This window comes from Alkaliflexus imshenetskii DSM 15055, from assembly GCF_000517065.1.
GTDB lineage: Bacteria > Bacteroidota > Bacteroidia > Bacteroidales > Marinilabiliaceae > Alkaliflexus > Alkaliflexus imshenetskii.
Genome location: NZ_KI912105.1, coordinates 336,396 through 394,066 on the forward strand (window position 1 = coordinate 336,396; position 57,671 = coordinate 394,066).

At 41.4% G+C, this 57,671-nt stretch carries 43 protein-coding genes (1 of these 43 only partly in view); 11 read left to right on the forward strand and 32 right to left on the reverse strand.

Annotation, left to right across the window (positions count from 1 at the left end; all coding sequences use genetic code 11):
* The 21 genes from ALKIM_RS17215 to ALKIM_RS19735 all read right to left on the reverse strand — a co-directional run.
* Positions 1–461, reverse strand: a 461-nt coding sequence (locus tag ALKIM_RS17215; protein ID WP_157363969.1) for a LuxR C-terminal-related transcriptional regulator, incomplete at its 3' end; no start/stop codon positions are given.
* A gap of 503 nt (positions 462–964) precedes the next feature.
* Positions 965–2,503 (reverse strand): hypothetical protein, encoded by a 1,539-nt coding sequence (locus ALKIM_RS0101560; protein ID WP_157363704.1) that lies wholly within the window; start codon positions 2,501–2,503, stop codon positions 965–967.
* Positions 2,504–2,580: 77 nt separating this feature from the next.
* Positions 2,581–4,194 carry a glycoside hydrolase family 31 protein gene (locus tag ALKIM_RS0101565; protein ID WP_162148781.1) on the reverse strand — a complete coding sequence of 538 codons (1,614 nt, stop codon included), beginning with the start codon at positions 4,192–4,194 and terminating at the stop codon, positions 2,581–2,583.
* Between the two features lie 20 nt (positions 4,195–4,214).
* Positions 4,215–5,747: a DUF4832 domain-containing protein gene (locus ALKIM_RS17220; RefSeq protein ID WP_084555763.1), complete on the reverse strand. Its 1,533-nt coding sequence runs from the start codon at positions 5,745–5,747 to the stop codon at positions 4,215–4,217.
* 153 nt (positions 5,748–5,900) lie between these two features.
* Positions 5,901–7,607 (reverse strand): T9SS type A sorting domain-containing protein, encoded by a 1,707-nt coding sequence (locus tag ALKIM_RS17225; protein ID WP_052345223.1) that lies wholly within the window; start codon positions 7,605–7,607, stop codon positions 5,901–5,903.
* A 145-nt stretch (positions 7,608–7,752) separates the two neighbouring features.
* Positions 7,753–10,389 carry a DUF4832 domain-containing protein gene (locus ALKIM_RS19025; RefSeq protein ID WP_052345225.1) on the reverse strand — a complete coding sequence of 879 codons (2,637 nt, stop codon included), beginning with the start codon at positions 10,387–10,389 and terminating at the stop codon, positions 7,753–7,755.
* A 325-nt stretch (positions 10,390–10,714) separates the two neighbouring features.
* Entirely contained in the window at positions 10,715–11,596 is an 882-nt protein-coding gene (locus ALKIM_RS0101585) for a DMT family transporter (RefSeq protein WP_026473128.1), read from the reverse strand.
* A gap of 114 nt (positions 11,597–11,710) precedes the next feature.
* Complete coding sequence (gene agaR / locus ALKIM_RS0101590; RefSeq protein WP_026473129.1) at positions 11,711–12,493, reverse strand: transcriptional repressor AgaR; 783 nt, start codon at positions 12,491–12,493, stop codon at positions 11,711–11,713.
* A 77-nt stretch (positions 12,494–12,570) separates the two neighbouring features.
* Complete coding sequence (locus tag ALKIM_RS0101595; RefSeq protein WP_026473130.1) at positions 12,571–13,533, reverse strand: amidohydrolase family protein; 963 nt, start codon at positions 13,531–13,533, stop codon at positions 12,571–12,573.
* Between the two features lie 77 nt (positions 13,534–13,610).
* Positions 13,611–15,053, reverse strand: coding sequence for a DUF4832 domain-containing protein (locus ALKIM_RS0101600; protein ID WP_026473131.1), 1,443 nt, complete (start codon positions 15,051–15,053; stop codon positions 13,611–13,613).
* A gap of 224 nt (positions 15,054–15,277) precedes the next feature.
* Positions 15,278–16,195, reverse strand: coding sequence for a PKD domain-containing protein (locus tag ALKIM_RS20300; RefSeq protein ID WP_026473132.1), 918 nt, complete (start codon positions 16,193–16,195; stop codon positions 15,278–15,280).
* Between the two features lie 25 nt (positions 16,196–16,220).
* Positions 16,221–17,894 (reverse strand): RagB/SusD family nutrient uptake outer membrane protein, encoded by a 1,674-nt coding sequence (locus tag ALKIM_RS0101610; protein ID WP_084555764.1) that lies wholly within the window; start codon positions 17,892–17,894, stop codon positions 16,221–16,223.
* 18 nt (positions 17,895–17,912) lie between these two features.
* Positions 17,913–20,909 carry a SusC/RagA family TonB-linked outer membrane protein gene (locus ALKIM_RS0101620; RefSeq protein WP_084555765.1) on the reverse strand — a complete coding sequence of 999 codons (2,997 nt, stop codon included), beginning with the start codon at positions 20,907–20,909 and terminating at the stop codon, positions 17,913–17,915.
* Between the two features lie 42 nt (positions 20,910–20,951).
* Positions 20,952–22,994, reverse strand: coding sequence for a glycoside hydrolase family 36 protein (locus ALKIM_RS0101625; RefSeq protein WP_044117679.1), 2,043 nt, complete (start codon positions 22,992–22,994; stop codon positions 20,952–20,954).
* A 94-nt stretch (positions 22,995–23,088) separates the two neighbouring features.
* Positions 23,089–24,648: a hypothetical protein gene (locus tag ALKIM_RS0101630; protein ID WP_157363707.1), complete on the reverse strand. Its 1,560-nt coding sequence runs from the start codon at positions 24,646–24,648 to the stop codon at positions 23,089–23,091.
* 26 nt (positions 24,649–24,674) lie between these two features.
* On the reverse strand, positions 24,675–25,493 hold the full coding sequence (locus tag ALKIM_RS0101635) for a class II fructose-bisphosphate aldolase (RefSeq protein WP_026473137.1): 819 nt from the start codon (positions 25,491–25,493) through the stop codon (positions 24,675–24,677).
* Between the two features lies 1 nt (position 25,494).
* Complete coding sequence (locus ALKIM_RS0101640; RefSeq protein WP_026473138.1) at positions 25,495–26,451, reverse strand: carbohydrate kinase family protein; 957 nt, start codon at positions 26,449–26,451, stop codon at positions 25,495–25,497.
* Positions 26,451–27,725: a class II D-tagatose-bisphosphate aldolase non-catalytic subunit gene (locus ALKIM_RS0101645; RefSeq protein WP_218916648.1), complete on the reverse strand. Its 1,275-nt coding sequence runs from the start codon at positions 27,723–27,725 to the stop codon at positions 26,451–26,453. Before ALKIM_RS0101645 ends, ALKIM_RS0101640 begins: the two co-directional genes overlap by 1 nt.
* 10 nt (positions 27,726–27,735) lie before the next feature.
* Positions 27,736–28,881: an SIS domain-containing protein gene (locus tag ALKIM_RS0101650; RefSeq protein WP_026473140.1), complete on the reverse strand. Its 1,146-nt coding sequence runs from the start codon at positions 28,879–28,881 to the stop codon at positions 27,736–27,738.
* 415 nt (positions 28,882–29,296) lie between these two features.
* Positions 29,297–29,806 carry a hypothetical protein gene (locus ALKIM_RS0101655; protein ID WP_157363709.1) on the reverse strand — a complete coding sequence of 170 codons (510 nt, stop codon included), beginning with the start codon at positions 29,804–29,806 and terminating at the stop codon, positions 29,297–29,299.
* Positions 29,807–30,496: 690 nt separating this feature from the next.
* Positions 30,497–30,664 carry a hypothetical protein gene (locus tag ALKIM_RS19735; RefSeq protein WP_157363711.1) on the reverse strand — a complete coding sequence of 56 codons (168 nt, stop codon included), beginning with the start codon at positions 30,662–30,664 and terminating at the stop codon, positions 30,497–30,499.
* Positions 30,665–31,307: 643 nt separating this feature from the next.
* On the opposite strand from ALKIM_RS19735, the gene ALKIM_RS0101675 reads away from it, so the two are divergent.
* Positions 31,308–31,841 carry a glycoside hydrolase family 108 protein gene (locus ALKIM_RS0101675; RefSeq protein ID WP_026473143.1) on the forward strand — a complete coding sequence of 178 codons (534 nt, stop codon included), beginning with the start codon at positions 31,308–31,310 and terminating at the stop codon, positions 31,839–31,841.
* Positions 31,842–32,141: 300 nt separating this feature from the next.
* Entirely contained in the window at positions 32,142–32,600 is a 459-nt protein-coding gene (locus tag ALKIM_RS0101680) for a hypothetical protein (protein WP_157363713.1), read from the forward strand.
* Between the two features lie 62 nt (positions 32,601–32,662).
* On the opposite strand, the gene ALKIM_RS17235 is transcribed toward ALKIM_RS0101680, so the two are convergent.
* Both ALKIM_RS17235 and ALKIM_RS0101690 read right to left on the reverse strand, forming a co-directional pair.
* Positions 32,663–32,893 carry a hypothetical protein gene (locus ALKIM_RS17235; RefSeq protein ID WP_044117681.1) on the reverse strand — a complete coding sequence of 77 codons (231 nt, stop codon included), beginning with the start codon at positions 32,891–32,893 and terminating at the stop codon, positions 32,663–32,665.
* Complete coding sequence (locus ALKIM_RS0101690; protein WP_026473145.1) at positions 32,893–33,636, reverse strand: hypothetical protein; 744 nt, start codon at positions 33,634–33,636, stop codon at positions 32,893–32,895. The genes ALKIM_RS17235 and ALKIM_RS0101690 overlap by 1 nt, the downstream gene beginning before the upstream one ends.
* 211 nt (positions 33,637–33,847) lie before the next feature.
* Between ALKIM_RS0101690 and ALKIM_RS0101695 the strand changes: the two genes are divergently transcribed.
* The 6 genes from ALKIM_RS0101695 to ALKIM_RS19030 all read left to right on the forward strand — a co-directional run bounded on the left by ALKIM_RS0101695 (position 33,848) and on the right by ALKIM_RS19030 (position 41,265).
* Positions 33,848–34,045, forward strand: a complete 198-nt coding sequence (locus ALKIM_RS0101695; protein WP_026473146.1) for a hypothetical protein — start codon at positions 33,848–33,850, stop codon at positions 34,043–34,045.
* 667 nt (positions 34,046–34,712) lie between these two features.
* Complete coding sequence (locus ALKIM_RS0101700; protein WP_084555767.1) at positions 34,713–36,221, forward strand: tetratricopeptide repeat protein; 1,509 nt, start codon at positions 34,713–34,715, stop codon at positions 36,219–36,221.
* Positions 36,222–36,301: 80 nt separating this feature from the next.
* Entirely contained in the window at positions 36,302–37,216 is a 915-nt protein-coding gene (locus ALKIM_RS0101705) for a PAS domain S-box protein (RefSeq protein ID WP_026473148.1), read from the forward strand.
* Between the two features lie 254 nt (positions 37,217–37,470).
* Positions 37,471–37,971: a hypothetical protein gene (locus ALKIM_RS0101715; protein WP_026473150.1), complete on the forward strand. Its 501-nt coding sequence runs from the start codon at positions 37,471–37,473 to the stop codon at positions 37,969–37,971.
* Positions 37,972–38,034: 63 nt separating this feature from the next.
* A complete protein-coding gene (locus ALKIM_RS0101720; protein WP_026473151.1) occupies positions 38,035–39,870 on the forward strand; it encodes a T9SS type A sorting domain-containing protein in 1,836 nt (611 codons plus the stop codon).
* A gap of 24 nt (positions 39,871–39,894) precedes the next feature.
* Positions 39,895–41,265, forward strand: coding sequence for an OmpA family protein (locus ALKIM_RS19030; protein WP_052345228.1), 1,371 nt, complete (start codon positions 39,895–39,897; stop codon positions 41,263–41,265).
* A gap of 354 nt (positions 41,266–41,619) precedes the next feature.
* On the opposite strand, the gene ALKIM_RS0101730 is transcribed toward ALKIM_RS19030, so the two are convergent.
* Positions 41,620–42,501, reverse strand: coding sequence for an acyltransferase family protein (locus tag ALKIM_RS0101730; RefSeq protein ID WP_026473152.1), 882 nt, complete (start codon positions 42,499–42,501; stop codon positions 41,620–41,622).
* A gap of 238 nt (positions 42,502–42,739) precedes the next feature.
* Here ALKIM_RS0101730 and ALKIM_RS0101735 point away from each other — a divergent pair, with 238 nt between their 5' ends.
* Positions 42,740–43,654 carry a tyrosine-type recombinase/integrase gene (locus ALKIM_RS0101735; RefSeq protein ID WP_026473068.1) on the forward strand — a complete coding sequence of 305 codons (915 nt, stop codon included), beginning with the start codon at positions 42,740–42,742 and terminating at the stop codon, positions 43,652–43,654.
* A complete protein-coding gene (locus ALKIM_RS17245) occupies positions 43,626–44,810 on the forward strand; it encodes an IS91 family transposase (RefSeq protein ID WP_044117669.1) in 1,185 nt (394 codons plus the stop codon). The genes ALKIM_RS0101735 and ALKIM_RS17245 overlap by 29 nt, the downstream gene beginning before the upstream one ends.
* Positions 44,811–45,113: 303 nt before the next feature.
* Here ALKIM_RS17245 and ALKIM_RS0101750 read toward each other — a convergent pair whose 3' ends face one another.
* The 8 genes from ALKIM_RS0101750 to ALKIM_RS0101785 form a co-directional block, all read right to left on the reverse strand.
* A complete protein-coding gene (locus ALKIM_RS0101750; RefSeq protein WP_026473153.1) occupies positions 45,114–45,791 on the reverse strand; it encodes a hypothetical protein in 678 nt (225 codons plus the stop codon).
* Positions 45,792–46,316: 525 nt separating this feature from the next.
* Positions 46,317–47,021, reverse strand: coding sequence for an HU family DNA-binding protein (locus ALKIM_RS0101755; protein WP_026473154.1), 705 nt, complete (start codon positions 47,019–47,021; stop codon positions 46,317–46,319).
* A gap of 166 nt (positions 47,022–47,187) precedes the next feature.
* Positions 47,188–48,927: an efflux RND transporter periplasmic adaptor subunit gene (locus tag ALKIM_RS17250; RefSeq protein WP_044117682.1), complete on the reverse strand. Its 1,740-nt coding sequence runs from the start codon at positions 48,925–48,927 to the stop codon at positions 47,188–47,190.
* 42 nt (positions 48,928–48,969) lie between these two features.
* Positions 48,970–50,388 (reverse strand): TolC family protein, encoded by a 1,419-nt coding sequence (locus ALKIM_RS17255; protein WP_052345230.1) that lies wholly within the window; start codon positions 50,386–50,388, stop codon positions 48,970–48,972.
* A complete protein-coding gene (locus ALKIM_RS0101770) occupies positions 50,378–54,328 on the reverse strand; it encodes an efflux RND transporter permease subunit (RefSeq protein ID WP_026473155.1) in 3,951 nt (1,316 codons plus the stop codon). Before ALKIM_RS0101770 ends, ALKIM_RS17255 begins: the two co-directional genes overlap by 11 nt.
* 105 nt (positions 54,329–54,433) lie before the next feature.
* Entirely contained in the window at positions 54,434–54,796 is a 363-nt protein-coding gene (locus tag ALKIM_RS0101775; protein ID WP_218916649.1) for a heavy-metal-associated domain-containing protein, read from the reverse strand.
* 177 nt (positions 54,797–54,973) lie between these two features.
* On the reverse strand, positions 54,974–55,381 hold the full coding sequence (locus ALKIM_RS0101780; RefSeq protein ID WP_026473157.1) for an HYC_CC_PP family protein: 408 nt from the start codon (positions 55,379–55,381) through the stop codon (positions 54,974–54,976).
* 208 nt (positions 55,382–55,589) lie between these two features.
* Positions 55,590–56,549 (reverse strand): aldo/keto reductase, encoded by a 960-nt coding sequence (locus ALKIM_RS0101785; protein WP_157363715.1) that lies wholly within the window; start codon positions 56,547–56,549, stop codon positions 55,590–55,592.
* 769 nt (positions 56,550–57,318) lie between these two features.
* On the opposite strand from ALKIM_RS0101785, the gene ALKIM_RS20335 reads away from it, so the two are divergent.
* Positions 57,319–57,671: the 5' portion of a biotin/lipoyl-containing protein gene (locus ALKIM_RS20335; protein WP_026473159.1), read on the forward strand. 22 nt of this gene lie beyond the right edge of the window; 353 of the gene's 375 nt are visible here — the first part of the coding sequence; its start codon is at positions 57,319–57,321; the stop codon falls past the right edge of the window.

The window sequence follows — 57,671 nt, forward strand, 5'->3', positions numbered from 1 at the left end:
GCAAAGTCAATAAAAAGTTTTTCGCCGGGCACATATAAATCCTTTAAGATCGAAGAAGGGTTCTTCCGCTTGGCTTTGGTATGTTGCCGAAAATGGTACCGAAACTGTGTCAGACTATATCCATTGGGATTTTCAACAAGATACTCTTCCCATAGGGTTTTAAGTGTTACGTGCTTCCTTCCTAACTCCCTTTCGTAGTAGGAAAGTTTTTCTTTTAACTCTTCGAAGCGATTATCAACATAGGCTGGATTGCCTCCTGTCATCCGATGCTGTAATACCGGGTCTTCGAGATTTAACAATTCACTAATGGGCAAATGGTCTCCTTTAGCACGTTTAATGTAACGATTGACCGTTTCCTTGTTTATTGAAAGTTCTGTGGCTATTTGGCGGTTAGAAACGCCATTTTGATGTAGCCGGAGCATTTGTTTTACTTTACTCATGTCTTTTATCTTTCCTGCCATGGCTTTAATATTTCTCTATACAATTTGTGCATAGAAAAATAGTGGCAAAAAAGTGAACGGGTATGCTCCGTTTCGGATTTTAAACCAAGTCGTTACAAACTTAAAATGGGTGGCAATGCTCCGTTTTTCTTCCAATTTTCTTTAGCCAGAGAAAGGCTGGGTGGCAATGCTCCGTTTTTTAAACCATTTTTGGCCGTTTTCAGCGTTTTTGAACGGCAATGCTCCGTTTTTTGACGCCTTTTAGACCATTTTTCAGACTTCGACTAAGCCGTTTTTTGGGTGGCTATGCTCCGTTTTATCCATCGTGTGAAACCATATCAATATCACATCTCTTTCTTGGTATTGAAATACGTCTGTTAGTTTCCATTTATTAATCCTCCTCGTTTTACCAATCCTAAACGCTCACAACTGGTTGGTTCTCTAATTCAACTCTTCTGCTATTGTGTATTATATACAGATGATAAAAAAACAATCACTTAAATTTCAGATTGATTGCTGAAAACTTAGTAATCAACCTGTAACCTTCCAATTTCTCCTTGCATGTCTTTTCCGCGTAATTTGACACTAAGAATTGAGGTACGCTTATCATAATCAAAAGACAATAGCTCCAAACCAGAACTTAAACTTCGTACATTTTTCGGCTTATCAGTGTATATTTTCACAATCTGTTCACCATACATTTTTAACTCGATCTCCATTTGGTTATTTAGATGAGCTACCCTGTAAATATTATACGTACCATCATTTTGCACAATTCGATTCATCCTTTTTCTGCCAACCGAATACTGTAGTTCGTAAATCTTTTTTTCAAGTGGTGGCAAATACAAATATGCATAGCCCTCTGTTTCATAAACTGATGCAACCCTATCTCCATTTAAAACTGCTTCAGAAATATGCTCTCCATCTTTTAAAGCAACTGCTAAAACCATATTTCCTAGCAGATTATACAATAAGCCTTCATTAGGCATATTCCGATTATCTATCAAAACAATACCGGACACTTTTTCTTCAACTATAGTATTTTTCTTATATAACCATTGCGAATAAAGTTGCTCTGTATTCTTTGCAAGATAATGATTGGGATCGCGCTGAATTGTTAACAGGAAATCTATCCATTCTTGATTGACTGCTGGCTGAAGAAAATCATCAAAACCTAACCAATTGGCCCAATGAGACTCAACCACTACACTCTGAATGTCATCAGGTTTCACGGAGGGCACCGCCCCGTAATCGTACCATAAATTTCCGTGATTAAACCTGTCAAGCAATAATACACCGTGATCAAAACCACCACTTAGAAGCGGAGGTCTGTTAAGTCCATGAATGGTTGCAAAAGGAGTATTGGCATACTTGATTCCATTCTCGCTTAACACTTTACCTAGACTATACTCAGCCTCTGGATTAAAGTAAAAACCATATGCTATAAAACTCTCAGGAAATGAATGACCATTCTCAGGAGTAATGCCATATTGCGCCATTAGTCGCTTTAATAACTCAACATTTCTTCTAATGATTGTTTCATTACGTGGTTTTTGGTTTGCAACATCAAACCATTCAGCTCGGGTTTTAAACCCATCTTCCCAATATTCATGCAATACTCCTGTGATTCCAAATTCAATGTTGGCGGCGTTCCTTTTCACATAATCCATAATCTCAATCTGCCGTGGCCCTATATATCGGGTATTATCCCAATTTTCACCATCCGGATTACTGGTTGGATACTCTCCAAGGATATTAAGTCTGTCAAACTCCCCCAAAATAAACAATGACATAAATCGGATTCCCAACTCCTGGCCTACTTCTACCATTGGCTTATAATCCCGCACATCAAAATCTCTCCTTATGCCTGCCCGCCATGGGCCTCCTGACGGGTCTTCGGAACTACCGCTCATCCAGCCTACCTGACCAACGTTTACGCCAATTCCTCGCGGAAATAGCACCCTTGTGTCTGAAGAGTTTTGAGAGATTGAATGAATCATTGCACTGAAAAAAAATAACCAAAATGCCACTAAACGGACATTAAATAAACTCCTAATTCTCATAGCTTCATATTTTTTAATACAATTCGGAAATCTGGCACAACGGAATTTAAAACCGCTCTGCGCCTTTGATAACTTTACTAATTCATAAGTTCAAATACAGGGAGCCGATCAATGGGAACATCAACAAATACTTTTTGATTTCCATCATAAATATTACCATCATCGGCCAACCATCGGCCTCCAGGCAAATGAATTTCACGACCAGCAACACCTGAATCTACTACCGGTGCAATCAAAATTGAATCACCAAGCATAAACTGGTCATTGACACCACTAAAACCTTGATGTGGGAAAACATACTCCATGTGTTTAATTATTGGCTCATTGGTTTTTGATGACTCCAACACCAATTGCATAATCAATGGCATATATTTTTCTCGTGTCTCTATAGCTTTTTTAACTGCATTAAAATTTTCCTTGTTTAATATCCGCCATGGAGCCACTGAAAACTGCATCATTGGCATCAGGGCGTGAATCTGTGCTGATCTTACAATCAACTCCTGATCAATATCTGCCTCGTTTAGAAAGGTTGTGAAGCTTCCTCCGCCAATCATATCCGGACAAGAAAATGTGTAGCCCATAAGATTTGTCAATACCATTTGCGGTATCAGTTTCTTTACATCATTCCAATCATGAGCCTTATCCCACAGTCGTTGGGCAAGAGGCTCTCCCGCCATTTTCCAGGATGCACGAAATTCATTCAAGGGATATTTAAGGCCAAATTCATTAAACAAACGACTGTGTTCATTGGGTGTTATGTGACGTTGGCTTAATGTATTTGATGGATAAAAAATAAAATCACCTGCATCAAACTTGAATCCATCCACATTATAGTCTACAACCAATCTCTCCAGCTGTTCATCAAACCATCTGATTGCCTCCGGATTTGTAAAGTCAAGCACTGCGGATGCTCCATTCCACCATCTTACAATAGCTGGTTCAAAGGCGGAATCCCATGTATCCATATCCGACTGTTTCTCAAGCAACAATGCCTTCTTCTCACGCAACTCATTATAGACCAAATATTGATCTGCACTTACGAATGGGCATATCCAAAGCATTACTTTAAACCCCATTTTATGAAGCTCATCCATCATCTGACGGGGATTAGGGAACCGGCCAGGATGAAAATTCCATAGTCCGTAATCTTCCTGCCAGGTGTCATCAATCATTATCACTCCAACCGGAAAATCATTTGCGATTATTGACCGGGCATACTCAATTATATCCTCCTGATTTTGATTATAAGTCAATTCAATCCAAGTGTTATACTGTGGTTTTGTAAAAAGCAGTTCATCTGGTATTTTACCTGTAGTAGGAAAAAACTGTTCACGAACATATTGCTGAACCTCTGCAAGTGAATTTCCTGCCTTACCAATTGTTACAGAATTAAAATCGTCATATATTTTTACTTTATTACTCATGACTTCAAATCGGTATGGTTCCTCACTCCATACGTACTGCCCATTACTTGTTAAAATCAGAGGTTGCACCTGATTAGACCGGTTGTTGCCATACATATCAAATTGATACGACTCTTTAAATGGCATAAGATGACCATCACTAATAACACCGACCCATACCTTTTCATTATCAGCCAGTTTAATAACATCAACCTTTCTATGACTACAGCTAATTAAAAGCAAGGAAAACATTAAACATCCTAGAAGTACAATTGCTAAATTTTTCATATTTATAAAATTGGAAATTACTAATTGACATGACATAAATGATACAGTTTGTTAAACCCAGTTTCAGCCTCCCAGAGGTTCTCATTGGCCAATCGGATACTGAAATCCGGATTGTTTTTGAGTGGTTCAGCCGGATCAGGCAGACTTAATAATATTTCATAGCTGCCACTGGGCATATCGTCAGGAATTAAGAGGCGCTCTTGAATTTGGTGTGTTCCCGCGAACCAGAACCTTGGATCTGCCATAAGTTGAAAGGAATAAACAGTGCCATCATCTACTGATCTCATGAGTAACTCCACAGAACGAGGGTTAAAAGGAGCTGCAAATCCAACATTATCTATTTCCATCGAAAGATTTAGAAATTCGCCGGCAATGACAGAATTATCGAACTGCGCGTTTCTCAGCACGAACCGATAACCCAAACGCCTTTTTATTTCATCCATACATCCTCCAGATACCCAATGGTTATTAACCGCTGTATTATTATAATGGGCGTTGAGATAAGAAAAATGCATCCGTTCAAACTCATGAACTGCTCTTCCGTCGCATTTATTAAATGGACTCCAATTGTCTCGGCATGTCTCTCCTCCTGTCACAGTATATTTTGAATCCTTTGCCAGGTAGGGTTTTAAGTTTGTGGTATCAATCCTAAGTTCAGTCAAATCATTCCCATAGTCGCTATAGGTTCCTACATCTGAATAACTTGAGAGGAAACAATCATTATACAGTCCGATTCGAGAAGCATTACTCCCACTATATGCTTCCGATTCATCCAGAGCAGGGGAGTTTGTAGGCGCTTCATAACCAAATAAAAATCTTTGCTTCTGTTGTGGGTAGCGAACCTGGATCATTCGGCTTTCTGGCAGCGCATCTAACAATGCTGTTAATACCACATTGCGATCGCTCCAATTCTTGTTGTACAGTTTACCCTGCCCGTTATATGTGGAAGCATCACCAAAATAATCTGTATAATATTGCTCTCCCCACGTGCCTATGAATCCTTTTTGCAACACAGCAATCACATCACTATACTCTTGAAAAAAAGGTTTTAACTGCTCGATATGCCTTAGAACAATCTCTTTTGGTGCATCGCCGTATGGTGGACAAATCCATGAACCACAATCGCCCCGATTAGCAGTTGTGGTGTAAACAAACCTCGGTATAAGTTTCACCCCGCCCAACCGCGCTGCTTTAAAATCAACCCGGATACTATCGAGATAGGCTTGAGAAAGCTCCTCTCCTATAAAACAACTCATTACAAAATATCTGAACACCAACGTGCTTATCACACCATAATCAGCGCCTGGAACAACATTTTCCTCTCGAAAACTCCTGAGCTCTTCAGGAGTTAACGTAATATAATTATCGCTTATGGCAATCGAATACCGGTAAAAACCTCGTTCAGGGTTAGGAAAATCGACCATTGACTCAGTATAACTGTAAGCAGACTTGTTAATATCATTATTCGCGGAGAATACTGAAATAAAAATACCGTTTATAGTTAACAGGTATAGGATCGATAAAGAACGGGTTAAAATATGGAATTGATTCATTTAAAGATAATCTTTAGGGTTTACACAAATGATCTGATTCTGTTTGAACTTTCAAATTGACAACCATTACGCATGAAACTTCCGTTTTAATTTGCCTTTCTCAAAAACTAAAAGCGAAAGAACGAAAATTGATTAAGGCGATTTAACAGTAAACTACTTAACTGATAGACTTCCTTTTATAAACACCCCTTGTGCTTTGCCATTTTCGGAAATAATAACAACGGTATATAATCCTTGAGCCAGATGAGATACATCAAGTTGAAAACCGGCAGTAGTGAAAGAACTGAACATCTTTTGCATTTGTGAATAAACAAGTTGTCCAGTGATGGAAAAAATCTGAACCATTGATTGACCGGCGATCAAATCTGAACCACTTACATGTATTATGTCTGATGCCGGATTGGGAACTATCATCAGTGATTTGCCGTTGTTGACCGAACTCCCATTTATATTTTCAAAAATACTGGTAGTCGTTTTTTCAAATGCAAAATTCAGATCATTATAACCACTCTCGTCTATCCATACATTTTGATTTGCAAATCTGACACAATATTCAGGACGTAAAGCAAGTTCAGAATCAGAGTCAGGAAGGCTCAGATAGCATTCATAATGTCCAATAGAAATTTCATTTATATCAATAGTTTGATTAATTATTGATGTCTCCTCCCAGGTTCTGGGGTCAGAATCTATTAAAAAGGAATACTCATCACCATTATTGCTGTTTTTAAGAATAAGCCAGACTTTTCTTTCTTTAAACATTCTCGCAAACCCAACATTCTTAATTGTGAGTTCTATGCTTAATTGGTTATCTGCCATGTGATAATCACCTTTATCCAAAACAAATCGATAGCCCAATTTTCGAAGAATATCTGGATAATGACCCGAATTTATCCAGTTGGTAAAATTCTGTGTGAAATAATCCCTGTTGAGGGTTGTCCAATTGGTCAATTCCATCTCATTGAGCGCATTATCCCCATCTGTTCGAGGTGCATTTACCCCATTGGTTTCACCAGTCATGGGTGTGTACTTTGTTTCATTTGCCAGATAATTGTAATCTGCAGATCCCACAGGACTCGTGTTTTCTCCGCTTACACTATAGGTACCCATATCTCCCCAACGATTTAGAAACGCATCGTTATAAAAACCAATACGAGCTGCTGGGGTATTCTGATAGGCTGTTGATTCTGTGAGCTGTGTGTTTCCATACATGGTTCTCTTTACGCGAGGGTAACGCACTTGAATCGGAATTTCAACAGGCGTGGCCTCAAGCATGGCGTCAATTATCTCTTTTCTGTTAGCCCATTGAGCTGTTGTAATACTTCCATCAGTTCCAAACTCAGATGAATTAGTGTAATACCATTCACCCCAAGTACCAAGAAATCCGGCTTGATGCGAAAAAATAATATCCTTATTGGCTTCCAATAGGGGAGCCAGTTGATGGATATGAGATAACATTAGCGATTTAACCGGCTGTTGCGGTGCAGTGCTTCTTCCATTACTATATGAAAATCGTACAATACACTTAAGGCCGGCATTCCGGATAATATCAAAGTCTTTTTGAATATTATTCAGATAAATCTGGGATATTTCGTTTTCCAGAAAAGCACTTAAAAGAAAATAGCGAAAAATCACAGTCACTTTATCATTTCCGGTTCTCCATCCAGTTAAAGTGGTTTGATTTAAATTACTATAATCAGCTGTAGTGTTATAGTTACTGTTTGTAATAGAATATTTCTGCAACCCTCTTTCAGGATTGGCAAAAACATCACTGGTCTCCATATAATTAATTGTTGTTTGACCGGTACAAACAACAGAAATTATGGTGAAAAGCGCTAAAAGACTGAATACTTTTATTTTCATGATACGTTATATTGTAAATTTATAGTAGTCGATAATTAGTTCCTGTAGCACAGGAACTAATTATCGCTTTAAACTTGAAGTAACATTGTTAATATAAGCACACCTGACACACTGAGCGTATAACAAACTTGCTTTACTCAAACAGTTAATTCTTTATTATTTTAATTGTTTTGGTTGCCATACCAGTTTTCACCACCAAAAAGTAAACACCTGTGGTCAAGTCCGATACGCTCACTTGACATATTCCCGTGAGACAATCATTGGGCAAAACTTTTTTAAGCAATACGCCCTCAACTGAAAAAAGACGTATTTCTGAAACTGATAATTCATTTCTGATAAAAATTACATCTTTTACAGGGTTTGGATATACAAATAACTGCTCAACCTGGCCTATGTCACTTCTACTCTCATCACTGAATATTCGAGTATTTTTTAAGGCTCCGGTACAAATTGCATACTCTGTGACAGCTTGTTGCGCTGGCAAATAGCTTATAACCTGCCAACTGGAATTCAATGTTCTGAAACCTGCTTTAAATCCACTTCCGGAAAAATAGCTTCGTGGCATTCGAACTTCCACTTTACCATTGTTCACTGCAGCTGTGAGGCTTCCCAGATTATTCCAACTCCAGTCTGTTCCACTTCCTGTATATTGTCGTAAACCTCCGTTCTCAATTCTAAAATCAGCTGCAAGGCCAGTCCAACTGTGAGAAGTATATCCGGAAGCACCATTGTTTGAGTCTATATATATCTGATAGTTGGCAAAACTGTTTCCGGAATACATAAAATAAACATAATCTGCATCGTCATATACTTTGAACATTTCAGCTCCTACCTGAGCATATATATCAATAGGAGCCCATTCATTAACACTTCCGTCAACATTCACATCAATGTTCGGACATGAAGACGGAAGACAAATCACATAATCTGTCACACTTTGTTGTGCTGGCAAGAAATTAACAACCTGCCAACTGGAATTCAATGTTCTGAAACCTGCTTTAAATCCACTTCCGGAAAAATAGCTTCGTGGCATTCGAACTTCTACTTTACCATTGTTCACTGCAGCTGTGAGGCTTCCCAGATTATTCCAACTCCAGTCCGTACCGCTTCCTGTATATTGTCGTAAACCTCCGTTCTCAATTCTAAAATCAGCTGCAAGGCCAGTCCAACTGTGAGAGGTATATCCAGAAACACCATTATTTGAATCTATATATATCTGATAGTTGACAAAACTGTTTCCGGAAAACATAAAATAAACATAATCCGCATCATTATAAACTTTAAATACTTCTCCTCCTAACTGAGCATAAACATCAACCTGAGACCACTCGTTTACATGACCGTCAATATTAACATTGATTGAAGGACAATCACCTCCAGTTGGAGGAGGAGTTGATGATTTCGTAAAAGAATAATTCAAATTGTTATATCCGTGCGAACTATCCCAAACATTACTGTTAGCAAACCTAATACTATACTCAGAACGAGTTGCTAGTACGGAATTGGAGTCGGCCAACCTTATATGTGCTGTATAAACTCCATTGGGTATTGAGCTAATATTTATTGTCTGTGAAATAGTAATCTGTCCCTCCCACGTTCTTGGATCAGTATTAAGTGTATATGAATACTCATTACCATTTGCAGAATTTCTTAATACAAGGACTGCGCTTCTGGGTTTAACTAATCTTGCAAAGCCTACATTCTGAATCACAATATTAACCGAAAGTGAGGTCCCGCTTATGCTATACGTTCCATTTTTCAAAACAAAACGATAACCAAGTCGTCTCTGAATCTCCGGGAAATGCCCGGAATTAATCCAATTGGTAATGTTCTGCGCAAAATAATCTTTGTTGAGAGTCGACCAATTGGTCGCATTCAATTCAATAACTGCATTTGCACCATCGGTTCGTGGGGAGTTTAAACCATTTGTTTCGCCTGTAATTGGGGTATATCTGGTTTCATTTGCCAGGTAAACATAATCAGCTGTTCCTACTGGATTTACATATTGACCTACTCCACTATAAGTCCCCTGATCTCCCCAGGTATTTAAAAAAGCATCATTGTAAAACCCAACTCTGGCTATTGGGGTATTTTGATAGGCCGTGGATGGTGTCAATTGAGTGGTGCCATACATTGTCTGCTTTATTTTTGGGTAGCGAACCTGAACAGGAACGTTTACAGGTGTGGCAGAAAGCATGGCATCAACAATTTCTTTCCTATTGGCCCACTGAGTTGAATTCACTGTGCCATCTGTGCCAAACTCTTCAGAATTTGTATAATACCATTCTCCCCATGTTCCAAGAAATCCGGCCTGATGTGAATATATCACATCCTTATTAGCCTCGAGCAAGGGTGCTAGTTGGTTGATATGGGTGAGAATTCTGGATTTAATTGGTTGTTGTGGTGACGATGATTGAGCGTTACTATAAGAAAACCGAACGATACACTTAAGTCCTGCATTGCGAATAACATTAAAATCATTCTGTATATTGCTCAGATACGTTTGTGAAATGTTCGAATTAATAAAATTATCCAACAAAAAATAGCGAAATATCACCGTTACTTTATCATCACCTGTTCGCCAACCTTCAAGAGTGGATTGACTCAGGTTTGTATAACCTGATGTATTGTTATAGCTGGCATTGGTAATCGAGTACTTCTGCAACCCTCTTTCAGGATTGGCAATAATTTCATTGGTTTCTGTGTAGGTAACACTGGTTTGTCCTAATACATTAAACGTAAAGAAACAAAGACTTATACTTAAGAGTAAATTTAGTTTCATAAAGCTTAAAATTTGAATTTGGGTAAAATGGGGGGATAAAATCTATTTGACAGTAACAAACAGACACTAAAAGAGCTGGCTACCAAAACCACAGATAGCACTTATAGGTATGGAGATAGTATGATAACATGCACCAAGTGCATTAAAGAAGAAAGCTTACGCTTGATAGGAAATGAGAATAAAACAAGACATGACGAAAATGAATTGTGCAAACTGCTAGACAGTTCAGGAAAAAAGACTGAAGAATCTAATTCTTAATCAGCCTTTTCACCCAAACAAAAACACACACTAATTAATAAAACAAACCTTTACAACAAAACACGTATTAATCAAATGAAAAAAGATAAATTGCAACTATAGCTAATACCATTCCTGAAATCATTAAGAAACTTGGAAACACGGCATATATTGCAAGAGAAATTATAATCGTAATGATAGGTGAGAGTGCATTTGTCATTGGAGAGACAATAATGGCTTTCCCATATCGCAATGCATACACCAAGAATAATGCGCCTACTGAATTTAACACTTGAATAATTGCCGCCAGATATGGCCCAGTTAATCCATAATTTATATCAACCGAGAAATCTGTTAGATACAGTGCTCCAGGTATCATTAGAACTGCCGAAATGGCCATGTAGGTAAAAATACTCTCTGCACGCATTTTGGTGTTGGCAATCTTCATAAATACTGCTTGTGTACCCCAGGCTAAAAAAACCAATCCGGGTAATACAAGCCAAAGGAAGCTTTCTATACCATTACTGTTTGATTTTGTATATGATAACAAAAATATCGCAACCAGTGCAAACACAATTCCAATCCAACCTCTTAAAGTGGTTCGTTCCTTGAGAAAAACAAAGGATAAAATTATTGTTACAACTGGGGATAAGGAGATGATTGGGAAAATAATATAAGCTGGCCCCTCTCTTAGAGCCTGAAATAGAACGAGCTGACCACCTGCTCCAGTTAACCCAACAATCATCCCATATGCGATTTGCTTTGGCGAATACTCTAATCGTACCTTCGAAACCAAAAGTGCGATGATGGCACAAGGAACCATCGTTAATGCCCATACTACATATCCTAAAGTGGCAGGAAAACCAGCTTTTTCAGTAATCTCGATCAAAGCACCCCATATTCCCCATGAAATAGTGGTAAACAATGCAAACAAAAACCATTTTTGTTGAAACACATTATTTTTAGCCATAAATATCATTTTTAAGTAAAATTTGACATAAAAAATTCCTATCCGACCTATCAGAAATAGTATCAGTTATTTTAAAAGGTTTGAAATATTGTGATGTACTCTATGTCTATTCTCCTAAACTACAATCACCTTTTTGCCTAATTCAATTAATTTGCGATGAAGATTATCTGGAATACCACTATCAGTTACGATCGTATCTATATCCGCTATCTGAGCAATAAACGCAAATCCACGTTTATTGAATTTGCTTGAATCACAAACTGCGATAACTTCCTTCGAAATCGAAATCATTATTTGATTAATACGTGCCTCTTCCAAAACCGGAGTCGAAACTCCGGTTTCAATACTAAAACTATCGACTCCTAAAAACAATTTATCACAATAAAAGTCCTTTAAAACGGTTTCAGCCATATGACCGGTAAGTGACAAGGAGGTATTACGCAGATATCCCCCGGGTACAATTATTGAAAACCGCTTGTATTCATTTAATACTGCCGCTACATTTAAAGCATTTGTTATAATCGTTAAACTATTAAACTTTCCTAAATTCCGTGCAATCTCACATGTGGTCGTGCCCGAATCAAGAATTATAGTATCATCCTCTTGAATAAGTGATGCGGCAGCTTTACCTATTTTTTGCTTTTCCAATAAATGATGTAATTGCTTATCATTCACAGGTATATCATCGGATTCAACCTTTGTAGACTTATTTAGAATAGCGCCTCCCCTTACTTTAATTAATTGCTTCTTCTTTTCTAGTTGAGTTAAATCTTTACGGATGGTTACTTCTGAAACTTGAAATCGTTCAACGAGATCACTAACACGTACAATTGACTCTTTTGTTAACTCATCCAAGATGGCCAAACGCCTTTCTAATGTAGAAACTTCCTTAATCATATCTTTTTTTCCAAAAGTAACCATTCGCTCAAACAAAACAAAACGAAACAATCCATTTAAACCTAAACTAAAAAATATTAAAGCGTCCGATGTAGCAACAGACGATAGGCGTTGTCATAATAAACTCTCATCAACACCTCTTTTGGCAATGCAAGTCCCTGAATATCTTCATTTCCAAAAAAACTTCCAGGAACTACATCATTTGTCTCCAGAACCATAAAACATTTGTTATATCTATCAACAAACTCATCAATACTGGAGTTTGAAACAAAACCGATATCGGTACCAAACAAAATCCGATCGGAATATTGAATAAAAAAATCTCTCAGGTTTTCTCTGTTTAATCGATTAAAGTATTGAAATGTTGCGGCAATATCAATGTACAAATTTGAATACGTTGACAATAAATACCTAAGATAATCCAGTTGTGCATCCTGACAGACAAGCCATGCCCCATGTGCTGCAATCACCAACAGATCAGGATGCTGAATCAACAACTGTTCAAATGCAGTTATTTGTCGCCAAAACACAATAGGATTCGGACACCATGGTGTTCTGTCACCAAATTGGCCATTCGGATCCGCAATATGTAATCCGATAAGCGGAATTCCATTTTCACTTAAATAGCTGAAATACGGATACAACCGCTCATCATTAATTAACTCCAGATGGAATAGATTACTTTGACGTCTTGCAACAGGACCAAACCATAACTTATAACCGAAAGATTCGCTAACCCGAGCTTCAAAACTCTGAATGCCTTCTTGTAATAAACTTTCAGGGTTGTAGTTCCCATAGACAAATGACATTTTCCCGTCTGATAGAGACTTGACTGAATCAATACACTGAATTGGTGCATGCCGGTTATCCAGGTTAATCCAATGCATCAAATCAACTTTATGATTATTACTCAATTGTTCGCGAATACGCATGTAATTACATATTGTGCCTATATCAGCCCCTGCATGAGTATGTGCATCAATACGGGGAATCTCAGGGTATAATGTTCGAAAAGTAGATTGGCATCTACCTTTAAACATAAAACTACAATTAAAAGAAATACATACTTTCTCATTTCAGCGGAAATTAACATTCAGTAATCTATCCTATCCGATTTTTAATTCACCTTGCGTAGAAAATCGCCCTGAAAGCCAACATTGGTGGAGGGGGCATTAATAGTTACAGAATGAATATGGTTATAACCGTGTTTATAATCCCAGACGCCTTCGTTGGCAAAACGAATGCTAAACTCTTTACGACCATACAAATGGGATTCCGGATCAGGAAGATGAAGATAGACGTTGTATTCTCCAACAGGCATATTCACAGGTAAACCAAATACTGCACTAAACTCAATATCTTCATCAGGAAACCAAAAGCGGGGGTCTTCCTGTAACTTTAGTTTATATACCTCTGATTCATCAACCTTTGAAACAAATACAATTTCTAAATCACGCGGATTAAATGGAGCTGCAAATCCTACATTCTTCAAATTTAATGTCATTTCAAACTTGTTTCCGGCTTCAGCTTTTGTGGAATATTCTCCATAATTTAACACGAATCGATATCCTAAGCGTCTTCTGATTTCAGGCATACATCCCTCATTATTCCATTGCCCAATTACTGATGGATGATATGAAATATTCAAAAAAGACCAGTGATATTTTGCAAGATCCTCGATGGCATTTGAGCAAGTTGAATAACTTGAGACGCCACAAGTCTCTCCACCCATCGCTAAATACTTAGACTCGGCAGCCCAATATCTTCTAAAATTGCGATTTCCACCAAACGTACCTCGATCATCTTGATCAGCTAAAAAACAATCATTATGAAAGGCGATACGCGATAAAGGTGAACCATTATATGCATCCGCTCGTGTAATAGTATCTGTGTGGTGTAATCCAAAAGAATAGAGTTTAGCAGCTGGATATCTCACACAAATCATTCGGTTTGTTGGCAGTGCTTCTAACAAGGCATCAAGTAGTCGACGTCGTGGACCATACTCATCCTCTGAGGGTCGATAATTAAAATGCTCTGTGTAATACCATTCACCCCAAACGCCTATAAATCCAGCCTCCAAAACTAAAATCACATCTGAATAATCATGAAGCAATGGCGTAAGCTGACGTACGTGTTCATGGACTATATCTTCAGGTGCATCCCATGGTGTATCGTTGGTACTAGAAGTATATCGAAAACGAAGAATGGTTTTACATCCACCAGCTCGTAATACTTCCATGTTATCTCTTATTCGATCTAAAAAATCCTGAGGAATCAACTTATCCCGGTAGTCTGGCATCGTATAAGTGGTATACACCAGACTCATTGCGTTATTACGCAAATGAGCTAACGAACTCAATGTTAGTACATTATTATTATCGGAGCGAAACTCTTGAAAAGCATAGAATCCTCTCTCGGGATTCACAAATATCGAGTCACTTTCAACATACTCGATACGGGTGAGTAAATTATCCGGAGATACTTTGTCATCCTTCTCACATGATAAAACTAAAAGAGACAGAACAAAGATTCCAAATAAACTTATTGTGTTTTTTTTCATAACTGGCTTAATTTCGTTGCCCCGAGACTCAAAAATCCCCGCAACACTCCATTTAAGACTATTTAAAAATGACTGCCATGAACCTCTGTTCTATATCTGAATTTATCTGGTTTTAAAATTGCTTAAACAATTGTAAAGCTCACACAACGAAGCAAATAACACAAAAATCCAAAGGCAGTCATTTCTATTTCAAACATTTAACTAAAACAAATCTCTTGATTTAATTATTGTAGCGTTACAAGCAATGGCTCGTTCTTTTCTCCTTCTGCAGGAACCATTGGTAAACCACCGGATGTAGACCAAGGCCCTCCTTCTACACCTGAATGACCTACGCTAATACGCACCTGTGAACCCAAACCTGGAATAAATTCACGAATAATCTTTGCTTCGAATTCCACAATATTACCAGAAACAGTTTTCATCGCTGACATGGTAAACAGGCCGTTACCTTCTTCAACAACATTGGGGCTTAACCATCCCCATGCTCCGCCTTTAGACTCATCATACTGAGCTAATCTCATGTCATAATTGGCATTTTTAAATCCTTGCATTAGATAATCAGATGCATGATTTCTCCACATCCAGCCATTGTATCCAGTCTCTGTGTTCAAATCAGTATTCAAATAGATATCCATGGCATTTGCGTGCAACGTATCCATCTTAAAATACATGTAAATAAACAACTCATCACTGGTGACTTTCATCTCTTTTAGACGGGCGAGAGTAGTTTCACTTTCAACTATTGAGGCAGTAAACAATTTAGCTGCTGGAACTTCGGCCCAGTCACTGAAATTGCCATCAACAACAATAATCGGACTTTCAATGACCACATTATTGGTTACTTCATCAACACCTCCTGCACCAGTCGCAGTAAGTTTTACACTGAATGTACCATAATCTTCAAACTCGTGAGTTGGATTGGCTTCGGTTGAGGTATTTCCATCACCAAATGTCCATTGGTAACTTTGTGCATTGGTTGATTCATTGGTAAATACAACACTTTGACCATCTACGCTAAATGAAAACTTAGCCACTGGAGGTACTGGATCAGCTTCTTTGTCGTCACTGCTACAGCCTACCATTAACGCGATTGCAGCAAATCCTGCAAAAAGCAAACTCAACTTTAAAAATGAACTTTTCATAGAAATAAAGATTAAAATTAAACAACTAAGGATTCTGAGGAATATTACTTACAGTTATCTCATCAAGTGGTATAAAATATTGAATGCGATTGTCAGTGTGTTCAATAATCTCCCAGGGATGAACACCAGCATATCTGCGATCCATGGAGCGTTTATTACGATACACATCAAATGTGCGATGTCCTTCAAAGGCCAACTCAAGACGACGCTCATCAAGCACAACTTCCAATATATCGGTATAGCCTCTCATATTCGATTGAGAAAACAACTGTGTCCCTGACAAGCCGGCTCGTTGTCTGATTACATTTACATCGGCAAGTGCTTCAGTATTTTTTCCGGTTTTTGCATATGCTTCAGCTCGATTTAAAATCACCTCAGCCCATCGAAGCATCACCGGAGAACTTAACATTGGATCTCCATCCTGATAGGAGAATTTTGTGACGAAATATTTTGGCCAGGATTGACGCTCATACATTCTTCGGGTTAACCGAACCTGCTTCTTGCCATTCAACATGATATAATGCTGCTCACGGCCATTAACAGTTTCTGTTTCTACAAATACATTGGTTCCATTCTCATTGAAATAGTACTTACCTGATCCTGCATCAAAGCTTACAATACGTATTTCATTTTCATAGAAATCATCCGCAGCGCTTTTTACTGCCCATCTCACCATATAGTCGGTTGAGTTAGGTACATATTGAGGCTTAATATATGAGTACCTGACATCATTCGGATTTAATTCAAAAAGATCGTTTAAGGGATCAGAAGAATATATTTCACCCCATCCCTGCCCATCTGTCAGATACATAGAACCAATAGAAGATGTTCCACGACTTTCAATTGACGTGTGCGCAACAGCCCATAAAGTCTCTCTTGAATTCAGCGCATTTGCAAAGTAATTAGGAAAACTGGATGTAGGCTCTAATTTGGACGCTGCATCAGCCCCTCCTAGCATCCCATTAACCAGATCAATAACTTCCTGGTTCTTTTCCATGTAGAGATAAACCCTTGAGAGAAGTCCTTGAGCAGCCTCCGTTGACACATACCCCGCATTTCCTCTTCTTCGGCCATTACTCATCAGCCTTATAGCATTTTCAAGATCCTCTACAATTAAATCATAAACCTCTCCAACTGTAGCTCTCTGGGTTACTGATGTATCGGTGCTTCTTCTCAAAATGATTCCAACATTTTCACGTCCATGTGAATAGTGCTTGGAAAAAATTGTTGAAAGGTTTAAATGTACAAGAGCTCGTAAAAAATAGTTTTCACCTTTTAAATGATCACTTTCAGGAGATGCGCCATCTTGAACAGATTCGATTACTGAATTGGCTCCGTTTATTATGCGATAACCAATCCACCACAGATACGTTACATTACGTACGGTTGCATCTCTTTTGTAAGTATTCGCCTCATACAAAGGATCACTGGTACGTCCTGCTAAACATATATTATCACTTGGAAACTCTGCCATCTGAAAGAAATGACGTACGTATGAGTTTCCGGAATAACCAGAAGTCTCTCCACGATAGGGTAATCTGTCCTTAAACATTGAGTAATTTCCATCCGTCGCATACAGTGCGCCGCCTGGATCTGATTTCAATTGGTCAGGAGTCATGGCGTCTGTTGGAAAGAAATCTAACTCGCAGGATGTAAAACCTATTAAACATCCGATTGCTATTGCTAATATCTTTTTCATAATAATTCTTTTATCAGTTTAGAAAGTAATATCCACTCCAAACAAGTACTGACGACTTATCGGGTAACTAAAAGTGTATAACCCCGCCAGCGACCAAGCTGATCTTTCAAGACTAATCTCTGGATCCATGCCAGAAAATTTGGAAACGGTTAGTACATTGTCAGCTGACACAAAAAATCTAAGATTCTGAATCTTCATAGATTCAATCCAGTTTCTTGGAGCATTATAAGAAAGACTGATATTTTTAACCCTGAAGTAGCTACCATCTTCCAAATAGCGGGAGGAAGTTTTATTGGATGCCTTATTACCGTTCATGGCCAATTTTGGATGGGTTGCATCATCGCCCGGCTGCTCCCATCGATTCCATTCTGGTCTTAACTTTTGCATATTATATCCCAAATAGGCACCGTCTGCATCAAAAAACTCTCTGGAACGATTATAAATATCCCCACCATATGAAAAGTTGGTACTTACATTTAGCGTAAGATTTTTATAAGACATAGTATTATTAAATCCACCGCTGAATTTTGGTGTTGCTTTTCCTACAACCTGTAGGTCTGCTTCATTGTAATTATTTGTGGTTATACGATCTATGATACTTCCATCTTGATCTCTTACAAGCTTTTCCCATAAAGGATCTCCATTATTACTATCTACGCCTACCCATTTTGGCATATACCAACTAAAGATATCCTGACCTCTTTTAACTTGCTGATAAACAGTTGTGCTTCCTGCAGCTTGAATAAATGATGCATCATCAGGTGTTTCTCTAACTTCATTCTTGTTAAAGGCAATATTAAAACTTGATGACCAGCTAAAATTCCTACCGTTTATATTCTCAGTGTCTAACTGAACTTCTATACCTCTATTTCTAACACTTCCCACATTATCAGTAATCTCAAAGAAACCAGTGGACGGCGAAACAGGTACATTTAACAACAAATCTTTGTTATCAATATTATATAAATCAATGGCTAAATCAATTCTTCGCCAAAGTCCCAAATCTATACCTACACCAGTCATATGAGCAGTTTCCCAACTTAAATACGGATTGGGCAGACGCGATGGAGTGGCTCCAACGTTATCCTGGTATGTTGAATTTAGATTATATGTTGAGAGATACTGAAACGACCCAATATTTGAGTTGCCAGTTACCCCATGGCTACCTCGAAGCTTTAAATATGAAATGGTATAGTTGCCTGCCAAAAAATCTTCCTGAGAAATAAGCCATGCCAATGAACCAGCTGGGAAAAAACCCTCTCTCTTTTTTGGACCAAATTTCGATGACGCATCGACTCTACCTGAAACTGTGGCAAAATATTTCCCACCATAATTATATTGCAATTGAGAGAACACAGACCAACCTGCACCAGGCACCCGATATCCAGTTATTCCGTAAACAGAAGCAGAATTTAGTGCATCCATACCATTTGGCATTCCAACACCCTCAGCACCCGTATACTCTGACGAATACTCGCCATATTCATAACCTACCAATCCATCAAAAGAGTGGCTATTCAAAGACTGCTTAACCTTAAGAAGGTTCGAGGTGTTCCATGACTGGGATTGGCTAATTAGCTCACTTTTATAGCCATTAGAATATGATGGATGGTATGTACGCGGATCTACGAATGTTTGAGATTTCGATACACTCTGGCTAAATCTGTTCGACGTGGTAAAAATAAGCCAGTCGGTAATTGTCCAATTGAACTGAACATCGTTCATGAGGGAAGATCCGCCCCATTTACTATAGTTATATAACTCACTGTGTAAGAAATTCCTCCTGTCTTGTGAATACCAACGCTTTCCATTATCTGGTCGGGTATCACTGTCTATTTTTACAATATTACCATCTGCATCATACGGACTATCCCATGGTGTGTTTTTATATCCATCTTCTGATGTCATATAACTTGAAGCTCCTTGATTTCCAGAATTTGAATAATTCACACGCACGTTCATCTCAACAGAATTATTCAATTGCGTATTTAAATTTAGTCGGGCAGACAGCCTGTCATAGTTGGTGTTAATTAATGTACCATCCTCCTGATAATAATCAACACTGGCAAAATATCGGGTTTTCTCTGAAGCTCCGGAAAAAGATAAATAGTGATTTTGCAGGTTTCCAGTATTAAAGGCCGCATCCAACCAGTTAAAATTACGTTCACGCAATTCTGCTGGTCGCTGCATATTGAATAAGGCTGGACTAAACATCGCTTTATGCGTATCGTACAATTCCTCTCCTGTCATCATCTCGAAGTTGCCTTGTAACGCTTCTTTTTGACCATACGTTGAACGGAAGTTCATACTTGTTGGCTGATTTCTTTTTGCATGCTTTGTTGTAACAACAATAACTCCACCAGCAGCAGCAGAACCAAACAATGCAGTTGCGCCAGCATCTTTCAGAATTGTTATAGATTCAACATCATTGGGATTAAATGATCCATGAGGTATGCCATCCACAACATATAAGGGACTAGCTTGAGCTGTGATTGAACCTGTCCCTCGTATCCTAATCTGACTGGACGATCCTGGTTGTCCAGAGGCACTTGAGACGAGTACGCCTGCTGCTTTTCCTTGAAGCATTGTTCCTATATCGGAAGTAGTAACTCCCCTTATTTTCTCAGCATCCAAAGTAACAATAGAACTACTTAATTCTGCTTTTGACTGAGAAGAATATCCCATTACAATAATCTCCGAAATTTGGCTTATTTCAGGCCTTAATGACACATTAATCTGCGTTCGGCCATCTACTAATTCTCTTACATTATCAAAGCCTATAAAAGAAAACACAAGAACTGCATTTGCATCAGACTCTAGAGAATAGGTTCCATTAAAATCTGTTACTGTTCCTCTGGTTGTACCTTCGATTACGATACTTACTCCTGGCAATGGCAAGTTGTCATCGGATGAAATAACTGTACCTCGAACAGTAATCTGAGCCATTGTCCCAAAAGACAATAGACTAACCATCAGGCTTAAAAAAAGCCATCTCTTAAACCTTAAAAAATTCATAGATTTGGATTTAGTTGTTCAAATATTAGAATTCACTTGATACTATTGTTTCGGGTATACTTCAATTAAATAGGCTCGCTTAAATGTCGGATGAATAATTGGGTTACTTCCGTCAACCTCATACACAACTCCTTCATCATTTGTGTATTCATTCACCACATAGGTCTGATTATTTAAACCCCGAAGTTCAATTGGTTCTCCATTCCATTCCTCCGCATAAAATGCATAATACATTTTACCATCCTTATGGATTGCGTGAGTTTCAGGCTTGTCGAAGGTCAAATCGTACAATGACCCAAGATAATCTCCCTTTGAGAGCATCTTTTCATTATATATGCCAACCCACTTCTTGTACAAAACCTCTTTTTCAGGTGTCAATAAATAGGACTTTTCTACATTCGGATTATCCTTTGGCCAGGTAAATTTTGAACCTACTACAGCTCCAATCCCAATCTGCGTTGGAAAGTCATCGCCATTATCACTAAGCTCAACATGGTCTGCGTAGTATGCTATTTCATCAAAAATGGCTCTATAAACCTTACCTTTTAGCCTTATCTGCCAACTTGATGTTGGATCGGATGATACGGCTTGATTCATATAGGGCATGTTAAAGAAATTCATTGCACATCCGCATGGACAATTCTGAATTACAGCATTGGGCTTGTACTTAATCGCTGTTTCATAAATATCTTTGAAAAACATAGGTAATTCTTCGAAAGCTTGCTCTGGATATGACAATCCACTATGACTATTATAATCAGGAGCTACAGCATTTAAGTGTTGCCCATCCATTTTAAGACCATCGAAATCCCAGGTATCTAAAAATAGCTCTACCAAATCTCGGGTATACGCTTGAGTGTATGGATTAACGGGGGATAGGTAATAGCTGTTCCACCAGGTTATATATTGAGGTGTTGAATGACGGGTACGCAATTGCATTTCTGGTACCTTTGCTAGAATTTCTGAGCTTGGATGTGCTGCCAATGGTGCCCACCACAACTTAGGACGTAATCCATGTGCACGTATGGCATCAGCCAATCTTCTCATATCTTTATTACCACCGGGAAACCGATCGTTTGGTTCCCAGTCTCCAATAGATTTCTGAAATCCATCATCCACATCTACCCACTTAAAACCAAGTTCTTTAACCTTCGGCAAAGTTCCAATTACCTCTTCAATTGTAAATGTACGTTCATATCCCCAGGCGCACCAAACAGCTTCATAAGCCAATGGCTCCGAATCAACAAACTCTAACCCTTGAGCCTGCATATAATGGGAGAATTTCTTTAACGGATCAAAAAAATCGCCTGTATGTACAGTAATAAATGAGCTGTAAGTTTCAATGACATCATCCGTTTTAAAAGTGCGTACATTATCATACTCCTTCAAAATAGACATCGATGCATATCCATCATAGAGTCCCATCTCAACGGGTGTAGAGAATAGTTTCGGTGTCATTTCTGTTACACCAATCATTATACCGCCATCTTCTCTCCAAAGGTTTACAACTGGAATGCCTCCACCATAATCAGAGTTATTCATTCCCATAAAGTTTTTTTGATAAAACCCGGGAACCACAGGAAGTACCCAGTCATCTCTTCGAATGGTGGAAGTTGTCTGCAATGACCAAATCGGATTATCGGTCTTACTTTGCTTGACCCTTAAATGATGATTCACCCAAGAAGTTACAGTAGCAGTCTTCTCTCCTTTATTGACATATTTGATGTCGAAATAGGCGCTATTAGCAAATTTTTCTGAAATGGTTATTGTGACATGCTTCTCTATTTCGAAACCGTCTTTATTATAAACACCAACCAATTCAAATACTTTGTTTTCACCTTCCACATGCGAACGGATGTCTGACAATAAAAACTTGTCAGCCTTAAATTCACGCGCAACCAAATAATCAGAAGTTACGAAATCACTGTAATACGCTTGCGTCTGTTTATTTGTCGATAAAACTTTCATTTGCATTTTATCGTTGATTTGAATCACAAGGTCTCCATTTGTTATCTCAACCTTGGAACCACAACCAAACATAAAAAGCATCATCAGAATTGAAAAACCTAACTTTAAAATTTTCATAGACTTGAACTTTAATATTTAAAAAAAACTTCTCTAAAATGCTCAACCAAAATCCCTAACAAGAGTGATTCACATCCCTATCTCTTATTATTGTTTAATGCAAATCAACTGTAATGGTGCCTGTCTCTCCCTGTATATCTCTGGCTGTTATCAGAAATGTTAATTCCATTTTGTCGCTATCATAACCCAAATACTTAACTGACATATTAGTATTTGAGGATTTTATTGATTTTGGAATATGGCTTGTTGCTACTCTTATGGCTTGCTCACCATATACTCGTAAGTCAAAAATTAGCTGTGAGGAGGTTATGCTTGAGCCATATACGTTATATGTTCCATCATGCATAACAAGCCCTTCTTGCCATTGAGTCCCTTTCTCCATCTCAAAAACGTGCACACCAGATTCAAGATATGGTAGATATAACATCGCATATCCTTCATCAACAATACAGGCGGGGATCTCCTTGCCATTAACTGTTGCTTTTGAAATTACTTCATTTGGCAACAAAGGTGCTTTTAACACCATGTTGGTAATAAAGCCACTCTCATAAGCCCAGGCTGGAATGTTACGGGTATCTATTTGTAACTTATACGGCCCTAATTTTTCTATATTAACATAGCGTTTTAATATCCATTGAGAATAAAATTGTTCTGTATTCTTGGCAAGATATTTTCCAGGATTTAACTGTACCTCCTTAAAAAATGCTATCCATTTCTCGTTTAATGCTGGCTGTAAAAAATCATCTGTAGCTAGCAAATTGGCAAAATGAGTTTCAATCATGTCCGTTTGAAAATCATCAATGGCATCTCTCGGCAATGAAGCAGGTTCGTACCATGGGTTGCCATGATTATATCTGTCAATTACCAAGACTCCGTTGTCAAATCCACCACTTTTCGCCTCAGGAGGATTTAATTCAGTAATATAACTAAATAACGTATTGGCAAATCTTACACCTTCAGCATTTAGCAATTTACCTAGGCTATAAGGCTCTGCAGATGGATTCCAATAATAACTATAGGCGCAGGGCACAAAACTCTCTGGAAATGAATGACCGTTCTCTGGTGTTAACCCATATTGAGCCATTATTTCTTTAAACAATTCCAAATGATTCCTGATATCTCTTTCATCCCATGGGTGATTTTTATCAGTATTATACCATTCAGCTCGATGCATTATACCATCTTGCCAAAACTCATGTCCAACACCGTGTAGTCCAAATTCAAGATAGGCTGCATTCGATTTAACCAAATCCATAATGCGAATCTGCTCCTCACCAATATATCTGCTATTATCCCATTGAGAACCAAATTGAGTAGAAGTTGGTACCGTAGCGCAAACATTGGATCTATCTAGCTCACATAGAATAAATAAACCTTGCAAACGAATACCGGCTCCTTTGGCAATATCAATTACAGCTTGGTAGTCACTCGCTGTCAAGTCACGCTTCAGTCCTAATCGGGATGGCCCATTTACAGCCTTTAAAGAACCCCCGCCCATCCAACCCATGTCATCGATGGCAATTGCAAACGGACTAGGGAATGTCAACTCAGAATTCTCGGCTAAAAATTGGGTTGACTCTTGCTTCATACAACCATTCATAACGATACCAATTAGAAACAAAAAAATGCCTATTGAAAAAATATTAGTTTTCATATACGGTTATCTAAATATTAATCTGATTACGCATTAACAACACATAGCTTTGATTTTATCAAACTTGTAACTGAGTCTGTTGCATCTGGAAATACTTTGCGTAAATCAATCTCATTGCTGACATCCATTCTCATTTTTAAAGTCTTCATGAATGTATTCTTAACTTCGGTGGCAAGATTGATCTTACAAACTCCATATTTTATGGCAGCTCTAAGTTGCTCATCAGGAACACCTGACCCTCCATGCAGAACGAGTGGGATATCAATAGCATTTCGTATCTCCTTTAATAGATTTATCTGAAGCAAAGGTGTTGATTTGTAGAATCCGTGTGATGTACCAATGGCTACAGCCAATGCATTCACTCCTGTTTGTTCAACAAACATCTTGGCATCTTCAGGTTTGGTAAATCCAACCCTACTAGCATCTTGACCTAGTTTGGCGATATAACCCAGCTCCGCTTCAACATTCACATCATAACTTCTGCAGATTTCGACAACTTCTGATGTGACATCAATATTTTTAGACAATTCCTCTTCACTTGCATCGATCATTACAGAATCAAATCCTGCATCTAAACATCTTTTTACCAGTTCAATGCTATCTCCATGATCTAAATGCAACCATGCTTCAACACCATAACTTCGCATGCAGCTTCTGGCCATCGAAACAGCTAAATCTAGCCCTATGTAATCTATCGAGCTTCGGGTCAGCTGCAATATCACCGGTTGGTTTGACTCACTTGCCGCAATTAAAATACCCTTGAGGGTTTCAAAATTGTAGAAATTAACAGCCAGAAGTGCTTTCCCATCTGCTTGTAATTGCCTCAGTTTGTTGGTCAATTTCATTTCAAATATTCATTTCAAAATTGAATATTTCTCTTGCAACTGAAATTATTGACTCCTTGCTATTGAAAGCAGAAGTACCTCCAGCCCCGGTCGTGTTGATTGCACCTGCCAGATTTCCGTAAACCTGACAATCTTCTAATGGATAACCTTGCACCATACGGCTTATAAATCCTGCATTAAAACTATCACCGGCACCAATAGCATCGACGACTTGCTCATTCAAAAAAGCATCAAGATGAACCTCTTTTCCATCTTTAGTATACAAAGTGGAACCTTTACTTCCATTCTTTACAACTACAGTATTGGCGTGTGGCTTTATTTCAGCCATTGCATCTTCAATTGCTGAGGTGCCTGTTAGTAGTAACAGCTCCTTTTCATTCGGCAAAAAAACATCAACAAAAGGGAGAATTGCTTTACAATTGAAATCCCATTTCTCAGATGGATCCCACTGGGTATCTAGCGATGTGGTTAACCCACATTTTTTCGCTCTCCAAAACAATTCGATGATATCATCCCTCATGCCTTTCTGCAAAAACAATGACGCAAAATGCATATGTCTGGCGCTTTGTAGAGCTTCATCAGCCACATCCTTAACCTTTAAATGCTCCATTGCCCCTGGGCATGTCATCATTGCTCTATCCTCGCCATAATTTAAGACCACCGTAATTCCGGTAACACTAGTCTTATCAACTATAAGATGACTTGTGTCAACCCCCTTTGCGTTTAGTGATGCTTGCACGAGATTACCAAATGTATCCTCGCCAATTTTTCCAACAAATGAAACTTTTATCCCTAAACTTGATAGATTTGATGCAAATATTGCGCTTGAACTGCCTAATGTGAGTGCAAGTTCTTTTGCTAACTTTTCCTTACCTATTTCTGGAAATCCATCAATTTGATTTAGAATTAAATCAGCATTTAACTCGCCGACTGTTAAAACTTGAAATTTCCTTTCCATTACAAGTAATTATTTATGTTTACCAAATTAAACTTGGTGAAATACTTGTCCATATCCCTTTCAATTCGGGAGAGCACAATCTCTTGTGCGTCATAACCATTTCTTGAAAGATTATCATAAAGTAATTGTCTGGAAACTAACACATCAGGATTCTGCCATATATATCGACAACAGGTCATAATTATCCATTGCTGGCGCTCTGATGGAATTTGGCAAAAGTCTTTACCTCGCTCTTCTGGCTGAAGCCACTTTTGCCAACGGTTGGAATCTAAAACTGCTTGCCACAGTTTACTTTGAATATCAGACAACAGTGCGAGACGATTTTCATTATATAACTTTTTCTCTATCCGCTCGAGTTCAATTAAGGCTTTATACTCACTTATCGTAAACTCAGGCCCCACATTGGCTGCCCCCATACCACACAACGGGTAATCCTCAGGATTTGTTACATCATCTGAATAATGTCCCTTTATGTAACTGCCGTATGGACGTACTTTCGCGGTTAATTTTGATGCTACATCTACATCAAACTCAGTGGTGTGCAAGTCCGTACCAACCTTACCAACAATAAAACAAGGCCATACATCACTTAAGTTATTTTTATTCAATCCATCTTTAAGTAACTGTAAAAATGAATCAAAAACTTCATCATTCGCTAATCCTCCATGAACCTCTTCAGTCCCTACTTCATAGGATATACGTGGCAATTTGCGACTCTTCCGGAATGACTCAACATGCTTAATCAACTCAATGGTTCTTTCTGCTACAACTGAAATGTCTATAACTTCTCCTTCTCCCAAAAAGATATCAACTGTAGGATCCACATGGATCAAATCATAACCAGCCTCAACAGCATCCTCAAATGATTTCTTAATTGCGGACATTGCCTTTTCTAAATCCCACTGCTCCTTACTTTGTAAATCCTTCAACCAGGGGCCTCCATGATCAATTGCTATAATCGGTACACCCTCATAATTAATAGCTTCGGATTCCATTTTTATCAATCGTACAAAATCCTTCTGCGTCAATCCGGTATACCCTCCGTCACCATCAACTTGATTTAAAGTAGCTGCAAACTTAATCGGTGCATTATTTCTTTTAGCAGCTCTTAAAGCAGCTTTAATTACTGAAAATGAATTTGGACAAGCTGCAAAAAGAGTACGAGGCGGCTGCCCTTCTGCTTTTAACTCCTCAAAACGTCGCAGAATAAATTCGGTAACTGGTTCATCAATACCTTTTGCAATATTTCGTATGTCTCGCATGTCTGTTTTCATATTTAAATTATTAAACATTATACTCATAAATAATAACACCTTCTACAACTCGTGATATCGCTCCGGATACTGATGGCTGATCAGGATTCAATCCAAGGTCTAGAGATTTGTAGTATCCTAACACCTGCGCAAACACAACATGCGCAATGCACAAATACTCAATATCAAGTAGCTTATCGTTTGTTGAATAGGAAACCTCCAAGTCTGGATAAAAGCCTTCAATGTGAACTGGCTTTCGCGATATTAGCACTTGCGCCATACCTTTATTCCCTCCATTCACTTGACGAATTAAATCATACTCATATTGCTGTGCATGTGCATCATCGGACATCAAATAAACGATTAAGGTGTCCTTATTAATTACTGCTTTGGGCCCATGCCTGAATCCTAAAAAAGAATCAAACTTGCATATTACATAACCATCTGTCAACTCCTGTAACTTTAAATGGCTTTCACGCGCTGTTCCAACCAACGGTCCTGAACCTAAAAAAACAGCTCGTTTAAAATCAATGCGAGCTAACTCTCTAATTTTATCTTGATATGAGTCAAGCAAATAGGAAATCCAACCGCAAAGCACATCAACACTTGACTTTTCTTCGGGAAGCGAATCTATTTTTGCTATTAGAATAAAAGCTAGCATCATAGATGTAAAACTACTTGTCATTGCAAGGCTTATGTCATTCGTCTCCTCTGGCAGCAACACTTTCAAAGAATTACCATCATTACTATCCTTATAAAGCTTGCCCTCAGAATTACATGTAATAATTATATGATAAGATTCACAACAGTACTTATTAACAATATCAACCGCTGCGATGCTTTCAGGACTATTTCCGGAACGAGCAAATGATATCAGCAGTGTTCTTTTTTCGGACGTAAGGTAATGTTCTGGATGCGTAACAATTTCTGTTGTAGAAACAGGACGTGTGATGAGTCCTTTTCGATTAAGCAACACGCCTCGAACAGCCTCACCAATAAACGCAGAACTCCCTGCCCCTGTAAGGATAATATCAACATCCTTACTAAAAACATCATTGAGAAATTTTTGGATGTTTACTGCATTCTTACTTATTAACTCGTATGTCTTAAGCCAAACCGAAGGCTGATGTAGAATTTCTTTCTTGGTATTAAAACCAGGATTATCTTCAATTGTCATTTTGTTTCTTTTTATATCTCAATTCGTAATAATGTACCAAACACACTTACTAAAACATTTCACAACCCACATTTCAGTTTCGTTTTGTTTCTTTTGCAAATCTAATAAACATTCCGAAACTATCGCAACTTTTTTTGATGTTTTTTTTCAAAAAATGTTACATCAACACAATTCACAACACAAAGCAACCTTCTTTTCACTTATTCACAGCACTTTATAATTTTTACACATTCTTAAAAATCCACAATAGCGCCAAAAAACAACAACACAAATACAGAAACCTAGAAACACAAATACATTACGAAACCTAAATGTTTTATTTAACAACCCTATACGTTTCAAACAAAAACCGCATATTAGACAACAAAACGAAAACCAGCTTAAGCATAGTTCATGAATATAAATCCTATAATTCTCATAGAATAACGTATATATACTTTTGGGCGTGCCCCTCCTTCCTCGGGTCGGGCTTTCCGTTGCAACTCCGTTCCCGAGCCATCGCACAAGCCTTTGGCACCGGGATCCGGGGTTCCCACTTCAATCCCTCACGCGGCTTCAAGTAACTCTGACGCCCTTTCCTTCCCCCCTCAGCCAGCGGCGGCCTCCCCAAGCGGGCACTAAAATCCCCGCCCCTTACTTTAATTTCGGTAGATAGTCGCACTGTTTCTGGAAGAAAATAATATACTTCTGATAGCCGTTCTATGCTGATAAGCCGTTCGGGGCTTGCACGGTCTTTTAGTGCCCGCCCCCTCGGCCAACCCTTCGTTGTTGCCAGGCTGTCACATTTTTTGCAACCTCCCCGCCAGTGGCACATTGCCGGGATTCTTCCGGCAATCGACTGCGTCTCATGCCTGTCATCGCCCGTCAACAAGCCACCACATCCCTCATGGCAAAAACATGCGCCACCCTGACAACAACCCAACACTATTAAAACATAATGCGTTCTTATGGGAACAGCCTTCCACCACACGCTCCCTGACTAATCCTGCACACAAAACATCGCCGCGCTGTCCCATAAGTCCACTATGTTTAATAGCGCACCCATCACCAAAGGCCGCCGCTGGCTGAGGGGGGAAGGAAAGGGAAGACCCAGAAGCCCCACCACCCTAAAGCGGTGCAGGCGTATTGCCTTGACTTATCACCACAAGCTGCCTCGCTTGCGGCCAATGTGATTTTCCCTCCCTGACCTGCACGCATCACATCCGCCTCAGTTCCGCGCAGGATGACAGCCGTTGCCAGGCGACCTTCACACATGGCCGCGCTCCATCGCTTGGCATCGCCTGACATCCATTTTCCCATCCCACGAAAAATCTGTTCAAGTCAATTTTTGGGTAAACAAACCGCCAATACGCCTGCCTCCTGTCTGCCCCTGGGGGAAGTAACCCGGTTGACTGCTCATAGTCTTCAATAGTAATTTAAGCATGTAACAGCATCATCTTATCAATTACCTTTTCGGGTTCTAAAACTCATTGCCCCCTGGCACCATCTCCACTTTTACCCCGCCACCCATTCAGCGGAGCAGGGAGAAAGGCCAAAACCCCTCCAACAAACCACCGGCGGCGGTCAGGCAGCCCATGTCACTCTCTCGCTTCATTGCGGGTGCATCGCTCACGCTTCACCCTCCATTGCGCTTCTTTCGTTCCAGGTCTGCCAAACCTTCGCCTCCCACAGCAGCCGGTTCACCATCACTAATCGGCACAAGGCCAACCCCTGATGTCATTTCGCCGGCGTCCTGCCTTTCCACTCCACAACCCAATGCCACACGGCAGGACACCAGCTCCATGCCATCCCTTTTTTTGTGCCGCTTAGTTCAGCTTCACCCGCTGCATATTACCCAGCGCGCCATCCGGTCATTCCCAGTACATTACTTTCATTCAGCGGCCATTCTCCCTGCGGCGTGTCATACCCCGGTAGGTGGACAGTAATCTATGCTTCCATTTGTTTGTCTGCTATAAGTGTCACTACTTTTTTGCAAAAAGCATATCGAGTCTAAAAGTGTATCTGCAGATGTCTGTAACTACTTCGGTTTGTTTATTTCAGCCCAAAAAATAAAAACAAAGCAAAGGTAGGGGCGCCGCACATCCTTCACGCCTAGCGTCTGTCAAGGTCAAGCCCTGCGGGTTTTTCAAAAAATCTCCATCCGCTTGCAGCTGGATTGTATTTTTTGAAAAAACCTTGACAGCCGCATCCATCGCCCCAAACAAAGGGCTCTCTTTTTCTTTTTTTCTTCTCTTTTTAGGTGAAAAAATATTGGTTGATGGATAGGGTCGTTTCCATTGTATCGCGTCTCATAACAGACAGCTTTTGATGGCTTCTCACTTCTCTTTTAGCCTCATCTTTTCCCTTTTCTGGCAAATCCCCCCAACTGCTTTGTATTTAGTCTGTGCTCTGGATAGATTGAGGCCATAATCTAAATTCTATCTGTTATGGCAAATTTTCAGAAAGCTTTAAACCGTGTGCTTCTGCACGAAGGTGGTTATGTCAACGACCCTGACGACAGGGGCGGCGAAACCTATAAAGGCATCGCCCGAAACATGCATCCCAAATGGTCCGGATGGCTCGTCATCGACACCCGAAAAATCCTCTCTAACTTTCCGGGTGTGTTGGATGAACTGCCACAGCTGCAACAACTGGTGGCTAAGTTCTATTATGAAAACTTCTGGCTGACAATCCAGGGCGACCGCATCAATAGTCAGCTGATAGCGGAATCCATCTTCGATTTTTGTGTGAATGCGGGCATCAGAACCGGCGTGAGCATCGCGCAGCATGCCATCAATGTAAAACCCGATGGCATCATCGGACCGGTGACACTCCAAAAACTCAACAGCATGAACATGGAACTGTTCCTGGCTTCGTTCACCGTAGCCAAAATTGCACGCTATGTGCACCTGGTCAAAATCCGGCCGGTCAATCAAAAGTTCTTTTTTGGATGGGTGCGCCGTGCCATTGGAGATATCTGATTTGTCTGCACTTAATTAACCTTAACTGTTTATTTAAATGTCGCTCCGTGGGAGCGTGCGCCATGGCAAAACGGCGAGCCGGCGTTGGTGTGAATGGTCAATTACGTAGTTTTTCTGCAAGGGAGCTTGCTTACCTTGCTTGAAAAACAAGTGATTGAACAGAGCGGATGGAAGCATCGTTTTGCCTTGATTTTCTTTGCCAACTTTCTTTCATCCAAGGAAAGAAAGTTGGTGGGGTCCGGGGCAACGCCCCGATTATCGCTAGTTGTTGAGTTCGATAATAACTTACAAAGAATGACAATGAAAAATTTAATTTTTGGAAGACAAGGAAGCCTGGTCGCTTCCGTCGGAAATATCCTGGATAACCTGACCACCACAAAAGGGGAAAAGCTGCAACTAGAGTTAGAACTCAAAAAGGCTGAGTACCAGTTTCAATCCGATGCACTGAATCAGGATGTCATCCGACAGCAAAACATCCTGGCAGATAAACAGTCAGCCCGACAGATGGCCACAGCCATCCAGACAAGCCAGACAAACGGTCGGCTTAATCGCAACATCTCGGCTTTTCTGGCTTTAATCACAACCGGGCTTTCGTTTGCGCTCTTTTTCGTCATTCTCTTTTTTCCGGCATCGCTGGAGGATAGGGGAAAGGACATCATCATTTACATCCTGGGTGTGCTCAGTGCCATCGTAACACAGGTGTTTAGCTTCTATTTTGGAGCTTCGTTGTCGCCGGGTGATAAAATACCTTCTTCTTAACTATTAAGCACAAAAAAGCCCTCCGGTTTCCCGAAGGGCTTTTCATCTCAAACATCAAACGCTCACCCGTTGGTGAGTCTATTTTCCCCTCCCTGATGAGGTGCTCCTTTCTTGCGTCCGTTTACCAGCCGTTTCATGGCCATTGAGACCAGAAAACTCACCACTGCACCAACTGCCGAGAGTACCACCGTAACGCCCAAATCAGCTACACTGATATTGACTATTACTCCCATGAGGGTGCCACCTAGGAACCCGGCCTGTTGGCTGCGTTCAATCCAATCGAAGCTGAGCATTATCCCACTGCTACTATGCGCAATGCGTTCTTTGCACCGTTGTTCAGCTTGTATAGTTGACCGTTCACTTCCTGCCAGAAGGCAAGTCCGAGCATCGCAATGCCGGTGCCTTGTTCCACTTCTGGCAGCTCTGCGCTGAGCGTAACAGCTGCCTGGCTTCCATCTGAGAGGGCAAAGGGCGCACTGTCGGCATGTACCACTGCTGAGGCCAGCGCATCAAAATTAAAGCTGCCGGTCACCATCACCAGTTGTGCATGGGTGGCTCCTTCCGGCTTGCGGATGTTCATCGCTGGGTTAAAGGCTTCGATGGCCACTCGTGCCTCACCACTCGCTATCTGGGCAGCATATCGGCCAAAGAAGATACTCTCCAGATTTGCACCACCATTAAACTCAAAGCCGCTAATCAATCCCAAATTACCTCCCATCACGGTTCTATCACCCCTGGCAGATACTGGATCGCTCTTCACCACCTTGGAGAGAGTCGCCGTCAACCGGCCGCTCATGCCCTTGTCGGCCGTCAGGAAGATGTGCTCCCCAAAGCCATCGCGCAAAAGCTTTCCGGCCTTCACAGCCCTTAAAAACTCGCGACCATTTTCACGGGTGCGCTCAAAGCGTGGGTCGGTTCTTATGCGATCCCCTTCAATACCGCCCTTGGTGCGTGCCAAATACTCACCGCCACTTTTGTAAAAAGTCAGGTCACCGACCCGCCCTTTTAACTTGATAAAACTTGCTTGCCTTGCCATAAAAAATTAGGTTTAGTAGGTTAAAGACTGCCACCAAGCTAAGGCCTTACAATCAATAAATCAAAAGACTACGGGAAATCTGGCCAATAATGGGAAGAGTGAATAAGGTTGTCCGTTTTTTTGTTATTTTTATAGATACATCTTTGTAATGCAATCACATATCAACGATATACCAAATGTATATCAAAGGTATAGATAGAGTATTAAAACTATGAGAACACGTCGCATCTGCATCTATGCCAAAGACATTCAGCGCATCACCGGTAAAAGCGAAAAGACCGGTTACCGCATCCTGGATGCCATCCGTAAAAAGCATGGCAAACAGCCACACCAGTTTATTACCATAAACGAGTTTGCGGATTATGCTGGGTTTAAAGCAGAGGACATTATCCAATACCTTACAGATTAACATCTTAGACCCAAATAACAAAGACAACATATCTCAATTGCTCTACTTTGTTAAATTTTGTAGTATATGAATTAACTGAGTCATTTGGGATATAACATCTAGTCAAAAAACACAATAATCTATTGCGATAGGTGTGATTTTTATACTCAATTGCCCGGTTTTATTACAATTGAGAATGCATCATTTTAGCTAATCATCCCTTATCTAGACAATTTCCTACATCCTATTCATTAGACAAGTTCAATTCTTTCATTTATCCACCTAAAATTAATCCCTGCCTCTAATTTTGATTCATTTTAATGCCGATTGTTATAAAATATTTCGGATAACTTATATCAAATAATACAGCAATTCAAAAGATTTAACATCAAAACACACCCTCAAAACAGATGAATTTCGTAAATTTGTCCTAGGCTTCACGAAGCACAAGCCGCAATAATTCTCATCAAAACAAACGAGAGCAAATCGGTGAACATACAAAACAAGGCAGCTGCTATTTATTGATTTTCAGAGCAATACCAAACAAGTTTCGAGTCCCTCCGGGATCACAAAAAAGCCTCTGCAGCATTTTGTTGCAGAGGCTTTTTTCATAATACTACGCTTACAACCCAACAGCCCTAGCACATAGTCCTCAGCTATTAAACTACACAATTAAATCAAAAATGTCATGCACACAAAACGGCGAACCACACGACACTTGATTTTATGTATACTTGTAATGTTTGCAATGTCTACCGCTGCTCAGCAGAGTGTAGCCGACAGTCTGGTATCTGTACTAAAAAAGCATACCCGAAAAGATACCACCATGGTAAATATCATGAACGACATTGCTTATGCCGTTTACAATAACAATAGCGTTATGGCAGAGGAATATGCCTTGAAATCAGGCACTCTGTCAGATGAATTGGGATATAGAAAGGGAAAAGCCACAAGTTACTGGTTATTAGGACTAGTTAATCTGGGACGCAACAAAAAAACATCTCTGGACTTTTTTCAGGAGGCTTTGGCCATTTCGGAAGAGATAAACGACAAACGAGGAATGGCTAACTATCTAATTGCTGCTGGAAATATTCTGAGAGATTTAGGTAATGCTGAGCAGGGCGACGAATACTACAACCGTGCACTTGAGATTGCTACACAAATTGGCGACAAACAAATAATACTTAAATGCCTGACTAACATATCACGCAGTTTAATGAGTAAGGGAAAGTATGCTCAGGCCATCGAAGGACACAAAAAAGCCAGCACCCTTGCTCTGGAGCTTGATGACAAACCTCTGCTCTCACGCTGTTACAATAACATTGGCACTATCTACATGATGCAAAGTAATTATCCGGTGGCCCTGAATTACTTTTTAATGGCCATGCGTGTAAACGAGCAAATAAATGATAAATCAGGCATTTTGGGTAACTTGCTAAATATTGCCGGTGTTAAGTCTGAACAAAAGGATTATGAAGCCGCTCTGCAAAATGCAAAGCAAGCGTTAACAATTGCAGAAGAGATAGGTGATACCATGCGGATATCTATCTGCCTGACCAATATTGGCCACATTTATATTCACATGAACGATGATCAGGCTCTTGAATATCTGGAAAGGGCGCTCTCTTTGTCAGGCGGTCATAACATTGTTCAAAGCGTTAATACGCTAACCAGCATTGGTACCATTCATCGAAAGAATGGCAATTACGCACTGGCACTTAGCAGTTATGACGAAGCATTAAAATTGGCAGAAAAAATTGGACTGAAGCGCGGCATTGCACAAGTGTGGTACAGCATGGGGAATGTCTATTACCTGCAAAAAGATTATGCAAATGCATTGGATTTTTCACTAAGGAGCCACAGCTTGGCACAGGAATTAGGCCTGCTTGAACTGCTAAAGGATATACATAACCAATTGGCAAACACCTACGCTGCCCGAAACGATTTCAGGAATGCCTTTGAGCACCATAAACAATTTAAATCATTCAACGACAGCATCTTTAATGCCAGCAACGTTAAGAAAATTGCCGACCTGGAGAGTGCATATCAACATGATAAAGAACGTCAACTCTTTGAAGCCGAAAAACAGAAAAAAGATTTAGCCATAAAGAGTCAGCGGACTATTATATTAACCCTGACAGTTGCCTTTTTTTTTTATTACTCTTTGCATCAACAATTTACCGTTTATACGCACTAAAGAAACGGACGAACAAAAAGCTACTTCAGCAAAAAGCTAAAATTGAAGAACTCAACGAAGAGTACATCACGATAAACGAGATGCTTACTGCCTCAAACGAGGCTTTGGTAGAGGCCAAACACAAGGTTGAGGAGAGTGAAGAAAAACTTCAGCTCATCATTAAAAACTCGAACGATATCATTTTCTTGATAGATGACAAACAGAAAATTCAGTTCATCAGCAATGTGGCAGCAAAAATCACTGGCTTCACTGTGGAGGAGATTAAACAATCATTCGCAGATTTAATTCATCCTGACGACAAAGCAGTAGTATCGCAACATTGGCAACAAATTTTGCATCACGATACGATGAACAACACAGTTCAATTCCGCTATCGACAAAAGAACAATGGCTACCTGTGGTTTGAAGCAGTAGCTCAGAATCTTTCTAGAAATCCGGCCATTGGTGCAGTACTTGCCAACATCAGAAATATTGATGTTCAGAAAAAAGCCGAAGCGGCTTTTCTTGAGAAAGAAGCACTACAAAAAAAGCTATTGCAACTGGAAATAGAAAAAATAAACGATGAACTTGATAAGAACCAAAAGGCGATGACCGCTGCGGCACTTAAACTTGTTCAAAATTCGGAACGGGACGCGCAGAGTATCAAAACTCTGGAAGAGATACTTAAAATCTCGGATCAGGGTGTTCAGGAGAGCATCAAATCACTCATTTCAAACTACAAACATCAGGCTTACAACTCCAACTGGGATGAGTTTGAGATATTATTTCAGAAAGTTCATCACTCTTTTCATGACAAGCTAAATGAGCAGTACCCCGACCTAACACCCAATGAAAGGAAATTGTGTGTATTCCTGAAACTAAATATGAGTAACAAACAGATTGCACAAATCACGTTTCAATCGGAAGAAGCACTCAAAAAAGCCCGATTGCGTTTAAGAAAAAAGCTCGAAATTGAAAGAGACACCAACTTGATTGCACATATCCAGAGTTTGTAACTAGAACGATGTCACCTTTTTCATCCATTCAACATCAATATAAAACAATAACTAACAACACATTACAAGAAAGTGGACAACACCAATGTTGGCGTTGTCCACTTTTTGTCACCCCCTGCTATTCTTGACTTTTTCATTTGCTGTATAGTTTTGCCAGACGAATTTTCTTGATTGTCCTCTCCCTGAGCGGTTGAACAACTGCTCCACACAGAAGGCTCTAAAGTATGATTCCATAACTTTTTAAAATCTGGCAAATGAAAACACATTTACTTTTTCTATTTTTTTATCTGGCCATGCTGCAATCCGGCTTGTCGCAATCGCAGGACCAGTTGGATGAATTTAAAGCGAGCACGCTAATTTTTCAAAGCAAATACTACAAAGCAAACGTGTGGGATGTGTTTCGCTCACCGGCAGAACCCAATGCAGGTAATCAGTGGAACCTTTACAATTTTAGTATGCCATACGATGCTAAAACAAGAACCCGAATTAATTGGGGAACAGGTAACAATCGATATTTGGCATTCGACCTGGTTTTGTCTGATTTAGGACATTATGAGGACGACCTATTCGGCTCTATGAATCGATACAACATCATTATAAAATTGTATGAAGCAGATGGCCGATATGTAAAAGATATATGTGATTATGGGGTTTTAATGGGATTTGGCGACAAAGGATTCCTATTCAATCAAAACAACTATTACGGCACTTTCTTTACAAATGAAGCGCATACTTCAGCCAGCTCATTAAGCTAAACGCCAACCACAGGACGAATTACGAAACTATCGGAAATTAAAAGTTACAGCTATTCGCCTCAATTGTTTAAACCCTCTGCAGCGATTACCACCTTTGAGCACAATGGTGAGCTGCAACAGGTTGCTATTGCTACTAACTCAGCCTATACAATATCGGGTACAGTTTCAGCCATTGATGTTGGCAATTATACGGTAACCGTTACGCTCAACGACAAAACTAACACCTCTTGGGTTGATGGCACAACCGACGATGTGACCATCAATTGGAGCATCACAAAAGGCACTTATGACATGAGCAATTCCGGCTGGGACTATACTGAGCCATTCACATGGGATGGCACTCCAAAAACCGTTTCGGTCACCGGCCTGCCATCAGGTGTAACTGTTTATGGCTATACTGGAAATACGGCAACAAGTGTAGGCACATACAATGCCACATCAACTCTGGCTTATGATCAGAATAATTACAATGCACCAGTTATGCCGGAACTGAGTTGGTCTATCAAACACCTCGAAGTAGCTAAATCCATTGTGAATGCAGGCAGCTTTACATACAATGGCAATGCGCAGAGCATTGACATCCCATCAAACAACTATTATTCTGTCACCGGAACTACGACAGCTGTTAATGTTGGAAATTATGCGGCAACAATATCCTTAAAGGATAAAAACGGTTCAGTTTGGGTTGATGGCACAACCGATGATGTGACCATCGACTGGAGCATCGCAAAAGGCACTTATGACATGGGCAATTCCGGCTGGGACTATACTGAGCCATTCACATGGGATGGCACTCAAAAAACCGTGTCAGTTACCGGCCTGCCTTCAGGTGTATCTGTTGATGGCTATACTGGAAACACGGCAACCAGTATAGGCACATATAATGCCACAGCAACTCTGGCTTATGATCAGAATAATTACAATGCACCAGTTATGCCAGAACTGAGTTGGTCTATCAAACACCTCGAAGTAGCTAAACCCATTGTGAATGCAGGCAGCTTTACATACAATGGCAATGCGCAAGCCTTAGACATTTCTGTAAGCAATCACTACTCTGTGTCAGGCGTTGTATCATCAAAAAATGCAGGCGATTTTTCGGCAAGAGTATCGTTAAACAACAAAGAGGCTTGTTTTTGGAGTGATGGCACAAATGATGACATCATCATTCTCTGGAGTATTTCCAAAGCCTCGTACAACATGTATGGTGCCGAATGGAATTATAGCGAGCCATTCATCTGGGATGGCACCCCAAAAACGGTGTTAGTGACCGGTCTGCCATCAGGTGTGTCAGTTCAAAGCTACTTTGAAAACTCAGCCACTCATGTTGGTACCTATACTGCTACAGCATTGCTGAACTATGACGAGCTAAACTATCACGAGCCTGCCATTGCACCTCTTGTCTGGGAAATAAAACCGGGATATACAAACCTGAATATCATCAAACTATGGGATAACGTTTTGGCAGTAAGCAATGGCAATAAATACGAAGAAATTAGAAACGCTTCATACAATTGGTACAGAAACGGCATTTTGCTTCAAGGCAACCAGCAATATATCAGTTTTGAGGGTGCTATCCCTGCCGGTTCATACAAGGTGGAGATCATTATTGATAACCACGTGGCGCTTTCGTTGGATTACGTTGTGCAATCGGGCGCAGTAGCCATCGCCTATCCAAATCCAGTGCAGACAGGAGGCTCTCTGGTAGTGGAACTGGGTGAAGAAAGGCCTGCCGGAGAGCAAGCGGAGGTGCTCAACACAACGGGATACCCTGTGAAGGCATCTGTGGAACGACAAGCTACCGGTTATCGCATTTCAGGAATTTCAACACCTGGAACCTATTTTGTGCGTGTATTTAAGACTGGCCAAACCATCACCACCTTGAAAATTATCGTGAACTAATTCCTGTTTAAACACTTTTCAACAATGAATAAAAATCACATTATATATGCAATGCTGTTGATACTATTATCTGCATCATCTCTGGCATTTGGACAAACTGACAGCATAAAAGGCAAGCATTCTCTGGAGTTCTCAATCATTCCTTCATTTAATCGTTTATCATACAAAAGTGCCGACAACAGCAGTGAGGGTGCACTGGGCTTGGGTCTCAAGTTTGGATATACGTACCATTTAACAAACCGTTGGGGACTTGGTGTAGGTTTGCGCTATCAACCTTTTTCTTCCAGCTATAAAAATCAAGGCTACCAAATAAGTTCAGAATTGTTGACTGAGCCCAATGGGCACAACTACATTATCAATCAAACACTCAACAACACCGAAAAGCAGCGTGTGAAGTACCTGATGATACCTGTAGTTGCAAGTTACCGATTCCCCATAAACGAGAAGATTTCCATAAGACTGGCCACGGGAGCAGCCTACGGTTTGGCTTTTGCAGAAAAACTCACATTCAGCTCTGGAAGCCTTCAACGAGCCGCATATTTCCCAGATAACGATTTGGTTGTGGATAATCTTCCGGAACAGTCGTTCGGATACTTCAATGACTATGTAAACATGGCATCGGGAAAACAATTTAAAAATACAATCATGGGCATAGGTGAAGTTGGTGCCGAGTATGCCATGAATGACAAATGGCTCATGACTGCCGCGATGAGTGGCGTAATAGGTAGCGATATAAAGAAAAATAACGAATCCCTTCTTCAACACAACGGATATTCGGGTGTTACCTCATCCAATTACGTTGGAGCAGTGAAACCGGTATCGTTGGGACTAGCGTTGGGTATCATCTATCGTTTTGGACGGAATCACCAAAAACCTGTTGAGTATGTTACTGTGGCACCTTCCATTAGCCCGAGAATTGAAACTGTTCCCGAAAATATTCCCGAAGAGGTTGAAGAACCAGTTGCAGAGAATGAGGAAGTAATAGCGGAGGTTGAGGACGTGATTGTGATTGATATCCATGAGGAAGATACGTCGCTCGATGAATTAAGAGAAAAAGTTGACCGCTTCAATGAAAGTGATGTCATCCAATTCAGCTTCAACAAACTGGAGATGAGAGAAGAGACAAAAACTTTGCTGGATAGGCTCGTAAAAACTATGGCTGAGAGCCAGACTGAAACCATAGTTGTAGGTCACACATGCAGTATTGGTAGCGATGCCGCCAACCATCGGGTAGGCCTTGAACGTGCCAACAGCGTGAAGAGGTATCTGGTTCAGAGGGGCGTTGCAGCAGAGAAGATTCATATTGAATCGATGGGCGAAATAAACCCCAAATATCCCAACGACACACCCATTAACAGAGCCAAAAACCGTAGAGTTGAAATTATCGTGAAATAAGGAAACACTCCTGTCAAAACCATTCAAATCACTAATATTCAGGGCTGGACTCATGAGATCCAGCCCTAATCAATTTACTCGCACCCTAAGAAGTGATATACAGTAAAGGGGAACATAGAAATAAGGGCAAATTAGAACAAAATGTGGGCTTCGTTCTTATTTGCCGATACAAAAATTGATGCGTGGTTGAATCAATGTCTTTGGTATAGGGAGAATTTCACACGGTCAAGTATAAGAGCAGTAGCGGAATTCAAAGTGATTACCTGTCCGCTTTCACAAAAGTATATTAAATGCACAGACCTTGAATTTACCACCGCACCCGTTATTGCTCTTATACAATGTGGGCAATAGTTATTATCTGCCACCACTAAGCACCTTAAGAAAGGTATACTTCTTCGTAATCAAAAACAGTAAATACACAAGGCATAATGCAATAAGAATTTGAGCAATTATTTTTATTATTGGATTTTCTATGAAAGTTGACAATAAAGGATATGAAATCACAATGACTGGAGAATGATATAAATGTAATAAGTATGAAAACCTTCCAGTATTGAAAGAACGAAATTGTACGTCTATCAATAGTATGAAAACTAAAAAGGATAAAGGAAATTTTAAATAATCAATATAAAACAGACTTAGAATAATACTTAAAATTATTGTTGTGATAATTAAGAATTTCTTGTCAAAATGATTGTTATACTTAGAGTATAAAACACCAATTAAAAACAAAAAGGCTACATCTAATCTTAAAATTAGAGCGCCAATCAATAAGTAAGGTATTATAACAAATAGGGTTTTAAATTCCTTTTGAGTGATTAATGCAATAATTGAAAAAATTATAAAAATATCTCTTATAAAATATGTAGGAGGATTTATAGGGGGAGAATTAAATGAAAATAATCCTTCTGTTATTAAAGAGGAATCAAAACTCAATCTATTCAAAGTATCATATCCTAAAAAATAATAAGCAATTAAAACTAAGACTAAAACAATAATATTAGCTATTAGATAAGGGATAGCTAAACTTCTAATTTTTCTTAAAAATAGATTCTGTTTACGTCTAGATATTTCGTAATATAAATATCCAGAAATTATTGAAAGAATAGCAGTTCCAAAAGTTGGAATTCTTTCTACAATAAAATAGGCTACACCATATTCTAATTCATTCCTAGTATGCGTAAATACAATTAATATAACTGCAATTAGTCTAATCAATTCTATACTTGATTTCATTTTCTTAATTATTGCCAACGGTCAAATATATGAAATCTTGGGGTTTGCGGGCTTCGTCACTGTCTGCCGTTACAAATGCTGGTGCGGGGCAGAATATTTCAAGCAACCACCTAAACCCCAATATTTTATATATGATGTTGAACTAAATCCCTCCGGGATAGCCTCTTTCAAAAATAGCATTAATCTTTTTAGATGCAAGCCGTTATAACTGCATTACTCATTTTTAAATTATGCAGTTATGAGAAAGAAAACAACCTTAACGATTGTAGAGCGCGCCCTCGTTCTTGTTCCGGAGTTTAAGGCCAGGGCTTTAAAGATGGAGCATCAGGTGGTACTTCGTGGACAGAGTCAGAGCACTCTGAATAATTACATTCGGCGCATAGCGCTGTTTGTTATCCATTTTAAACAACTGCCCGAAGACGTCACCGAAGATGAAATCAACGAGTATCTGGTGGCTTTGGCACGCGATGTCAAGGCTCCTTCGCGGAGCAGTTTCAAGCACATGGTTTATGGCCTAAGGTATTACTACCGTTTGCTGGGCATGAACAAAAAGGCCATTGCTTTGCCTTCATTAAAGCAAGAGAGCAAGTTGCCGGTTGTGCTGAACCGCCAGGAGCTAAAGATGCTATTTTCGGCACCTACGCTGCTTAAGCACCGAATTATCCTTACGCTGATCTATTCTGCCGGATTACGGGGGCAAGAGGTCATCAACCTTAAGATATCCGATATTGACTTTGAGCGCATGGTCATCCACATCCGCCAGAGCAAATACAAGAAAGATCGGATTGTGCCTTTGTCCGCCATAATGGTCATCGGGCTCAAAAAATATCTCAGAGCCGAGAATCCGCATGTTTGGCTATTCAATGGCAAAGAGGCTGATGGTCGCTACAGCGTCAAAGGATTATCCTGGGTTATGCGGGAAAGCCTTAAAAAAACCACCATCTCTAAAAACGTGAACCTTCACTCCTTACGCCACACGTATGCAACCCATTTATTGGAGCAGGGCTTAAACATTGTAACCTTACAGGAGCTTTTGGGTCATGCCGACATCACAACAACCATGATTTATCTTCACACAGCCCAGTGTCAGCATATCACTCCTCACAGCCCCTTAGACACACTCTATGGAAAAGCCATACAAAAGCAAGCATGAACTGGCTGATGTTGTTTGCCAATTTGGAGGAAGTTTGTTGCAGAGCGGGGAGTTATCGCCCAAGCAGATCAAAGTCTTTCACAACCTTGTGCAGTGCCGTACGGCCGCTTTGGGTGGACATGAGCAGGTGTGTGATGATTGCGGAGTCATACACTACCGTTACAACAGCTGTCGCGACCGACATTGCCCCAAGTGTCAGGGAACCAAACAGGCGCTCTGGATTGAAAAGCTGATTAAATCAACACTTGCAGTCAAACACTACCATCTCATTTTCACCGTGCCTCATGAGCTCAACCAGATTTATCTTTGGGACAGGAGACTTTATTGCAATATTTTGTTCCACGCCACCAGAGGTATACTGCGCAGCTTTGGGTACACGCATTACGGTTGTGAAACCGGAGCCGTTGCGGTGTTACACACTTGGGGGCAGAACCTTTCATTGCATCCGCACTTGCACTGCATTGTTCCGGCAGCAGGATACTCGTTGTCGGGAAAATGGCGCCACATCGGCAAATATGAAAATTATCTCTATCCGGTGCACCAGTTGAGTGCTGCCTTTAAAGGTAAATTTCTGGACAGCATAAAAAGAGAACTGCGAAAACTATCTGCAATGGATGGCTTCAAAGTCTGCATTGAAGCGGCTCATCAAAAAAAGTGGGTCGTCTATTGCGAACCCTCAATGGCTGGCGCCGAACATGTCATCAGGTATCTGGGGCAATACACCCATCGCATTGCCATCAGCAACCAGCGGATATTGAATGTTGACTCAACAAACGTCACTTTCGTAGCTAAAGACTACCGCGACCGCGCACAAATAAAACCGGTATCCCTGAAAGGAGAAGAGTTTCTGCGTCGATTCTCTTTGCATGTTATGCCAGATGGTTACGTGCGTATCCGTCGGTTCGGCATTTATCATCACACCACAAAACTCCATCTGGATTTGCAATTTGTGCCCGATGAAAAGCCTGACATTGACCAGATGACAGCTAAACAAAAGCCCGAAACGGCTCCAGAGCGCATTTTAAGATTGACAGGATTTGACATAACCAAATGTCCGCATTGCAAAACGGGTCGTCTGATTGTCATCAGAACCCTGCCCAGGATTCGGTCACCCGCAGGGCATCTGCCTTCTATGCTTTTTGATAAGTTGCAGTAACCAACATTACATTCCCTTTAAAAACTTCATTCACATGAGGTTCGGCATCGTATTGCCTTGACGGGTGGGTTTTAAGCCCAAAAGAAGCTGGTTTTCAACATTTGAAACACAAAGACCACTCTTCTCTTAAACCGAAAAGGTTAAAAACAGCACGAACGCAGCATAGGCGTTCTTGCCAAAAACATCAAAAACCAACAAAAAGTCCATAGCTGCCAGTTGTAGTCCTGACGGGATGTCGTTCAACCTGGAATAATCGCTGGGTCGTTCCGACCGCTCATATTCCTATATATTGGCTGTAGTTTTTCAATTCATGTCTTTCTTATCAGATTCTATTTCAAGTTTTTCCCATAGACTATAATAGTATTCTTCTGCTTTATCAATCTCATCATAGATTGCGTTGCTTTGCCATGTTAGAAAATTTGATATTTTACTCATTGTAATACGAAAATTCTCTAAGTCTATATTTGTTCTTTTCAATGAAGGCTTTCTCTCTTCCGATTTATCAGTAGGAAATCTAAAATTCATTGAAAAAGTATCGATTTCTTCAAATTCACTTATTAATCTCTCCATATTTTTCAATACCGTTTCTTCTGGCTTTTGATACTTGTTTATATTAGAACTCAAACTAACATACTTATCCCATAAACTTTTTAATTTATGGTCGCAAGGGAATGTATATTTCTCAATCCGAACATAGTTCAGTCCATTAATTAATTCTTTTAGACTTAGTTCGATATATTGCCTAGATAAGAATACAATTGGATATACTAAGTGATTAGAAATATAAGCACTACCATCCAATTGTTCAAATAGTTTCTCTGCTGCTAATCTATATGCTTCAGAATAAACCATAAACCATTTTTTCCCTGACCGCAAAATTGCATTGTGACGATAATCAATATTGCAATCATTAAAAAGTCTATCTGTGTCATTGGGTAATTCAATTGAAAAATCATATTTACTAGGTTCAAAATCTTTCATAATTTATGGAATTATTTATATGTCGCACTTAAAATTCTGACTAACGGTAAAAATTCAATTTCATAAAAAACACTTATTCAACACTATACCATTTTACCGTTATCTTAAGTAATCAATGTCTTTGGTATAGGGAGAATTACAGCCAACTCTTTTATATCATCAATATTATCAATACATCAAAAACATCAATTCATCCTAAAACTAATCAAATTTAATTAGCTCCATTCACCCAAGTTGACGAATTGCGCAGTATGTTCTATTAATACCATGAGGTAATCTGATAATCATTAAACATTTACCATTGCTCATCAAACAACATAAGCTCCCATGAACTATAAACTACTAAACACTGTACTTATTACTCCCCATCAAATGGAACACTAAATCCCCAACAAAAGAACATATAACTCCCTTGCATCTGGAAAAATAACTACATGCGTCATGTACTTATAAGTACATGATGCATTGAATTATAAATCCAATAATTACAACTCAGTCAGGAAAACATTGCGCATAAGGAGTAGCTTATTTTAATATTGCCACCGGATACAATTTCTGAACAGCCAATTTCTTGTGCTTTCGCAGATAGGTACGCAGTTCCAAATGGTATTTACCCGGCACAAGATGGTCTGGTATAAAAAACATGAGTTCGGTGGGCGCGTTTTTTATGAGGTGGGGTACTTTTGTTTCTGCTTTATTTGAATCAATCAGATAGATTCCACAATCGGGTTTGTCGAGCGAAATTTTAAGTAGTTTACCGCGCAGTGAAACCATTTGTCCTGCATTCACACTGTTGTTTGTGTCACCATTCTTCAAATTGATAAGCGTATTAATTTGCGGCATGGATGGGACTGCATCCACTTTTATAACCGGGATATTCTGGCAAGTCTGCAAAAGTCTTTTTCCTGCCCGTAAGTTGAGGTTTAAAACGTGCTTCTGGGGATTAAATGTCTCTTTTGAATTTTTAAAAACACCTTTGATGCTGTGCGTGACACTAAAAAGCTCGGTATTGATGCTGTTTCCTTTACTTAAGATATTACAAACGGAGCGGTTAAACTCTTCAATGGTAGCCAGTGCTTCAGCTTTGGTAATGGTTGAGCCTCTGCTAATCATATCTTCAATAATATCCTCAAGGTACATCGTTTTGTTACCTGTGGGGATGGCTACATGCTCATCAGGACTTTGAGACCGTATGAGTTTGTTTTGGGTTAGTCGGTATTTTAAAGCCATTAGATTGTATTATAAAATTATTGCACAGACGTGAGCAGTCACATCTGTGCAAAATACATAATTAATTGGTTTTATTCTATTGCAGATACGTTAAAACCAGCGCATTTCTATCTCCACAAACAGAAGATGTTAAGCCTGTTAGCTTAAATCCCGACCTGTCCGGTTGTCAGTGCACATGCCCTTGTGGCATTTCGGGTGCTTTTGCCGGTTTAATGGTTTTGGTAACCTCGCCACACATGAGCATGGCATCGCCAAAATAGGGATTACGGATTTCATCCACATTGCTGAGCCAGGAGGCGCCTTTGTCGTCGAAGGCCATGGGGCAATACTGAACATAGACGATAATCTCGGCGGGGCCAAACGATTCAAATGCGAGGATAATGGCATCCGAAACTGTTTCGAAATGATGCCTCACCTCCTCTATGTCACCTGCGTGGCCAATGTGTTGCGTGGCATTCACCATATTACCGGACAAGGTTTGCCAGACGCTTTCGGCCTGTGCTGAAATGCCCTCAACTTTAACACTTCTCACTTTGGCCAACAGGTTGGCAGACATCCGCTTTGAAGCCGCAAAATCGCCTGCCACCAGTGCGTCCTTTAACTGGTAATACACTGCCACCAGTTTATCCATCTCTTGTTTAAAGGCCGTTGGCACATCCACACTTTTATCTACGGGACGTTGCATCATGCTGTACTTCCCACTCAGCTGGGCAGCGGCATCCAGGGCAAACGCGCCATTCACCACCACCTCTTCGCCGGGCAGCAACCCGTCAACAATTATCTGGTAATCGCCGGCACGAGCACCCAGCAACACTTCGCGCATCTCGAAAGATGGGTTTTCACGATTTGGAACCCGTACATAAACGACTGAGCGTGGCCCCGTCCATAAAACCGCTGACGTGGGCACCTGCATCGACAAGGCCACTTCTGTTTTAACGGTAGCCCTGACAAACATATCAGGTTTAAGCAGGCCGTGGGGATTTTGAACCTCCAGCCTCACCCCTGCCGTCCTGGTTTGAGGGTTCAACACCGGGTCGATATAGGTCACTGCTGATGAAAAATGCTGGCCGGGCAGCGATGCCACGCTAAAATCGACCGCGGAACCTTTACGAATCCATCCAAGGTCCGTTTCATAGGCATCAAGAAGCACCCACACCTGCGACAAATCAGCTGTTTGAAACAAGACACTCCCGCGCGTCACATAATCGCCGGCGGCAATGTTACGCGCAATCACCGTTCCCGATCGCGTTGCAACCACATCAAGACGTGCAGCATCGCTGCGGCCGCTTTCCAGGTCGGCAATCTGCTCCTCCGTGAGATTCCATAAACGCAACTTCTCCTTTACAGCCTCATAAACCTGTGGTTGTCTCTCCTTAAACTTTGCGGCCTCAATCAACTCCTGTCCGGCCGAAACCAATTCAGGCGAATAGATGGTGGCAAGCTTTTGCCCACGCGTCACCTGCTGACCGGTAAAATCCACAAAAAGGCGCTCTATCCGTCCGGAGAAATCGGCAGTGATGGCCGATAACCGCTGCTCATTCACCGACACCCTGCCCGTTAGAACCACCTCCTTGCCCGATGCCCGTTCAAGGACTTTCTCGGTGCGGATATTGGCCAATGCCACCGCCTGGGGCGACATGGTATAAACAAAAGGACCATCATCACTCATGCCGCCACCCTGCGCAACCGGTGTCAACGCCATGCCACACAGAGGGCAATCACCCGGCTCATCCTGTCGGATTTGAGGGTGCATGGAACAGGTGTACTCTGTATGTTCATCGGCATGTGCGTGTCCGTGATGGTCGTCATCGTGACCACCTCGTGGAATAACAATTACCGCAATGAGTAAACCGGCCAATAATCCGGCCAGTATTAATATCCATTCACGTTTATTCAATCGTATCATGTTTTTCAGTTTTCGTAATTTATTGAAATATGGTTTGGCCTGTTATAACCCGGCCAACAAGGCCATGCGCGCCAAAGCCAATTGTCTGTCGGCCTCAGCACGTGCCGCCTGAAGCTGGTAATCCACCAGCTGATTTTGCAAACGCACAAGCTCATCAAAATCGGCCCCTGAGACAGAATAGCCTCGTATCAGAAGATTTAAAACCTGTTGTGCCAACTCCTTTTGGCGGGCATAGTGCCCCATGCGGCGTTCGGCATCGCGTAAAGCACTCTCAGTTTGGTGGTAGTCCGATGTCAGTTGGTTCTGCACATCCACCTGCTCTGCCACAGCACTTTCCCGCAAGAGGGAAGCTTCACGCACCGAAGCATTGTATTTTCGTCTCCAGATGGGAATGGATACCGATACCATAGGCATGAGCATGTTGTCGCCATTCATCATGTTTGGATTTCCGGGTCGCGGTTCAAATACGCTATACTGAAGACCCACACCAAACATGGGCAGTCCCATCTTCCGGTTCATCCGTTCCATCGCCTCATAAGCCTGTTCCTCCTGGCGAACCATCTGCAACATGGGATTCTGCGTATAGATTGCATCCAGAGTGATAATCTGCATGTCTGATTCAACATGTGCCTCCTCAGAAACCTCCACCGGGGCATCGGCAGGCCTGTTTAGCAGACTGTTAAAACGTGCCTTCTGAGCCATCAACTCATCGGCCAGGGTCTCCGCTCTTACCTGAAGCTCGTTAATTTCCATCTGCAAACGCAGCACATCCGACAATGTGCCACCACCCTGACGGTTCATGCCCGACATGGAACCCGGCATGGACATGGGCTGTGAAGCGTTGGTGCTGCCCACATTGCCCGAGGTGCCGCCCATGCCAGCCATCCCTCCCATGCCGCCGGCCGATTGGTCAATACCCATATTGTAGCCCGGTGAAGACCCACCGGCGCCCGATGCCGTTACCTCTGCACCGTTGCCGCGTATCCGCTGAATGGCAATTTCTTCGAGTGACTGAAGCGTTTCAATCTGCTCATCCAAAAAGCGGAGTTCCTCCTTTATAAGCCACATGCGCCACCATACGGTTCTCACATCATACCAAACCATTGCACGACGCTCCCTGAAGGTTTCGTACATGGCCTGCGCCATCAGGCGAGCCTCGTCGCGGGCTGCCCCGTTAGTCCCGAACCAGGGAAACATCTGCATGAGTGTTATATCTGCCACCTGGTTGCCTGCGTAACGCTCCATAGGCTTTAAAAACAGCCCGAAGGAGAGCTGCGGGTCGGGCAGCGCACCTACCTGCGGCACTTTTTCCAACGCCGAATAATACGCCAGATAGGATGCTTTTAATCCGGGATTGTTTTCGCCGGCAATCAGCAAATAGTCGTTGAGCGACTGTCCCCGCAAGGGCATCACAAACGAGGCAGATATCCAAAGAAATAGTATCAATATATTATGCTTCATCACGTTTCATTTTTAGTTCTTCCCTTGCCGAATAAAGCACCGGCACCACAAACAAGGTAATAAGGGCAATGGTCATGCCGCCAAATGCCGGGATGGCCATGGGAATCATAATGTCAGCCCCCCGTCCCGAAGAGGTGAGTACCGGCAGCAGTGCCAGTATGGTGGTGGCTGTTGTCATGAGACAGGGGCGTACCCGTTTCATACCTGCCTCCAAAACGGCAGCCCTGATTTCTTTAACATTCTCCGGGCGATGCTTCTTAAAACTTTGCGTGAGATAGGTGGCGATGACCACACCATCATCGGTGGCAATACCAAACAGCGCGATGAAACCGACCCAAACGGCCACACTCAGATTATAGGGTCGGATTTGCATCCACTCCCTGAGGTTGGTGCCAAAGAGTCCCACATCCAGAAACCAATCCTGCGCATAGAGCCATATCATCATAAACCCGCCTGAGAATGCCAGAATGATGGCAGAAAAGATGATAAACGAGGTGCTGACAGAACGGAATTGAAAGTAGAGTATCAGGAAAATCACGATTAAAACCAACGGTACCACGATGGACAGACGCTTCTCGGCTCGTATCTGATTTTCGTAGCTGCCTGAAAACTGGTAGCTGACGCCCGCCGGGACCACCAGCTCGCCACTGGCAATTTTATGGTCGAGATAGTTTTGGGCATCCCTCACCACGTTGCCCTCGGCAAATCCCGACTGCCGGTCGAACAGCACATAACCCACCAAAAAGCTGTTTTCGCCCCGAATCATCATGGGACCCGAGCGGTACACCACCTGCGCCAGCTCTTCCAAGGGCACCTGGGTGCCCGATGCTGTGGGTATGAGGATGCGCTTCATCTGCTCGGGGTCGTCGCGCCATTCGCGCGCGTAACGCAGCCTGATGTTGTAACGCTCGCGCCCTTCGATGGTGGTGGTAAGCGGCATGCCGCCAATGGCCACTTCTATGTAGTGTTGCAAATCGGCCATGTTAAGTCCATAACGCGCCAAAGCCCGACGGTCAGGCTCTATCTCCAGATAGGATTTCCCCAGACTTCGGTCGGCAAAAACGGCCTGTGGCTTCACGGTAGGCACCTCCTTAAGCAGTGCTTCGAGCCGCATACTGAATGCCTCGATGGTTTCCAAATCGGGGCCAAACACCTTAACCCCCATAGGTGCCCGCATACCTGTTTGCAACATGACCAAACGGGTTTCGATGGGCTGAAGCTTCGGCGCCGAAGTAACCCCGGGGATGTCACTGGTGGCCATGGTTATCTCCTGCCAGATGTCGTCCGGCGTTTGAATATGGTCGCGCCATTGCCTGAAATAGTGTCCCCGACGGTGCTCAACCAAATAGTTGGTTACCGATGTAAGCGGTACTTCCCGCATCAGTGTGTCAACCGTTTGGTTACCGACATGCAAAACCACCGCCTTCTCACGCACAAAATAGAGACTAGACCCTTCTCCCAGCGAGACACCCTCCAGCTTAATCGCTCCACCGGTAGTCTGAACGACATCGGCATTTAAAAGAAACCGTCCGTGGCGGTCGACCCGGAAACGGATGGGATAACCATTGACATCGGTTACATACTCCGGCTTATAGAGAATCACATTCTCAAACATAGACATAGGCGCGGGATCCAGCGCACTTTCGGCACGGCCGGCTTTCCCCACTACGGTCTCCACCTCGGGTATGGCTTCCACGCGCAAATCCAGTTGCCGCAGATAGTTGATATTGGCCTCCATGCCAGAGTGTGGCATGCTGGTAGGCATCAATAGAAAAGCACCTTCATCCAGCGAGGGCATGAACTCCTTCCCCAGTCCGGGAAACGCATGAGCCAAAGTGCTCCACACCTTATTGGTCCGGATGTTGTAACCTATAGAGTCTGTCATCTTGGGAACAAATCCAAAAACCCGGTTGAATCCGAGCCATACATTCAGCCCAAACAATACAATTAAGACCGGCACCAGCAGAAATGCCTTTTTATGCTCTAAACACCAGGCCAGAATATGCGGGTAGAACCTTATAAATACTTTGAAAGTTCCAAGAATGACCAAAATGATGAAGAGTACATAAAGGAAATTCGTGAATGTGGAATTCTTTACGCCCAACGGCAGCCACTCACTAGCCAACAGCCATGAGATGGCAAGGGTTACAAGTCCGGTCACTACCAGGTCATGATAATCGGTCAATAATCTGCGCAGACTATCATGTTTAATCTTTCCGGCCATCGCCAAATGGTAAAGCATGCCATTCACCCCTAGCAGGATAAGCACCACTCCAGCCCAGGGAAGCCACCAAACCGCCACCAAACCGGCTACCAGCGATAATCCGTTCAACCAAAAACGAACCTTTCGGCCATCCGTCTTGATACCCAAAAGCCAGTGGGCCATGGCCGGCATCATCACCACGGTGATTATCAGCGCAGCAATCAACGCAAAGGTTTTTGTGAAAGCCAGCGGTCCAAAAAGCTTGCCCTCGGCCTGTTGCAGGGTAAACACCGGTAAAAAACTGATGATGGTAGTAGAAACCGCGGTTAATATGGCCGGCATCACCTCAGTGGCAGCTTCATAAACCACGGTGAGCAATGGTTTGCCGGGCGGCGATTCATCCTTATGCCGGAGAATATTTTCACTCAGAATAATGCCCAAATCCACCATGGTACCGATGGCAATCGCGATGCCTGAAAGTGCCACGATGTTGGCATCTACCCCCACATACCTCATCATGATAAACGACATGAGCACGGCGAGCGGCAACAGCGCCGAAATCATCAGCGAAGCTCGCAAATTCAGCACCATCACAATGATGACGATGATGGTAATGAGTATTTGCAGACTGATGGCCTCATAAAGGGTGCCCAAAGTCTCATAAATAAGTTGGGTGCGGTCGTAAAACGGCACAATGGTAACCCGCGACATGGTGCCATCCGCCAACTCACGCACTGGCAGCCCGGCAGAAATTTCGGCAATTCGTTGTTTCACATTGTCGATTACCAGCATGGGGTTTTCGCCATAACGGCCCACTACCACCCCGCCAACTGCTTCAGCTCCGCCCTTATCGAGCACACCGCTATGGCCACGTGGCGCCGGGCCCATAGTCACCCTGGCCACATCTTTTATCCTGATTGGCACGTTGTTGGCCACCCGCACCACCCCCTCTTCTATGTCGTTGATGGATTTAACATACCCCAGACCCCGCACGTAGTACTCCACCATGTTCATCTCCACGGTGGCAGCCCCTACATCCTGATTGCTGTTTCGCACGGCATCCACCACCTGCATGATGGATACGTTGTGGGCTTTCATGGCCATGGGGTCCATATCGACCTGGTACTCGCGCACATGTCCCCCCACGCTGGCCACTTCGGACACCCCTTCGGAAGCCATCAGCGCGTTGCGTACATAAAAATCCTGTATGCTGCGCAACTCATGCAAGTCCCACCCTCCGGCAGGTGCCCCGTTCTCATCACGGCCCTCCAGCGTGTACCAGAAGATTTGTCCCAATGAGGTGGCATCGGGGCCCAGGGTTGGTGCCACCCCGTCGGGCAGCAAACCAGCCGGCAGCGCATTCAGCCGCTCAAGCAGCCTGGTTCGGCTCCAGTAATACTCTACCTTATCGTCAAAAATCACATAAATGCTGGAAAAACCAAACATAGAAGTACTACGGATGCTCTTTACCCCGGGTAGTCCCATTAAAGCGGAGGTGAGCGGATAGGTAATCTGGTCTTCTACATCCTGCGGACTGCGCCCCATCCATTCGGTAAAAACAATTTGCTGATTTTCGCCAATATCCGGAATCGCATCCACCGGAACAGGATCACGCGGCAAAAAACCGATGTCCCAATTAAAAGGAGCGGTGACGATACCCCAGGCCATAAAAACCATGAAGAGCAAAAATGTCACCAGTTTATTTTCAAGGAAAAATTTTATAACCGGATTAAGCATAAGAGAAAATTTTAATTGCAGGGAGTGGTGCATTACTCCCTGCTAATTAGTACAAGAAAATTTCCGGCAGAATCATAATGCGCTGCCGAACTTTGCCATTAAGAATTACTCCTTAGGGATGCGCTCATACTTACAGCATCCATGAAGTTTCTCATAAGTTGCGTCATCGGCACGAAACTTAGATGTGTCATGACCCGCTTTGGCAATTGCCTGGTGAATTTTCTCTTCGGTGGTTTTTTTGGAATCAAAAGCCACTGTAATTTTCTGCTCTTTGGCATCCCAAACCGCAGTGGTAGCACCGGCCGATTTGGCGGCATTTTCAATACGTGTTTTGCACATACCACACAATCCCTTTACGGTAAATTCTGCATTGGCAGTGGATGAACCGGTTTGTGCATTGACACACCCGGTTATACCGGAAATCATCAGTCCGGCAAACATGGTTAAAGCAAAAATGAAAGTTTTCATAATACATTGATTTTTCTCTTACTTAATATAAACAACCAAGAAACCAAGTGGTTGAGATTTTGAATTACATTTTATCCAGATGCTCAAAATGAGTATCGGATGCAGAGTAAAAGCCAACAAAGCAGTCATTACATTGTGCCCGTCTGCCAGCAAACCCAATAAAGAAGTAGAGAAAAATCAATTAAGATAGACCTGAATGCGGCTCAGGTCCACGGAAGTAATATTATCAGGTGGATGATTAAAACAGTATAAGTTGATTCCCTCAGAGTTGGGAACGCAAAGAAGCGGGGTGTGTAAAGGGGTGTAAAATATCGTGATTTCGGCAACTTTAACCTCCGGTTTTGATGCGGGTTGGTAGTCATCCACACTCATTACGACCACCGCATTGTTACAGCAATCAGATTGCAACGATGAAGTCACATTGCCAGTTAGCTCACAAGCCCCTGTTCCGCAGCCAATATAGGTATCTCCGGCCAGCAATTTGAATTGCGCCAGGGTACCTCCACAATAATGAAAAGCCCCTCCAATAGAAACAGAGAAGAGCAAAGTCAGCAGTGCGGATAATATGGCTTTGATTTTAATCATAGGGTAAAAATATGAAAGAATCTCATAAGAGTTAATAGTATTCACCTTGATTTGTGGTTAATGTAAGGTTAACGCATAAGCGATGCATGAATAAGTCTCCCATAAAAGAATGAAACCGGAACTTCTTATCGAGTCCGGTTCCATTATGCATGTAGTTATAACTTGAACTGCCGTAACAAGGTGGTTGTAATCGTATATCTTTAATGCATCAAACAACCTGAAGTCTGAACAGCGGCGTTTGTCCTGCAGCTTTAATTTTTAAATTTTCCACTTCGGCTGGACTTAGTGGGTCGAGACGGTTACCCAGTTGCAGAGCCAGTTTAAACAGGTTTTCGTTACCTGGCGGGATGGCCAGTGTGATGGGATGCGAAAGTGCAAACCGCAAGCCGGTTAATGCATCCTGCGGTTCGGACAATGGCTCATACCAGCATTTTGGCAGGCGCTCGGTTGTACCTTCTGGCCATGGACCCTTAGCCATCGCTTTAAGAGCAAAAATTCCCATTTGATTTTCATGTGCCCTTTGAAGCACTTGAGGACCAAAGTTTCCGGCATGCCACGACGATGCTGACACAGGAAACATGATGGTATCAAATTCGAAATTATCCATCAGAACCATGGCTGCTTCAACCGTATGTGCCGAAAAACCGATATGCCGAATTAAACCTTGCTCCCTGGCTTCCAGAAAAGCTTCCATGGCACCACCAGGTGCAAAAATCTGATTGACCTCGTCAGCAGTTGATACAGCATGCAACTGGTACAAATCAAAATAATCTGTCTGCAGGTTTTTCAACGACTGCTCCAACTCCTTACGTGCACCATCTTTAGTTCTCTGGGTCGTTTTGCATCCTAGCACCACGTCTTTGCGATAAGGTTTAAGTGCAGGTCCGAGTTTAACTTCAGCATCACCATACGAAGGAGCCACATCAAAATAGTTAACCCCATAATCAATGGCCTCACTCACCCTTTCTGATGCATCATAAGGCGAAGCATCCCTCACCACAATTGCCCCAAAACCAATTACAGATAGTTTCAAGCCAGTGCGGCCCAGCAAACGTTTCTCCAATTTGCCGGGTGCTTTTTCGCGCACTACACACGACAGATTTGCCGGAAAGCAGCCAAGTAAGGCCAGTGCACCCATACTGTTTCTGATGAATTGCCTTCGTTCCATAACAAATTATTTTTTCCAGTTACAATGGAATTAATATAGGGCAAATCAACTCAAATGGCAAGACCGATTTCAAATGTCAATGGCATCACCAAACATCAAACAGACTCTCGCTAAAAACCTAATTTTGAGGAATTCCGAAATTTGAGAAGGAAAACAACAGCATGTTTACTGTGCCAAAGCTGCGAAAAGACTGAAAACACATTGCTAAACAATTGTTAATAAACCCTACCAACCTATCCATCAAGCATCAAGTCGTAGCTCTCAACAAATCACCGCAAGTGCATTCAATATCCCAATTTTACTGCTATGTAACATAAAAAGAACAGAGAGACGTTTATAAATTCCGCTAATAAAGACATACCAACATTCTGATTCATTGCAACAAGAGAAATAAAGAGTAAAAACATCAAGCCATGCACGTAAGGAAATATATCCGAAAAAAGGTAACAAAATGGATGGTAATTACGATATAAAGAAATAAATCTTTAATTGTCTTAAAAAAACAAAATCAAAACAAGCTTAAAAAGGTTTAAATATGGAGATATGTCAGAAAAATCAGTGGAAAAATTATGCTTTACAGCAGAATATTGATACACATAACAAGAATCAGACCAAAGCATACCACTTAAGTACCTAAATATCTACCAAATAACTAAAGCTACATGTTTCAAGACAGTTGTGGTTAATAAATTCTAAAATCGCTCTGTTTACACGGAATTAAAGTAATTTTGCAGTATTCGAAATTTCAAACATTTTAACGATAAGTTCTATGAAAAAGTATCTGATTACAGTCAACGAGAAGCAGTATGAGGTGGAAGTGGCAGAAATCAAATCATCAGCCAGTAAAGTAAACCAAACCCTAAAAACAGCTCCAAAGCTAAAAGCTCCTGTATCTCCAAGTCACATCAAGGAATCCAAACCATCGGCCGGAGGAAAAAAAGTGACTGCACCAATGCCGGGTAGTATCATGAAAGTGTTAGTGAACGTGGGTGATCAGGTAACCAAAGGTCAGGCACTACTGGTTTTTGAAGCCATGAAAATGGAAAATGACCTGACTGCGCCTGCTGACGGTGTAATTGCTGAAATCAACGCAGTTGCCGGAAACACCATGGCTGTTGGTGA

Bases quoted from the DNA above. Each gene is read 5' to 3' on its own strand.
- ALKIM_RS0101700 (WP_084555767.1), top strand. From the start codon at position 34,713: ATGCACACAAAACGGCGAACCACACGACACTTGATTTTATGTATACTT.
- ALKIM_RS19030 (WP_052345228.1), top strand. From the start codon at position 39,895: ATGAATAAAAATCACATTATATATGCAATGCTGTTGATACTATTATCT.
- agaR (WP_026473129.1), bottom strand. From the start codon at position 12,493: ATGATTAAGGAAGTTTCTACATTAGAAAGGCGTTTGGCCATCTTGGAT.
- ALKIM_RS19025 (WP_052345225.1), bottom strand. From the start codon at position 10,389: ATGAAACTAAATTTACTCTTAAGTATAAGTCTTTGTTTCTTTACGTTT.
- ALKIM_RS0101785 (WP_157363715.1), bottom strand. From the start codon at position 56,549: ATGGAACGAAGGCAATTCATCAGAAACAGTATGGGTGCACTGGCCTTA.
- ALKIM_RS0101770 (WP_026473155.1), bottom strand. From the start codon at position 54,328: ATGCTTAATCCGGTTATAAAATTTTTCCTTGAAAATAAACTGGTGACA.
- ALKIM_RS0101620 (WP_084555765.1), bottom strand. From the start codon at position 20,909: ATGAATTTTTTAAGGTTTAAGAGATGGCTTTTTTTAAGCCTGATGGTT.
- ALKIM_RS0101755 (WP_026473154.1), bottom strand. From the start codon at position 47,021: ATGGCTTTAAAATACCGACTAACCCAAAACAAACTCATACGGTCTCAA.
- ALKIM_RS0101640 (WP_026473138.1), bottom strand. From the start codon at position 26,451: ATGGAAAGGAAATTTCAAGTTTTAACAGTCGGCGAGTTAAATGCTGAT.
- ALKIM_RS0101730 (WP_026473152.1), bottom strand. From the start codon at position 42,501: ATGAAATCAAGTATAGAATTGATTAGACTAATTGCAGTTATATTAATT.
- ALKIM_RS19735 (WP_157363711.1), bottom strand. From the start codon at position 30,664: ATGGAGCTGGTGTCCTGCCGTGTGGCATTGGGTTGTGGAGTGGAAAGG.
- ALKIM_RS0101680 (WP_157363713.1), top strand. From the start codon at position 32,142: ATGAAAAATTTAATTTTTGGAAGACAAGGAAGCCTGGTCGCTTCCGTC.
- ALKIM_RS0101625 (WP_044117679.1), bottom strand. From the start codon at position 22,994: ATGAAAATTTTAAAGTTAGGTTTTTCAATTCTGATGATGCTTTTTATG.
- ALKIM_RS17235 (WP_044117681.1), bottom strand. From the start codon at position 32,893: ATGCTCAGCTTCGATTGGATTGAACGCAGCCAACAGGCCGGGTTCCTA.
- ALKIM_RS17225 (WP_052345223.1), bottom strand. From the start codon at position 7,607: ATGAAAATAAAAGTATTCAGTCTTTTAGCGCTTTTCACCATAATTTCT.
- ALKIM_RS0101565 (WP_162148781.1), bottom strand. From the start codon at position 4,194: ATGAAAAATTTAGCAATTGTACTTCTAGGATGTTTAATGTTTTCCTTG.
- ALKIM_RS0101635 (WP_026473137.1), bottom strand. From the start codon at position 25,493: ATGAAATTGACCAACAAACTGAGGCAATTACAAGCAGATGGGAAAGCA.
- ALKIM_RS0101695 (WP_026473146.1), top strand. From the start codon at position 33,848: ATGAGAACACGTCGCATCTGCATCTATGCCAAAGACATTCAGCGCATC.
- ALKIM_RS0101630 (WP_157363707.1), bottom strand. From the start codon at position 24,648: ATGAAAACTAATATTTTTTCAATAGGCATTTTTTTGTTTCTAATTGGT.
- ALKIM_RS0101735 (WP_026473068.1), top strand. From the start codon at position 42,740: ATGAGAAAGAAAACAACCTTAACGATTGTAGAGCGCGCCCTCGTTCTT.
- ALKIM_RS0101595 (WP_026473130.1), bottom strand. From the start codon at position 13,533: ATGTTTAAAGGTAGATGCCAATCTACTTTTCGAACATTATACCCTGAG.
- ALKIM_RS0101715 (WP_026473150.1), top strand. From the start codon at position 37,471: ATGAAAACACATTTACTTTTTCTATTTTTTTATCTGGCCATGCTGCAA.
- ALKIM_RS0101560 (WP_157363704.1), bottom strand. From the start codon at position 2,503: ATGAGAATTAGGAGTTTATTTAATGTCCGTTTAGTGGCATTTTGGTTA.
- ALKIM_RS0101650 (WP_026473140.1), bottom strand. From the start codon at position 28,881: ATGACAATTGAAGATAATCCTGGTTTTAATACCAAGAAAGAAATTCTA.
- ALKIM_RS0101645 (WP_218916648.1), bottom strand. From the start codon at position 27,725: ATGAAAACAGACATGCGAGACATACGAAATATTGCAAAAGGTATTGAT.
- ALKIM_RS0101780 (WP_026473157.1), bottom strand. From the start codon at position 55,381: ATGATTAAAATCAAAGCCATATTATCCGCACTGCTGACTTTGCTCTTC.
- ALKIM_RS0101585 (WP_026473128.1), bottom strand. From the start codon at position 11,596: ATGGCTAAAAATAATGTGTTTCAACAAAAATGGTTTTTGTTTGCATTG.
- ALKIM_RS17255 (WP_052345230.1), bottom strand. From the start codon at position 50,388: ATGAAGCATAATATATTGATACTATTTCTTTGGATATCTGCCTCGTTT.
- ALKIM_RS0101610 (WP_084555764.1), bottom strand. From the start codon at position 17,894: ATGAAAAAGATATTAGCAATAGCAATCGGATGTTTAATAGGTTTTACA.
- ALKIM_RS0101690 (WP_026473145.1), bottom strand. From the start codon at position 33,636: ATGGCAAGGCAAGCAAGTTTTATCAAGTTAAAAGGGCGGGTCGGTGAC.
- ALKIM_RS17220 (WP_084555763.1), bottom strand. From the start codon at position 5,747: ATGAATCAATTCCATATTTTAACCCGTTCTTTATCGATCCTATACCTG.
- ALKIM_RS0101705 (WP_026473148.1), top strand. From the start codon at position 36,302: ATGCTTACTGCCTCAAACGAGGCTTTGGTAGAGGCCAAACACAAGGTT.
- ALKIM_RS17250 (WP_044117682.1), bottom strand. From the start codon at position 48,927: ATGATACGATTGAATAAACGTGAATGGATATTAATACTGGCCGGATTA.
- ALKIM_RS0101675 (WP_026473143.1), top strand. From the start codon at position 31,308: ATGGCAAATTTTCAGAAAGCTTTAAACCGTGTGCTTCTGCACGAAGGT.
- ALKIM_RS0101600 (WP_026473131.1), bottom strand. From the start codon at position 15,053: ATGAAAAAAAACACAATAAGTTTATTTGGAATCTTTGTTCTGTCTCTT.
- ALKIM_RS17245 (WP_044117669.1), top strand. From the start codon at position 43,626: ATGGAAAAGCCATACAAAAGCAAGCATGAACTGGCTGATGTTGTTTGC.
- ALKIM_RS0101750 (WP_026473153.1), bottom strand. From the start codon at position 45,791: ATGAAAGATTTTGAACCTAGTAAATATGATTTTTCAATTGAATTACCC.
- ALKIM_RS20300 (WP_026473132.1), bottom strand. From the start codon at position 16,195: ATGAAAAGTTCATTTTTAAAGTTGAGTTTGCTTTTTGCAGGATTTGCT.
- ALKIM_RS0101775 (WP_218916649.1), bottom strand. From the start codon at position 54,796: ATGAAAACTTTCATTTTTGCTTTAACCATGTTTGCCGGACTGATGATT.